Consider the following 56,923-nt stretch of genomic DNA (forward strand, 5'->3'; position numbering starts at 1 on the left):
GACGACCGGACGCGCGTCGCGCTCGCGCGCTACCTGGGGTGTCCCCTCAGGTCCGACTTGCTGTACGATAAGGTGGTCGGCCGCTATACGGGGGAGATGCGGCTGCTCTTTGAGAGGACCCGCGACACCCAGTCCATGATTCCAGAGGCGGCACGGGCCGTCTACAACCCGGAGGGCTCCGCCCTGGGCATCGCCTTCGACCGGGACTCCACCCACGTGCTGGCCTTTCCGGGTGTCCCCATGGAGTACGCGGCCATGGCACGGCAGGAGCTGCCGGACCTGTTCGCCGCGTCCCGCCGCTGGACCTCCGTCATCGTCCTGGGCCTGCCGGAGACCGCCGTCGTCGAGCGAATCCCGGAGGTCATTGGAGATGGGGAGCTGCACGTCTCCGTCCTGCCCGCCTTCCCTCAGGTGGAGCTTGTGATCCGGGGGGACCCCACGCGCGTGGCCGATGCCGAGGCCCTGGTGCGGTCCCGCTTCTCCGACGCGCTGCCGCCGGGTTGCCATTCCCTCGCGGAGGCGGTGCTCTGGGAGGCCCGCCGGCAGGGCAGGACCGTCACGGCGGCGGAGTCCTGCACCGGCGGCCTGCTTCAGGGGGCGCTGACCGAGGTCCCCGGCAGCTCCGAGGTCTTCAGGGGCGGCGTCGTGACCTACAGCGACGAGATGAAGGAGAGGCTCCTGGGGGTGCCGCGAGGGCTCCTGGAGGAGTTCGGAGCGGTGAGCCAGGAGTGCGCCGAGGCCATGGCCCGTGGTGGGCTGTGGCTCTATGAAGCGGACTTCTCCGTCGCCGTGACGGGCGTCGCCGGTCCCGGGGGCGGAACGCCCCGCAAGCCGGTGGGCGGCGTGTGGTTCGGGCTGGCGTCTCGCAAGAAGAACGGCGGGGCGGAGAGCAGGGCCTTCCACTGCCTCTTTCGCGGGGGGCGGGAGGAGGTGCGGCGACGCGCCGTGAGCTGCGCCTTGGCGGAGCTCTGGCGCACGGTCCGGGACGGACGGCCGTCGCCGATGCCGTGTTTTGCGCCCGGCGTTCGGGAAGGCGCGACGGCGTAAGGGACAGGGCAAATTTCATGAAAGGAAGTGAGTCGTTTGGCGAAGAAGAAGGCGCCCCAGACCCGTGAGGAGATCCTGGATGAGGCGATCGGCGAGATCCGCTCGAAGTTTGGGGAAGGGGCCATCATGCGCCTTGGCGATGCTGCGCACGCCAACGTCAACGTGATCCCGTCGGGGGTGCTGCCCCTGGACGTCGCCCTCGGCATCGGGGGGTACCCGCGGGGGCGCATCATCGAGATCTTCGGGCCGGAGGGGTCCGGAAAGACGACCGTGGCCCTGTACGGCATCGCGGAGGCGCAGAAGGCGGGAGGGGTCGCTGCGTTCATCGACGCGGAGCACGCGCTGGACCCGCGCCTCGCCGCGACGCTTGGGGTGAAGGTGGAGGACCTCTACCTCTCTCAGCCGGACAGCGGAGAACAGGCGCTCTTCGTGCTGGACGCACTGGTCCGCAGCGGTGCGGTGGACCTGGTGGTGGTGGACTCCGTGGCGGCCCTGACGCCTCAGGCGGAGATAGACGGCAAGATCGGCGAGAGCCAGCTCGGGCTTCAGGCGCGCCTGATGTCCTACGCGCTGCGGCGCCTCACCTCAATCGTCGCAAAGACGAACTGCATCGTCATCTTCATCAACCAGCTGCGCGCCCTCATCTCCACTGGCTACGGATCGGGCCCGACGGAGACGACGACGGGAGGGCGGGCCCTCAAGTTCTATTCCTCGGTCCGCCTTGAGGTCCGGCGCGGCAAGAAGATCGACAAGGGGGACGTGACCATCGGGCACGAGCTCTTCCTGAAGGTGGTCAAGAACAAGCTGGCGCCCCCCTTCCGTACGGGGCACACGAGCCTTATCTACGGGCAGGGCATCCCCATGGGCGTCGCCGTGGTGGACATGGCGGTGGACTACGGCGTCATCCACAAGAAGGGCTCATGGCTGGCCTACAAGGGCGAGACCCTGGGGCAGGGCAAGGAAGCCGTGGCGAAGTTCCTGTCGGCGAACCCGACGCTGCAGGAGGAGATCGTGAAGGAGATCCTGGCGGAGGTCGGCAAGGGCATCGGCTTCAAACCGGAGGGTGCGGACGACGACGACGGCCTGCCCACGGAGGAGCCCGATGGCGTGCCCGGCCCCGTGCCGGCACTGGAGGACGCGGGGATGCCGGGAGAGGAAGCGGTGGAGGAGGGGATACTGGACCTCTCCGACGACGAGAAGTGATCGGGCTGGCGCCGCGCCGCGCGCCCTTTCCCAAACGAGCCGGAGATGCGTTATAATAAACGGCAGGATTTCCCGCCGGGGCCGGCGCGGAAGAACGGATGCCCTGCGTGCGTCCGTAAGGAGGCGAACGGGTTTTGACTGAACAGCTTTTGACGGAAGGGGCCTTGACCGGGCAGGTCGGGGCCGGGAGCGCGGCGAAGGTGGCCAACGATCCCAGGCAGGATCCTAAGGACGTTGACGTCGAATCTCTGGGCGAGGAGCACATCAACCTCGTCTTTGCGCTGAGCAGCGAGGACTTTGGCGTGGACGTGAACCTTGTCCGCGAGATCGTCCGGGTCCCCTCGTTCATCACGAGGGTGCCCAACGCCCCCGCCTACATCCGCGGGGTTATCAACCTGAGGGGCACCATCGTGCCGGTCTTCGACATGCAGCTCAAGATCGGGATGCCCTCCACGCCCCTTACGGACGAGGCCCGCATCGTCGTGCTCTCCGTCAACGACGTCATGTTCGGAATCATCGTGAACTCGGTCCGGGAGGTGCGCACGATCTACGACACCCAGCTGGAGCCGGCGACGAAGCTCTCCTCGGCCATGGACAAGCGCTACGTCCTCTGGGTGGCCAAGCCCACCGATGACCGCCTGATCCTCCTGCTGGACGTTTCCGCGCTCTTTGAGCTGGATCAGATCCTCCAGGAGGAGAACGAATAGCCTTTGATCCGCGTCAATCTCCACACGCACAGCACCTGTTCCGACGGCGCCTTCAGCCCTTCGGAACTGGTGCGTTTGTTGTCCCTCAATAAGGTTGCCATCGCCGCCCTGACGGATCACGACACCGTCCAGGGGGTCCCGACCTTCCTCGCCGGATGCCGCAGACGGGGCATCCGCGCCGTATCGGGCGTGGAGCTCTCGTCGCGCTTCGAGAACGGGGATGAGCTGCACATCCTGGGTTACCGCTTCAAACTGGAAGCCCCGGCCCTGACCCGCGCCCTTGACGGCTTCATCCGGACGCGGGAGGCGCGCAACGCGGCCATCTGCTCGCGGCTTCAGGGCCTGGGGGTCCCCGTGACGCTGGCGGACGCCGAGGCGCAGGCGGGCGGAGGCGCCGTTGGGCGGCCCCACATCGCCCGGGCGCTGGTGGACAGGGGATGCGTTTCCACGGTTCAGGAGGCCTTCGCGCGCTACCTGGGCGAGGGAGGGGCGGCCTTCGTCCCTCGAGAGCTCCTCCCGTCAGAGGAGGCCGTTCGGCTGATCCTCGAGGCCGGAGGGCTTCCCGTTTGGGCGCACCCCCTGGCCTCCCTTTCGGACCCCGGCGCCCTGGGACCGGTGATGGACCGGCTGAAGGGCGCCGGCCTGTGGGGCGTGGAGTGCTGGTCCCGCGGCTCGTCCTCGGCGGATGCCCTCCTCTGTATGATGGAGGCTGGTCGCCTCGGCCTTTACAGGACGGCGGGCACGGACTTTCACGGGCGAGCCGGGGACGCGACCGGCGTGGCCGGCCGTCTGGTGGAGGACGACTTCCTCCCCTGGGCCCGCTTCTGCGGCGGCCGCTGAGCGGGCCGTCCAACTCAAAACTTTCGGAGGTGTTGCTGTTGCAGCCCTATGGAGTGGATGAACGGTCCTGCGGCAAGGCGCTCCCATCGGACCGCACCGGGACAGGCGCCGGGGGCGGGTTTTGCAGGCCCCTTCGCCCGGACGCTCGCGCGATGAGCGCCGCAGGGGTGTGACATGAGTTTTCGCTTCAGGGCCCTTCTGGCCTGTCTTGTCCTTGCGCTCTGCTGCGCCCTGTCCCCCGTCTCCGCCCTGGCCAACGCCTCCCTCTATCGGGGGGAGGAGGTCCTGGGCTCCGTCGCCACGACGACGGGTCCGCGGGCGGGGGCTTGGGTGTGCCTGGAGGACGTGGGCGCCCTCCTGGGCTTCACGGGGCTGCGGAGCGGGGAGGAGCTTCAGCTGGTCCGCGACGACGTCCGCCTTCGGGTGGTGATGAATGCCGCAGTGGCGTGGCGCGACATCTACCTCGTGCCCCTTTCGGATGCCCCCTTCGAGCGGGACGGCCGATGCTGGCTGGATGCAGGGAGCGCCGTCGCACTGTTCCAGAGGGCCGCGGGGGAGGGCGAGCGGAACCGTCTGCGCTTTCAGGCGGATAACCATGCTGCGGAGGTGTCGGAGCCTGCGGGGCCGGAGGAGCCCGCTGCCGTTCGCGTGGACGAACCCGTGCCGGCCTCGGAAGGCGTTGCGGCAAGCCCGGCTCCCGATGAGGGCGTAGCCCCGGTCGCACAGCAGCCGGCGCGCCGCCAGGAGCGGTTCGAAACCTTCCGGAAGGACGCCCCCACCCGGCGTCCCGCCCACCCCAGCCTGGACGGAGGGGAGCTGAGGGGGCTGCGCTGGAGCACGTCCTCCGGGCGCATCCGCGTCGTGGCGGACACCAGCGACGGGGCGGACCCCGAGGTGCGGATGGAGGGCAGTGTCCTCCGCGCCCTCTTTGCCTCCGCCAGGGCGGACCTGGAAGGGCTTCCCTCCCCCTACAAGAACGTGGAGGCGGAGCTGAAGAAGGTCGAAGGAGGCGTGGAGTTGACCTTCGCTTCCGACAGCCTTCGGGTGGAGAAGATGGTGCTGGACGCTCCCCGCCGGATCGTCTTCGACCTCTTCTTTTCTCCTGAAACGCGCATTCAGGAGGTGCCGCGTCCGGCGCCCGACCACCAGCCCGCTCCGGCGGTCGAGGTCGAAACGACGCTCACGGCACCCCAAGTGAGGACCCCGGTCCCTCAAGCCCCTCCGAAGGCCCCCGCACGGCAGCGGCAGGGAGGGCGGAAGCTGGCGGTGGTGGACCCCGGCCATGGCGGCAAGGACCCGGGCGCCAGCGCCAACGGCGTGAGAGAGAAGGACATCAACCTGGCGATCGGCCTGGCCCTTGAGAGGGCGTTGAACGCGCGCGGCATCGACGTCGTGATGACGCGAAGGACGGACGTCTACTTGACGCTTCAGGAGCGGACGGACGTCGCCAACAGGGAGCAGGCGGACGTCTTCGTCAGCGTCCACGCCAACGCTCTGCCCTCGGTGAAGCGCACGTCGGGCTTTGAGATCTACCTCATGGCCCTGCCGACGGACAAGGACGCCCTGACGCTGGCGAAGATCGAGAACCGGGAGCTGGCGGAGGAGAGCCAGGCCAGCCAGGCGTCGGATCGCCGGACGGAGGTCCTGCTTCAGATCCTGGGCGACATGCAGCAGAACAACAAGATCAGCGAGAGCACGGGGCTTGCCGAGGCGCTGTTTGAGGCCGGGAGAGGGGGCGGAATCCCCATGAAGCGGGTCGCTCAGGCGCCCTTCTTCGTGTTGCGGGGGGCCGGAATGCCCGCCGTCCTCCTGGAAACGGGCTTCGTGACGAACGCGACGGAGGCCAAACTCCTGGCTCACCCCGGCTACCAGGAGCGCATCGCCGAAGCGATGGCCACGGGGGTCGCACAATACCTGCAGTAAGTTGCTGAAGGGGACTGGAGCGGGCCGGCCCGACCGCGCCGGAACGTCTTCCACGAATCATGTGAGGGAGAGGATCGAGAGATGGTACGCCGAAGCCCCTATCGGGATGAATACGAGGATGAGATCGAAAGGAGGCCGAAGCGCCCCCGCAGGGACCAGCGTCCCGTGTCGAGGCGGAAGGACACCCCTCTCATGCTGCGGGTTCTCTCCTGGCTGGGCGTCATCCTCCTCTGCTTTGTGGCGGGCTACCTCGGCACGTCCTGGCTGATGGACGCCCTGAACGAGAAGCTCCTGCTGAAGCCTGAGAACCGCATCGAGAACCAGAGCGATCTGGCGAAGCTGAACGAGGCCGTCGAGCGGGAGAGGGAGGCCGCTGCCGCCCGAAGCGGCAACGTCCAGCAGATATCCCTGAAGCTCTATTCCGTGAAGGACGGGAGGATCGCAGAGCCCGTGCGGAAGAGCTTCGTGTCCCGGCTCAAGGAGGACAACATGGCGGAGGCGGTGAAGTCTGTCCTTGTCCTGAGCGGGGTGCCGGGCGTGGACAAGATATCCGTCCTGCACGTCTTCCGCAGCGCGGAAACCACCTACCTGGACCTCTCCGCCGCCTTCGTGTCGGCTCTCGCCTCCATGGGGCAGCGAGAGGGCCTCCTGCTGCTCACGGCCATCGTGCGCACCCTGGAGGAGAACTTTCAGCCCGGCGTCCAGGTCCGTTTCCTCATCGAATCCAGGTCCCCAAGCCCCGGAGGCCCCGTGGACCTGACGGTGGTCTGGAAGATGCCCTCCCGCTCCTGACGGTCATGTTCGTTGAGCGCCTTGTCCTGGCAACGGGCAGCCGGGGAAAGTATCGAGAGTTCGCCGCCATGCTGCCACGGGAGGTGGTGGGGGAGCTGATCTTCGCGCCTGAGATGGCGCAGATCGAGGTGGAGGAAACGGGGACCTGCTACGCGGAGAACGCGCGTCTGAAGGCTCGGGCCTGGGCCGAGGCCTCCGGACTGCCGAGCCTTGCGGACGACAGCGGGCTTGAGGTGGAGGCCCTGGGAGGGGCGCCGGGGGTACTCTCCGCTCGGATCGTCCCCGGTCCGGACCAGGCGCGAAACGACTGGCTCCTGTCGCGCCTTGAGGGGCGGCCCGACCGGCGGGCCCGCTTCGTGGCGGCCCTCGCCCTGGCCATCCCCGATCGCTGGACGCTGATCGCTGAGGGCGAGTGCCCCGGGCGCATCGCGACGGCGCCGGAGGGGAAGGGAGGCTTCGGCTACGACCCCCTCTTTCTCCCCGACGGCCTGAACGCCTCCTTCGCCGCTATCCCCCCGGAGATGAAGAACGCCATCTCCCACCGCGCCGCCGCACTGAGGAACCTCCTGGAGATACTGATGCAATGAGGTCCATGAGGAATACGGCGCGTGCCTGCGGCACGACGGGCTTTATGTGGTAGAATAAAATGCGATTTTTCTCTGAGGCCAAGGGCTTCGGGAGGAACGAATCAGAACGGCAATTTTGGGAGGAATTTCTTTGCGTACTTTGCTGTCGGTCGTACACGTTGTCGTCGCGATCCTGATGATGATCGCGGTTTTGGCGCAGCAGCGCAAGCAGGGCGGATTCACCGGCGTGTTTGGCGGAGGCACTCAGGCGGATACGGGGCAGTGGCAGAGGTTCACCGGACTGACGAAGCTCACGATCGTCTTGGCGGGGGTCTTCATGCTCACCTCGCTCCTCCTGGCGATCCTGTAGCGCAGGCCGCCGCCGGCGAAGGCTGGAATGGACGATTCAGAGAGGGGCGGTGCAGATGCTGGGTTCCCTGAAGGACGTGGCGGACTTCAAGGTTGAAAAGGGGCGGTTCCTGAGCGCGACCCACGAGGAGATCCGCTCTGGGGCGACAACGGACGTTTACTTCGTCAATACGCGGGATATCCTGGCGTCGCTGGGGTGTCTGGACACGCCCGTTGCGGCGGAGATATTCACGCGCACCCACGGCCTCTTCGCCGGACTGGACGAGCTCATGGAGCTATTGCGTGGCCTTCCCATCGAGGTGGAGGCCCTCCCGGAGGGAGAGCGGTTCTCCCCGAAGGAAACCCTGGTCCGCATCCGGGGGCCTTATGGTGCCTTCGGCATCTACGAGGCCACCATGCTGGGAATACTGGCCAGCTCCTGCGGCTGGGCCACGGCGGCGCGGGAGTGCGTGGACGCCGCAGGCGGCAAGCCCGTCCTCTCCTTCGGAGGGCGTCACCTGCACCCGGCCGTGGCGACGGTGATGGACGCCGTGGCCGTGACGCCCGGCGGCTGCGCCGGGGCAAGCACGGTTCTGGGCGCCAAGCTCCGCGGACGGGAGCCTTCCGGCACGGTCCCCCACGCGGCGGTGCTGATCGTCGGGGACACGCTGAAGCTGGCGCACGCCTACGACGCGGTGGTCCCCAGGGGGATTGGCCGCGTCTTTCTGGTGGACACCTTCAAGGACGAGTGCGAGGAGTCCCTGCGCCTTGCGGATGCGCTGGGAGATCGCCTGGACGCCGTCCGCCTGGACACTCCGGGCGAGCGGGGAGGCGTGACGGCGGACCTGGTGCGCGAAACGCGCTGCCGCCTGGACCGCGCGGGCTTCAACGGGGTCCAGATCGTCGTTTCCGGCGGGCTGACGCCGGCCCGCATCGCGGAGCTGGCCACCGTGGGGGCGGACGTGTTCGGCGTGGGGAGCTACATCGCCCACGCGGAGCCCATGGACATGACCATGGATCTGAAGGAGGTCAGCGGCGTGCCCGTGGCAAAGCGCGGAAGGCTGCCGGGGATACTTGCCAACGACCGCCTCGTTCGTATACAATAGAAAAGTTTTCGGGTCAAGCGCCAGGGACGGGACTCCGGACGCAGCGCCTTCGAGGGATGGCCCCCTGCCACAAATCCCTCAGGAAGGAGCGCGGCGTTGTCGTGGCCCCGGGGCGCGCTGCCTGATTTCGGTTCCATAGATCGTTTTTTGCCTCAGGGCACTTCGCTAACCGCGCTTTACAGCATGACGTCCCTCTCCGGGGCGATTTTGAGGAGGAAGCAAGATGGCAGGCAGCAGTTCCTACCTGGTGAAGCCAGGTCAGGTGGAGAGAAAGTGGTACGTTATCGACGCGGCGGATCGGCCGGTTGGCCGTCTGGCGTCCGCGATCGCCCGAATTCTGACGGGCAAGAACAAGCCGACCTACACCCCCCACGTGGACACGGGGGATTACGTTGTGGTGATCAACGCCGAGAAGGTGAAGATGACCGGCAAGAAGGCCACGCAGTCCAAGTGGCACTATCACACGGGACACCCCGGCGGCTACAGGGCCATCCCCTGGGCACGGCTGGTGGCCGAGAAGCCCGAATTCCTACTGGAGCACGTGGTGCGCGGGATGCTTCCCCGCAATCGTCTGAAGTATGCGAGCAAACTCAAGGTCTATGCGGGCTCCAGTCACCCCCACGCCGCCCAGGCCCCTGAAACGCTTGACGTATAGTTTTTGAACAGGAGGATACTCAGATGAACAGCACTTTTAGTTGGGGGACCGGCCGCCGCAAGAACGCCCTGGCCCGCGTCAGGCTCTGCCCTGGCAGCGGCGAGCTGAAGATCAACGACCGGACGGTGGAGGACTACTTCCCGCGCCTCGTGTGGCAGTCGCTGGCGACGCAGTCGCTGAAGACGGCGGGCCTTGAGGGCAAGGTGGACGTCTTCGTCAACGCGTCGGGCGGCGGCCTGTCAGGCCAGGCCGGAGCGGTGCGGATGGGGATTGCCCGCGCCCTCATCCGGATGAACCCGGACCTGCGCCCCGTCCTGAAGAAGGAGGGGTTCCTGACGCGCGATCCCCGCATGGTGGAACGCAAGAAGTTCGGCCAGAAGGGCGCCCGCGGCAAGAGGCAGTTCTCGAAGCGTTAAGCGTTCGCGGACGGCCGTTTTAAGGACGAAGGACACGAGAGGAGGATCGCCGTTTTGGGCGTCCTCCTCTTTTTTTGTCCTCACGTCTATCCTGGACAAAAAAAGGCGGCGCCCCGCAGGGCCGCCGCCAAGATCGTTCCCGCCGATCCCGCGTTTCCAATCCGGCTATTGACGTTTCTTCCCCGTGCCGTCCTTCAGTTGGGTGCGCCAGGTGAACTGCTGGCGCGAGGCCGCAGCGCCGCTCAGCGGCAGCTCGACCCATCCCCAGGGGGTTACCAGGATGAAGCGCAGCGTCACGCCCTGCTCGGTCAGCGCGTCCACGTGGGCCGCGTAGCGCACGACGTCGTCGAAGATGAAGGTGTCGCTCACGATCCAGACGCGCTTGCAGTTGGGGCGGTTGAAGAGCGCCGCGTAGTCGATGGCCGTGCGCAGGCCGCTCTCGTAGTCCGGGGGCGGCGTCAGGCTCACGACGATCACGTCCGCCCTGCCGTCGGGGCGGTGGGTGTTGGGGATCAGGTCGACGTACTCCTCCAGCTCCTCAAGGCTCTCGAAGAGCGTGTCCACGCCGGGGCCCTCATCGTCCTCATCCTCGCCCTCGAACAGGGCGGAGAAGGGGTCGACGCCGCGGTTGGCCGGCGCGTTGATGGTGTCCCGCATCCACCCCTGGATGCGGGAGAGCGCGTCCAGGATGTACTGCGGGTACTCCGTCATGGAGATCGCCGAGATGAGGTCGTTGACGGTCATATCCCTGCCGGAATCGTTCTTCTTCTGGTCCATGGTGTCTTCTCCTTCCCGGACGGGCCGCGTCCGGATACAGTATAGCACAGAGCTTTTGGAATGGCGGCGAAAAGGGGCCCCTAGGGCAGGAGCAGCTTTGCCGCGATGAGGAGCGTCCCGACGACGGTACTCAGGACCGTGTGGACCTCGCTCCGGCGAAGGACCGCCCAGCTGAAGGGCCCGCAGACCGTACCCGGCCATGAGCGGGGGAAGAAGGCCCCCACCCGCGCCCGGTAGGCGCGGTACTCCTCGCCGAACCTCTGAAGGAGAAAGGACTCCTCGTGGGGGATGATGACGAGACTGTAGAGGAGGACGAAGCCTGCGAGGAAGGTCCCCGCAGCCCAGGGGCCGGCCATCAGTCCCCAACCCAGCCCGATGAGGCCGTTGCCGAAGTAGAGGGGGTTGCGCATGAGGGCGTAGGGCCCCCAGGTGACCAGCCGCTCCGCCCCCACGGCCTCCCCCCGGTAGCGCCCGATGGAGCCTGCGGCCCAGAGGCGCCACAGCTGCCCCAGCGCCACGGGCACGAGCCCCAGCGCCACGGAGCGCGGCGTCGGGCGCGCGACGGCCAGGATCAGGACGAAGAGGGCCGTCCACAGCCCGCCTCTCAGTTGAAAGGCCCGCTCGCGCAGCGTCACGGCTGCGGTCCCTTCGCCCTTTCGTCCTTCAGGGCCTCCTCCTCCGGTGCGGCCCCCTGGTGCAGGTCCTCCGAGACGCCCCAGCCCAACATGCGCACCACCACCACCACTCCCATGAAGATCGAGAGGTACTCCGTGAAGAAGCGCCAGATGATGGCCATGATGCCCGCCATGTTCCAGGGCATGAGCATCCCGAAGAGGAGGGCACCGCCCCCCTCTGCGACGCCGCTGGCCCCTGGAGTGGGGACGAAGTAGAGGATGAACATGAACACGGCCTGGATGGCCACGGCCTCGCTGTAGCGGAAGGGAAGTCCCACCGCGTGCATCAGGATGGGCAGGACGGTGAAGAGCGCGAGCAGGTGCATGACGGAGAGGACCGCGGCCAGGAGCAGGTAGAGCCGGCCCGACCGGGATTGGAAGAGCAGCTTGAAGTTCAGGAGGTAGTTGTCCATCTCCCGGTCCAGCCACTGAAACGAGCGGATGATCGTCCGCTGGGAGCGCAGGAGCTTCAGCCGCCGGCCCCAGAGGATGAGGACCTTGGCCAGGCGCTTGAAGGCCTTTGGACGCGCTATGGTAAAGGCGATGAAGACCCAGGTGGCGAGGATGACGACGAAGACGTAGGAGACGATGCCCTTCAGGAAGGGGCTGCGCTGCAGGATCGCCGGGTCCAGCACCAGCACGGTGGGCACCACGACGCTCAGGATCAGGACGGTGAGCATCGTGCGCACCAGCGTGATGGCGATGCCCTTCCCGATGGCGACGCCCTTCTTGTACAGGACGTAGACCTGGAAGGGGCCGCCGCCGCTCTGCATGGGGGTGACGGCGCTGCCGAAGTAGTTGAGCCATGTCAGCACGAGCCCCATGGGAAGGCTGACGTGTTCCTGCGCCGCGCAGGACAGGGCGCAGAATCGTCCCGCGTCGCACAGCCAGGTGAAGAACACGACGCCGAGCGCCCCCAGGAGCGCGAGCTTATCCGCGTGAAGGAGCGAACGCAGGGTTCCCGCGTCGACGCTCTTTGCGATGATGACCGAGTTCGCGGCAAAAGCCAGCAGGACGAACACGATAAGGCCTTTTCGAAGGGACAAGCGACATTCCTCCAGCAATAGAAATTTATGGCGGGCCGGCGACGGGACGAAGGCGTCAGCCGCCGGGGACGTTCCACCGCCGGAAGGTCAAAGGGGGCACAGCGGCCCCCACCCCCCTGGGGCGTTCCCCTCCCCGCACGGGCAAGGTCATCTGAAAAACCTTCTGTATTCTAGCATAAGCGGGCCGCCCCCGCGACAACCCTCAACTTTTCGTCCCCGCCGCCGATAACCTTAACGGGATAGTGGGCGGCGCACCGGGTGTAAAATATTGAGGTGGCGGACGAGGATGGATCCGCGCCGCCGTCTGGATTTCAAGCATTCAACAGGAGGTTGCTGTCATGGCTTCTACGACCGTGTCGGGCGTTGCGTCAGGGATCGACTGGGAGGGCATCATCAAGAAGATGACCGAGATGGCCTCCAAGCCCGCGCAGGTTCAGGTGAACAAGCGGAAGAACCTGAACAACAAGAAGACCCTCTTTGAGGAAATGAAGGTCGCGATGCAGAAGATGCACTCCTCGATCTCCTCGCTGAAGCTGCCCTCGACCTATCGGGCCAAGGAGGTGAAGGTGGAGCGCTTGGATTCGAACGGCTCCTACAAGGGCGTGCTGACGGCCTCCGTCACGAGCGACGCGGAGGTCAACGTCTACAACCTCGAGGTCCAGCAACTGGCCCGGGCTCAGTTGCAGCGGTCAAACGCCTTCTCGGGCTCGCTGTCCGACGTCTTCCAGGGTCCCTTGCAGGGCCTGACCAGCACCCGCCTTTGGATCAGCTCCGGAGGGCGGAAGGCCCAGGTGGACGTCCTCGCCTCGGACACCCTGGAGTCGCTGGCCAAACGCATCAACACGACGATCAAGACCATGAACCCGCCCATGGGGGTCACGGCCTCCGTCGTGGACGGACGGCTGATCCTGAAGAGCGACAAGACGGGCCTGGAGGAGACGACCTCCAAGGAGGTCATCAAGCGCTCCGACCAGTCCTGGGACGCCCTCTCCACCCTCTCCATCGACCCGTCCACGCTGTCGGGCGGCGACGTCACCGTCACGGGGGACGGCAAGACCTGGATGAACGGCAAGGACTTCGACGTGGTGGGGAACCAGATCCGCTGGCGCGAGTACGACGACCAGACGGCCAAGGCCGGCGACACCTATCACGTGACCTATAAGGCGGCGGCGGGCGACGTCTACTCCAGGGAGGTCACCCGGGCCTCGGGGGACCTCCTGGACCGCGCCGCGCTGGACTTCGTCCCCAGCAGCGCGAACCTGACCGCAGGCACGTCCAAGATCACGATCAAGGACGAGGACGGAGCCTCCTATGAGTACGGCACCGCCTTCACCCTGGCGGGCAAGTCCATCGTCTGGAAGGGCGACAACCGGCCGGCGGACGGCAAGAAGTACACGGTGACCTACGAGCCGGCGGCGGGCGAGAAGTTGACCCTTCAGGTGAAGCGGGGAGACACGGACGAGATCAAAGATTCGGGTAACGCTATAACCTATTCGTCGATTGCCGGGGGCACGGCCGTCATCACGCAGGGGGGTAAGACGTACCGGGAGGGCGAGGACTTCGACCTCATCGCGGGCACGGACGGAAAGGCCAACGTTCGCTGGCGCCGCGAGGCGGCCTGGAGCGCTCCAAAACCCGGCGCTGACTACACCCTCTCCGTCTCCGGGCTGACGGGAGGGGACAAGACCTTTAGCGTGACGCGCACCGATACAGATTCGCTCATTATGAAGGACCGTGGGTTCTCCACGGCAGAGGGCACGATCGCGAAGGTGGAGTACGGCAATCTTTCCACGGCTGGCACCCTGGGGGTCACGAATACCGGCTCGGGCTCGCCCAAGACGTTTACGTTCACCTGGACTCCGACGTCTACGCCCACGCATCTGACTGGCTTTCCCAATGCCGGCACGGAACTTACCGTCAACTACAAGCGTCGGGCGAACACCTTCACGCTGTCCGACAACGGCTCGGGGCTCCTGAGCGCCCTGGGGCTGGATCTGAAGGACGCGGAGCACTTCACGGAGGCTCAGGACGCCGTCATGCTGCTGGACGGGAACAAGGTGACGCGCTCCTCCAACGACATCGGCGCGGACTACGGCAACGAACTGATCAAGGGCATGACCCTCAAGTTGAAGGGCGTCGGCAAGGTGTCGATGGACGTGGAGCACGACGCGGAGAAGGCGGTCAAGGCCATTGAGGGCTTCGTGGAGAGCTACAATGACCTGATGGGCTGGATCAACACCCGCTCCTCCGAGAAGGAGCTGGACAAGTCCGCCAAGGCCACGGTGGACGCCAACGACTTCCGCATGAGGTGGGGCGCGCTCTACGGCAACTCGCTCCTGCGCGACTGCAAGAGCCGCCTGCGCACCATCGTCTCTCAGGACTACACCTTTACCTTCAAGGAACGGAAGAGCGCGGACGCCCTCTACGGCACGATGGCCCGGAACGGGCTGGCCGGCGAGGCGACCCTGCGCGTGAAGGTGGGGGACCGCTCCGCCGATATCCCCGTGAAGCCGGAGGACACCCTGGAGACCATCGCGGAGAGGATCAACGACACCTCGAAGGGAGGGGCGGCGGCGGCCCTGCACTACGACGGCGAGGGGAAGGAGAAGGACTACGTCCGGGCCTCGGTGGAGGGCGACCGGCTTGTGGTCCGGGCGGCCGACAAGACGGAGGTTTCCCTCTCCGGCCAGGCCGCCATGAAGGCCCTCAAGCTGAACTACACCTACCGGGGCGCCTACCAGTTGGGGCTCAAGACGACGAAGGACGACTACGGCAAGAGCGGCAAGCTGGAGTTCGACTCGAAGGATTTCATGAAGGCCATGACGAGGAACCCCGAGGAGGTTCAGCAACTGATGGTGTCCTTCGCGGGCGAGATGGACACCTACTGCAAGTCGATGCTGAGGTCCTCCGAAGGGGGAACCTCCGGGACGCTGACCCGCGAGATCGGGGATCTCGCCAAGCAGATCAGCAACATCGACAAGGACCTGGAGAAGTTCCAGAAGCGTCTGGAGGAGAAGCAGGAAGCCCTGCGCAGGCGGTACGCCAGCGCAGAGAACCGGATCGCCAAGCTCTCGCAGCAGGCCAATGCCCTCAGCAACATCATTGGGATGATGCAGCAGAACAACAAGGGGTCGGGCTCGCAGTCCTCGTAGTCCGGCCGCCGCAGGGTCCGGATGGCGCAGAAGACGACACCGCGGCATGGAGTCCCTCCATGCCGCGTTTTTTATGCCTCGGACGGCGGACCTCAAGCCCTCCGCGCTATGTTATCATTATGTGCGGATGGCGCGGGGGAACCGACGCCCTACGGAGGTGCTTTTGTCTTGAAGGAGTTGGAGCGTGAAGGCGGGCACTATTTCGGTGAGATCGTGGAGATCATCGAGCGGCTGCGCGCGCCGGGCGGCTGCCCCTGGGACCGGAAGCAAACCATGGAAAGCCTGCGGTCCTGCATCACGGAGGAGGCCTACGAGCTGGCGGACGCCATCACGCGACGCGATATGGCGGGCGTGAAGGAGGAGGCGGGGGACCTGCTGCTCCAGGTGGTGTTCATCGCGTCTTTGGCGCGGGAGTCCGGAGCCTTCGACATGAGGGACGTGGTCCGGGGAATATGCGACAAGCTGATCCGCCGCCACCCCCACGTCTTCGGCACGGAGGAGGCCCGCGACAGCGACGCGGTGCTGCGCAACTGGGAGCGCATCAAGGCCGAGGAACGGCAGGAGAAGCACCAGGACCTCTCCATCCTGGCGGGGGTGCCGGAGGGCCTGCCGCCCCTGCTCAAGGCCAGCCGCCTTCAGGGCAAGGCCGCCCACGTGGGCTTCGACTGGCCCGATGGCGACGCGGCCCCTCTCTTCGCCAAGCTGGACGAGGAGCTGGACGAGCTGTGGGAGGCCACGAGCCGTGGGGACGCCCGGGACGTGGAGGAGGAGCTGGGGGACGTGCTGTTCATGACCGTCAACCTGGCGCGCCGCCTGAAGGTGGACCCGGATGCGGCGCTATCCCGTGTCTGCACCAAGTTCAAGGACCGCTTCCAACTGATGGAGCGCATGGCCGCGGAGGAAGGCCGGACGATGTCCGACCACTCACTGGAGGAGCTGGACGCCCTGTGGGACCGCGCCAAGGAGCGCCTGTTCCGCGAGGAGGAGCGGGGCCGCGGGCCGTCCCCACGCTGAGGCCCTACGGTTTTTTTATCGAGTACGGAACGAATCGGCGGCTGATCGCCGAGGGATCACTTAAAGAGTCGGCGCGGCGCCGGTCGCCGCGGACAGAGCACGGAGGTTTGTGATGGGTGAGGCAAGAAGGGTTCGCATCACGGAAACGGTGCTGAGGGACGCGCATCAATCCCTCATCGCCACGAGGATGAGCACGAAGGATATGCTGCCCATCCTGGAGAGGATGGACGAGGCGGGCTATTGGGCCCTTGAGATGTGGGGAGGCGCGACGTTCGACAGCTGCATGCGCTTCCTGGACGAGGACCCCTGGGACCGCCTGCGCCTGATCCGGTCCCGGGTCAAGAGGACGAAGCTGCAGATGCTCCTGCGTGGCCAGAACCTGGTGGGCTACCGTCACTATGCGGACGACGTGGCGCGGGAGTTCGTCAAGCGCGCCGTGGGCAACGGCATTGACATCGTGCGCATCTTCGACGCGCTGAACGACCTGCGCAACGTGGAAACGACGGCGGATCAGGTGAAGAAGGAGGGGGCGCACCTCCAGCTCTGCATTTCCTACACGCTGTCCCCCGTCCACACCCTGGAGGCCTTCGCGGAGATGGCCCAGAAGATGGCGGAGATGGGGGCGGACTCCATCGCCATCAAGGACATGGCAGGCCTCCTGAACCCCGTGGATTGCGCGAAGCTGGTCCGGGCCATCAAGGAACGGGTGAGCCTGCCCATCGAAATCCACAGCCACTCCACTACGGGCCTTGCGTCCATGACGTACTACGCGGGACTGGAGGCCGGTGCGGACATCGTGGATACGGCGATCTCCCCCTTCTCCCTGGGCACCAGCCAGCCCCCCACGGAGTCCATGGTGGCGGCGCTGGCGGGTGGGGAGTTGGACACGGGCATCGACCTCGAGAAGCTGCTCCCCGTGTGTGAGCACTTCAAGAAGGTCCGTGAGAAGTATAAGGCCCTTTTGCCGGCCGTGGCGGGTGTCAACATCAATATCCTGCGCTACCAGATTCCGGGCGGTATGTACTCCAACCTCGTGAACCAACTGAAGGAGCAGAACGCGCTGGACAAGCTGGAGGACGTTCTGAAGGAGGTGCCGGTGGTGCGCAAGGCCATGGGCTACCCGCCCCTCGTGACGCCCAGCAGTCAGATGGTGGGCACCCAGGCGACGCTGAACGTCCTGACGGGCCAGCGGTGGAAGGTGATCCCCAAGGAGATTCGCCTGTACTTCCAGGGCTACTACGGTCAGCCGCCGGCGCCGGTGGACCCGGAGGTCCGGAAGATCGCCATCGGCGACGAGGAGCCCATCACGTGCCGCCCGGCGGACAAGCTCGACCCGGAGATGGACGAAGCGCGCAGGGCCGTGAGGGCCTGGTCGCTGCAGCCGGAGGACGCGCTGACCTGGGTCATGTTCCCGGCGGTAGCGAAGGACTTCCTGCCGCGCAGGTTCGGCAGGGTGACGAAGCGCGACATCGGCTTCGGAGACCCCGTGGACGGCATGGCCTACCCGGTGTAAAGACGCCATGGACGAGCTGAGGCAGGGGCGCGCCGTGCCCCCATATGCGGAGATGGTGCCGCTGGTTGGCGAGGGCGCGATGGCGCGCCTCGTCGGGCCTCACGACGAGAACCTGGAGGCCGTGGAGGCCCGGTATCCCGTGTCCCTCTCCGTCCGGGAGGGGGCCGTGCGGGCGTCGGGGCCGGACGAGGAGCCCGTCCGCATCGTCGCCCGCCTCCTGCGGGAGCTGGCGGCGGTGGCGGAGAGCGGGCACGAGGTTCGGGCCGCCGACGTGAGGCGCGCGATGGACGCCCTGGCGGAAGGGCGCGAGCCGAAGCTGGAGGCGCTCTACAGCGAGGTCATCTGCACGACGGCGCGGGGCAAGCCCATCCGCCCCAAGACCGCGGGGCAGAGGGCCTACGTCCGGGCCATCCGGGCGAACGACATCCTCTTCGCGGTGGGGCCGGCCGGGACGGGCAAGACGTACCTGGCGGTGTGCGAGGCCGTTTCCATGCTCAAGGAGGGCAGGATTAGCCGCATCGTGCTGGTGCGGCCCGCCGTCGAGGCGGGTGAGAGCCTGGGCTACCTTCCGGGGGACCTGCGAGAGAAGGTGGAGCCCTACGTTCGGCCGCTCTACGACGCATTCTACGACCTCCTGTCCCCGGAGCGCTTCGCGCGCTGCGCGGACAAGGGCGTCATCGAGATCGTCCCCCTGGCCTACATGAGGGGTCGGACCCTGAACGACAGCTTCATCATCCTGGACGAGGCCCAGAACACGACCCCCCCGCAGATGAAGATGTTCCTGACGCGGCTTGGCTTCGGGTCCCGAGCCGTGGTCACGGGGGACGTCACGCAGATCGACCTGCCCCAGGGCCGCCCTTCCGGCCTCCTGAGCGTCCGGGAGATATTGAAGGGCATCGAGGGCATCGGGTTCTTTGACCTGACGGATGCGGATGTGGTCCGTCACGAAATCGTCCAAAAGGTGGTTCAGGCCTACGAACGCTATGAAAAGGATAATGCTTGATTCCGGCGCCGTGCCCGCGGACAGGGCGCGGCGCGCGGCGCTCCTGCGGGACTACCTCGTTCCCGTCCTCATCCTGCTGATCGCGGGCGTTTCCATCGTTCTGGTTCAGTGGGCGGTCCTCAGGAACTCGGAGCGCGGCTACCAGACGGGGCGCCCCTCGCCGGAGACCTACCGCGTCGTGTCGCCGATCCGGTACGACGACCACACGGCGGCGGAGGCGCTGCGCAGGATGGCCAACGAGAGCGTAGTGGGCGTCACCGTGCGCGACGTGGCGGCGAAGGACCGCCTGAATCGACGTCTTACGGAGCTTCGTGCGGTTCAGAGCCCCGCGCAGGAGGAGGTGACCTTCATTCCCGCTCCCCTCCTGAACGCCATCGTCAGCCTGAGCGACGACAGGCGGCAGAAGCTACTGGACCTGACGTCCCGCGTGGGGAACGCCTACATCGACCGGCTGGAGTCGGGCGACGCGATGGGGAACTCCACGAAGGCCGCGCTCTTGTGGACGGAGATCAACCGGGAGAACCCCTCCGCCGAGGACGCGAACCTGGTCTACCAGATCCTCGCGAAGCTCGGGGACCTCGTCTATCACGTGGACAGCAAGCTGACGGAAGGGGTGCGCCGCCTGGCGGAGAAGGGCATCCCGTCCATCGTCCGGCGCCTGGAGCCGGGGGACGTCATCGTCGAGCTGGGGCAGGTCGTCACGCCTCAGATCGCGTCCCTGCTCCACATGCAGGGCTACGCGGAGGACGCCTTCCCCATGGTGCAGCTGATCATCGTCCTGGTCCTGGTTATGGTCCTTCCGCTGTGGCTTGAGGTCCTGGGGCGCGACGTGGGGCACAACCGCCCCTCCTGGATGTGCATCGTCTTCACCGTCGCCGTTTCGTGGCTCTGCGGCGCTCTGGCGGCCCGCCTCGGCTCCGCCGGAGCCGGCGTCCTGCCCGCCGTCCTGACGGTCTGCCTCTGCGTTTCCGGGTCCTTCGCCTTCAGCGTGGCGCTGGCGGGGACGGCGTCGGGGGTGTTCATCATCATGGGGCTTTTGGTTTCGGACCTGCTCCTCCTGCTGTCCATGTCGGTGATCGCCTCCACGGCGGGCTTCTACCTGCTGATGCGCCTGGACTCGCGGGAGCAGCTGACGCGGCGGGTGTTCGCGCTGGCGGTCCTCATGGCCCTGACCAACGTCCTCATTCGCTGGCTCGAGGGCTTCCCGCTGGATGCGGATTCCTTCCGCATCTTTCCGGTCCCCGGCGCCTTCTGGATGGAGAGCGGACGGTTCGTCCTCGTCGAGCTGGTGATGTGCGTCGTCATCACCCTGCTGCTTCCGATGGTGGAGAGCTACATTGGAGTGCTGTCGATCCTGCGGCTGCGGGAGCTGAGCCACCCGTCGAGCCCCCTGCTGCGCGAGCTGCAGCGCTCCGCCCCCGGTACCTACCAGCACTGCCTCACGATAGCGACGCTGATCGAGGAGCCCGCCATGGCCCTGGGGATGGACATCAACCTGGTGAAGGCGGGCGCCTATTACCACGACATCGGCAAGCTTCACGACCCCCTTTTCTTCGTCGAGAACCAGGGAGGCGGCTTCAACCCCCACGACGGCATGAGCCCGACGCTGTCGGCCTACACCATCATCTCCCACGTCCGCTACGGGTTGGACAAGGCCCAGGAGAACGGCCTGCCGCGCCGGCTCCGGGACTTTATCGCGGAACACCACGGCACGACCTGCGTCCGCTACTTCTACAACAAGGCGCTGGCCAAGGCCAAAGAGGGGAAGGAGGGAGAGGTGGACCGTTCCTCCTTCTGCTACCCCGGCCCCCGGCCCCAGTCCCGCGAGACGGCGCTCCTGATGATCGTGGACTCCCTTGAGGCCGCGGTGCGCAGCATGGGACTAGACCAGGAGCTTCAGGAGCAGGGGTCGGAGGGAGTGGAGGCCTCCCACGACAGCGGCCGGACGGCGCACCCCAACCGGGGCCGCAGCCAGTCCATCAAGGCGTTGGAGCGGACCATCGATCAGGTGATCGCCAGCAAGATGGCGGAGGGGCAGTTCGACGACGTGGACTTCACCCTGAAGGACGTCACCTGCATCAAGGCGGCGCTCCTGCGGGCGCTGCTCAACATGTACCACACCCGGCGGGTCCGGAAGATCGAGCGTCCCCAGTCGGGGCGGACGGAGCCGATCGCCGGGAAGGAGTCGCCGGCGCCTTGAGCTGGACCGCCCGATCTGCGGCCGTGCCTTCGGGGCGCGGCCGCGCCCTTGTGGTATACTTTCAAAACGGCGTCCCCGCGGGCGGGAGCGCCGGATGGGGCGGCACCGTTGCCGCGCGACTTCGTCTTTTGCGGCCTTGGGGCCGTTTGAACTCTTTGGGGGGTATTTTCTCTTGAAGTTAGTGTTGAGCGTCGAGGCCCCGGAGGGCGGGGATCCTCAAAATCCCGTTCCGATATCCGCGTGGAGCGCGTTTGAACCGGTGCTGGAGGAGGAACTTCTGGACCTCTTCCCGGAGATGGCCGGCTATGGGAACGTGGAGGTGTCCATCTCCATCCTGAGTCCGGAGGAGATTCGGGCGGTGAACCAGGACTACCGGGAGTGCGACGAGGCGACGGACGTGCTGTCCTTCCCCATGTGGGAGGAGGACGGACGCTTCACGCCGGACTCGATGCTGGCCGGCTCCGTCCTGCCCCTGGGGGACGTGATGATCTGTCCGGGGGAGGCGCGCGCGCGAAACGACGCGGCGTCGGAGGAGGAGGCGCTGTGCCTGGTGCTAGCCCACTCCTTCCTGCACCTCCTGGCCTGGGACCACGACACGGAGGAACGACAGGCCGCCATGTGGGATCGTCAGGCGCGCCTTCGGGATCGCCTTTTGGCCGCGCTGGCCTCCGCCGGACGGGAGGCGCGCTGAGATGGGAGGGATCGACGCGCACGCCCTCGCCGGCGCGTTGAAGGACGGCCTGTGGTTCCTGTTCCTGTTCCTCCTCTCCGCCCTCTTCAGCGCGGCGGAAACGGCCATCACGACGACGGGGCGGAGCCGTCTGTTCCTCCTGCAGGAGAGCCGGCCGTTTCTCCGCTCCGTGCTTCAGTGGATCGTCGACGACGTGCAGCAGCCGCTCACGGTCTGCCTGATCTCCAATAACGTCGTAAACATCGCCGCCAGTACGCTGGCCTCCAGCATCGCGCTGCACGTGTTCGGACCTCGCGCGCTGGTATGGGTGGTGCCCATCATGACGCTCCTCATCGTCATCTTCGGCGAGATCCTGCCGAAGAGCGCTGCGATGGTCCACCCCGAGGGCATCCTGCTGTTCACGTCCCCCTTCCTTCGCTTGCTCTCCTTCGTCCTGCTGCCCTTCGCGTGGCTGATGCGGAAGTGCGTGAACTTCATCGGCTTCCTGCTGCACCTGAACCTGGAAACGAAGAAGGTGTTCGTGACGCGGGACGAGATCGAGCAGGTGGTGAAGATCGGGGAGGAGAGCGGCGCCCTGGAGGCCTCGGAGCGCCGCATGATCGACGGGATCATCGACTTCGACGAAACCCGCGTCCACGAGATCATGGTGCCCCGGACGGACATGCTGACGCTCGAGGCGGAGGACACGCTGGAGGAGGCCGTGAACCTCTTTATCGAGCACGGGCACTCCCGCATCCCCGTCTACGAGGAGAACCTGGATAACGTCGTCGGCATCCTCTACGTGAAGGACACGCTGAAGTGCCTGCGGGACGCGGACCTGAGCTGCGAGGTGCGGAGCCTGCTGCGCCGGCCCATCTTCGTTCCGGAGACGATTCGGACGGCGGAGCTGCTGGAGGCCATGCGGCGGGACCACATCCACATCGCCATCGTCGTGGACGAGTATGGCGGCGTGGCGGGCCTCGTGACCATGGAGGACATCCTGGAGGAGATCGTTGGGGAAATCCAGGACGAGTACGACCAGGAGGCGCCCGACATCCAGAGGATGGAGGACGGCAGCTACCTCGTCCAGGGCAGCACCAGCCTCGAGGACCTGAGCGAGGCGCTGGGCTGTCCCTTCGAGTCCGAGGACGCGGAGAGCCTGGGAGGGCTGGTGCTCCTCCTGTCGGGGGGCTTCCCACGGGCGGGCGACGAGTTCCTCTATCGGGATTGGCGAATCAAGGTCGTGGACCTTGGTGAGCACCGGATCAAGGTCCTGAGCATGAGGCGGAAGGACGCCGGGGCTTCCGCTTGAGGCGTTTTGAGGGGGAGGGGATCGTGATGGACGGAGAGGGACGGAGCGCGTGGCCCTTCCGAGAGGTGACGCCGGAGGCGCTTCTGGCGAGGGCGGAGGCCGCCGCGTGGCGCGCCTACGTGCCCTATTCGCGCTTTCGCGTGGGGGCGGCACTGCTCATGGAAGACGGCGCCGTGGTGACCGCCGGCAACGTGGAGAACGCCTCCTACGGCCTCACCCTCTGTGCGGAGCGCTGCGCCGTGGCCGTCATGGTCGCGCAGGGGCGGCGTTCCCCCGTGGCCGTGGCCGTGGTCGGTTTTGGGGCGGAGGAGCGGGAGCGCCGCGGCGTCGTCCCCTGTCCCCCCTGCGGTGCCTGCCGTCAGACGCTCATGGAGTTCAACCCGGAGCTGCGGGTGGTGCTGGCCTCGGAGGAGGGGCCGCAGATCTTCGCGCTGTCGGAGCTTCTGCCTCACGCCTTCACGCTGAGCGAGGGGGGCCGCCGGTGAGTGGGGCTGCGGCGGCGGGCCTCCGGTGCGGCGTGGTGGCGCTGGTGGGGCGCCCCAACGTGGGCAAGTCCTCCCTGGTGAACGCGCTCCTTCGGGCGCGGGCGGCCGTGGTGTCCCCCAAGCCCCAGACGACGCGCAGCGCCGTGCGCTGCATCTACAACGACGAGCGGGCTCAGATCGTCTTTACGGACACGCCGGGGCTCTACTGCCCCAGGGACAGACTGGGGCGCTTCCTGACGGAGTCCGCCGCGGCGGCACTGGAGGACGCGGACGCCGCCTGCTGGATCGTGGAGGCGGGGGACCGAAGCCTCCGAGCGGAGGACCGGGAGGCGGCCCGGGCGCTGGCGGACTTCAAGGGCCCCGTCGTCCTGGTGGCGAACAAGGCGGACGCCGCGGACCCCGAAGGGGCCTTTGAGCTCTACGGCAGGTTGCGCCCCTTCGCGGGCCGTGCCGCCGTTTCGGCAAAGATGGGGCGGGGGATCGAGGCCCTCGTGGACCTGCTCCTGCCCTTTTTGCCGGAGGGGACGCCCTGGTACGACCCGGACGTCCTGATGGACACGACGGAGCGGTTCATGGCCTCCGAGGCGATCCGAGGCCACGTGCTGGCCCTGCTGCGGGACGAGGTGCCCCACTGCACGGCGGTGGAGGTTCAGGAGTACAAGAGCCCGGAGGAGTACCCGGACCGGAAGCGGCTCTACATCCGCGCAGCCCTTATCGTGGAAACGGAGGGGCAGAAGGCCATCCTCATCGGCGCGTCGGGGTCCATGATCAAGCGGATCGGCCGCGCCGCCCGGACGGAGCTGGAGGAGATCACGGGCCTGCCGGTCTACTTGGACCTGTGGGTAAAGGTTTCCCCGCGCTGGCGACAGTCGGAGGCCGTGCTGCGCCGTCTGGGCTATGCCTGATGCCGAGGCAGGGGCTCCTCTCGGCGTCGGGCACGGTGCTGTCCCGCCGGAGGGCAGGGGAGGGCGGGCTGAGGCTGACGCTCCTGCTGAAGGGGCAGGGCCTGACCTGGGCCTCGGCCCCCGGAGCGGAGCGGGGCCGCGTGCGCCTGGGCGGAGGGACGGAACCCTTCGTGTGGGGCGTCTTCGGCCTGTACCGAGGGCGCAGCGGCGGGCTCTACGTGAACAGCGTGGACGTCGCGAAGGACATGCTCTTCCTCCGGCGCCGGCCCGAAGCGTTGCGGCTGGCCGTGAGCTGGTCCAGGCTCCTGACGCGCCTTTTGATGGCGGACCACCCGGCGGACGACGTGCTGGCGAACCTCTACTGGAACATGACGCTCCTGGCCGCACCTGAGGTCCCCGTGCCGGCGGTGAACTGGCGCTTCCTGCGGCGCTGGCTCGTCCTGTGGGGGCTGGCGCCGGACCTGACGCGCTGCGCCCGCTGTGGGGCGCGGCCGAAACGGGCGGCCTGGACGGAGGAAGGGCTGCTGTGCCCGGACTGCGCGCCGGACGCGGCGCGGACCCATCCGGCCTTTACGGCCGAGGAGCTGGCGCTGCTCCTGCGCGTGGCGGAGTCCTCCGCGGACGCGCTGCCCCGCGCCTTCGGCTCTTTTGAGGGACGGGGGCCGGCCGGAGGCGGAGAGCCCTTTGCCGTCGCCGCACGCTGTGCGGCGGGCCTGCTGGAGGGCGGGGCGCGGTAGCCGCGCAGGGCGGCGTCGAGCGCCTTCCGAGCCCGCGTCAATTTCGTCAATTTAAGGGAGAGCGCTTCCGAACGCCTTTGCTGCGCCTGAGGCGGCTTGTCTTCTGCGGCCGTCGATGCGTCAATCAGCGCGATTCAGCGCTTCCCTAAGGAGAGATGAGGTTTCATGAACTTTCAGGAACTGTGCTTTCGGCTTCAGCGCTTCTGGAGCCAGAAGGGCTGCGTGGTGCGGCAGCCGTACGACGTCGAGGTCGGCGCGGGGACGATGAACCCCGCCACGGCGCTGCGGGTGCTGGGGCCGGAGCCGTGGCGAACCGCCTACGTGGAGCCGTCGCGCCGTCCGGCCGACGGGCGCTACGGCCAGAACCCCAACCGCCTTCAGCACTACTATCAGTATCAGGTCATCATCAAGCCGGCGCCGGCCAACATCCAAGACCTCTACATTGAAAGCCTGACGAGCCTGGGGATCGAGCCCGAAGAGCATGACATCCGCTTCGTCGAGGACGACTGGGAGAACCCCTCCACGGGCGCCTGGGGCCTGGGGTGGGAGGTGTGGCTGGACGGGATGGAGATCACGCAGTTCACCTACTTCCAGCAGCTGGGCGGCGTGAACATGGAGGCCGTTCCGGCCGAGCTGACCTATGGCCTGGAGCGCATCGCCATGTACGTTCAGAAGGTGGACAGCGTCTACGACCTGAAGTGGACGGACAGCGTCACCTACGGCGACGTACACCTCCAGGGCGAGATCGAGCACTCCCGCTACAACTTCGAGGTGGCGGACACGGACATGCTCTTCAAGCTGTTCCGGGCCTACGAGGCCGAGGCGGGCCGCATCCTGGACGCCGGCCTGGTGCTGCCCGCCTACGACTACGTGCTGAAGAGCTCCCACACGTTCAACCTCCTGGACGCCCGCGGGGCCATCAGCGTCACGGAGCGCACCAGCTACATCGGGCGGGTCCGCGCCCTGGCCTGCCGCTGCGCTGCGGCCTGGCGCAAGCAGCGCGAGGACATGGGCTTTCCGCTGATGGGGCGGTTTGACGCCGCCCGCGCCGGAGAATCGTTCTTCGAGGGGGGGAATGCGTGATGGCGCTGAAGAACGTGGTGCTGGAGATCGGAACGGAGGAGATCCCCTATCGTTTTATACCGGACGCGCTGGCGGCGCTGAAGCAGGGGGCCGCCTCCGCCCTGACGGGAAGCCGGATTGGCTTCAAGGACGTGAACGCTTACGCCACGCCTCGCCGCCTGGTGCTGATCGCGTCGGGGGTTGAGGAACAACAGCAGGCCCTGATGGAGAGCTTCAAGGGGCCGCCCCTGGCCTCGGCCTACGACGACGAGGGGAACCCCACGCGGGCGGCCCTGGGCTTCGCGAAGAGCCGGGGCGTTTCGGTGGACGACCTGAAGAGGGATACGGTGAAGGGCGTTGAGTACGTCATGGCGGAGGTCCGCGAGGAGGGCCGCGCTACCCGGAGCGTCCTGCCGGACCTGCTGCGCGGCCTCATCGAGGGGCTGACCTTCCCCAAGAGCATGTACTGGAACGATCCCGGCGTGCGCTTTGCGCGGCCCATCCGCTGGATTCTGGCCCTTGCGGACGACCAGGTGATCCCCTTCAGCTTCGCCGGCGTGGAGAGTGGACGGACGACGAGCGGGCACCGCTTCATGGGCAAGAAGGCCATCGAGGTGAAGGACGCTGCGGACTTCATGGGGGCGCTGTTCGAGAACAAGGTCATCCTGGACCAGGACCGGCGCCGCCAGGAGATGCTGGCAGCGGTCACGAAGCTGGAGAACCAGTTCGAGGGGAACCTGAAGGCGGAGCTGCCGCCCGAGCTGGTGGAGGAGAACCTCTACCTGGTGGAGTACCCCGTTCCTTTCGTCGGCTCCTTTGACGCGCGCTACCTGGAGATTCCTGAGGAGGTGCTGGTCACCTCCATGAAGAAGAACCAGAAGTACTTCCCGGTCCGCAACGCGGACAGCAAGAAGCTGGCGAACTTCTTCATCGGCGTCAGCAACAACCGGGCGGAGAACATGCAGGTGGTCCGGGAGGGCAACGAGCGCGTCCTGAGGGCGCGCCTTGAGGACGCCGCCTTCTTCTGGAAGGAGGACCTCAAGCGCTCCCTCTCCTCCTACGTCGACCGCTTGAAGGACGTGACCTACCAGGAGAAGCTGGGAAGCATGAAGGAGAAGGTGGAGCGGACGCAGAAGCTGGCGCTCTGGCTGTGCGGGGAGCTGAAGCGGAAGGACCTCGCCCCCCTGGTGGAGCGCGCGGCCTGGCTCTCCAAGGCGGACCAGGTGACGAGCATGGTCTTTGAGTTTCCGGAGCTTCAGGGAGTCATGGGCCGGGAGTACGCCCTGCGTTCCGGGGAGGACCCCCGCGTGGCGAAGGCCATCTTCGAGCACTACCTCCCCCGCTTCGCGTCGGACGCTCTGCCGACGGACGACGTGGGGGCCATCCTTGGCGTTGCGGAGCGCCTGCACATCATCACGGCCTGCTACAAGGTGGGGCTTGAGCCCACGAGCGCCCAGGACCCCTATGCGCTGCGGCGCGCGGCCCGCGGCATGAACGAGATCCTCTGGGCCAGGAACCTGGACCTCGACGTGGATGCCGCCGTGGACGAGGCCTGCCGCATCAACGAGGTGGACGGAGACACGCGGCTTCGGATCGGGGCCTTCCTGTCTGAAAGGCTGAAGGGACAGCTTTATGAACGTGGCTACGACAAGGACCTGGCTGTCCTGGCCATCTCCGTCATCGGCCGGATGCCCAACCAGGCGCTGCGCCTGATGGAGGTCCTCACGGAGGTCCGGGAGCAGGAGTGGTTCGTGAACCTGGTGTCCGCGGCGGTGCGCGTGCGCAACATTCTGCAGAAGGCGGGGCGCGAGGTGCAGCGGGGTGAGCGCCTGGAGGCGGACCCCTCCCTCATGACCGTTCAGGCAGAGCGCGAGCTGGACGCCGCCGTTTCAAACCTGGAGCCCTCCGTGCGCATCGCCCTGGAGTCCCACGACTGGCAGGCGCTCATGGAGCTCCTGGCGAAGCTCTCCCCTGTGGTGACGACCTTCTTCGATGACGTGATGGTGATGGATCGGGACGAGGCCGTGCGGAACAATCGCCTGATGATCCTGGAGCGGTGCGGCGCGCTGTTCAGCGAGGTGGGCGACATCGGCTCCATCAAGCTGGCGTCCGCGGAGGAGCTGGCGCCGAAGGGATAGGCGGGGACCTTCACGGTCCGATGGGGGGGGCCGCGTGCGGCCGCCCTTTTTTCAGAGCTTGACGGGGAGGGAAGGGACTTGGGACAGGACAGGGAGTTCGCTCAGCGGGTGCGCCGCCTGAAGCGCGAGCTCTACGACGAGTACGGCTTCTTCTACTATGTGCCGATGGCGGAGTCCTACGCGGTGCAGCTTCCCGTCACCGTCAGCTGCAGCTATGGGCGCTGCCTGTTCTGCGACCTGAACCAGGGCATGCGGTTCCGCGCGCTCTCCATGGAGGAGATCGCCGCGAACGTCGAGCGCCTTCAGGCGATCCACGAGCGGGACCGCAGGCCTCCCACGCGCTTCCTCCTGGCGGGAGGCAACCCCCTCGTGCTGGGGACGGAGGCGCTCCTGCGCATTGCGGGGATGGTGCGCAGCGCGTTCCCTTCGTGCGCCTACATCTCGGCCTTCGCGCGGGCGGACGACGTGCTGCGCAAGACCCCGGCGGAGCTGGAGGCCCTGCGCGGCGCCGGGTATGACCGCTTCTGCCTGGGCGTCGAGTCCGGGTCGGATCGGGTGCTGCGCTACCAGGAGAAGGGCGTGGGGCGCGAGGAGAACGCTCGCGCTATGGCGGCGCTGGAGGCGGCGGGGATAGCCTTCTCCGTCTACGTCATGCTGGGCCTGGGAGGGCGGGAGATGTCGGCGGACCACGTGGAGGGGACGGCCAGCCTGCTGAACGCGGCCCGCCCCTTCGAGCTGACGGTGGTGACGCTCGTGATCTTCAAGGGCGCCCGCCTGGCGGAGCGGGTGCGCGCCCGCGAGTTTCGGCGCCTCTCGCCCCTGGAGGCGATGCGGGAGGGGCGGGACCTCCTGTCCCGGCTGACGCTCTCCACGGTGTGGAACGCCACGCACAAGACGAACCTCTTTCCCATCAAGGGGCGCATCCCCCTGCATCGGGAACGGCTGTTGCAGCGCCTGGATGAGGCCGACCGGGAGTTGTCGGGCCCTGGCGCAGGGGAGCGTGATCTCCTGCGCTGGCGCAGCTGGGGGGTGGAGTAGTGGGGACGCCGCCGCTTTCTCCGCGCGAAGGCCTGTGCTAGAATTTTTCATAAGGAAGCTGCACACGCGAACCAGGGAGGTGGAAGGATGGACAGGCCTCAGGCCGTCACGGCGGCGGATCAGGCGTACCGGGAGATTCGCCGCTGCATCCTGTTGCGGCAGTACGCCGCGGGGGAGCGGCTGTCGGAGGTGGAACTGGCGCGCCAGGCCGGCGTCAGCCGCACGCCGGTGCGCGAGGCCCTGCGCCGTCTGGGGGAGGAGGGCTTCGTCGTCGTCGTGCCCAGCCAGGGCGTGTGGGTGGCGGACCCGACGCCGGAGGGCATGGAGCAGGCCTACGAGGTGCGGGAGGTGCTGGAGTGCAAGGCCGTCGCCAAGGCGGCCGCCAACGTCACGCCGCTTCTGATCGCGCGGCTTGAGGCGAAGGTTGCGGAGGAGGAGAGCATCATCCAGAACCGGGACATAGACCGCTACATGACGGTGAACACGGATTTCCACATGACGCTGGCCATGGGCAGCGGCAACGGGGTGATGGTGGACTTCATCCGGCGCATCCTCATGATCACGGGGGTCTACATGGCCTTCTTCAACCCCTTCTTCGACGAGTCGACCCTGGAGGAGCACCGTCGGATCGTGCGCGTGGTGAGCACGGGCGACGTGGAGGGCAGCGTTGCCGTCATGCGGGAGCACATTCGGCTCCGCGTCCCGAATGCGGAGTGGCGCCTGCCGGGCGGAGCGTGACTGACGGCCCGTGAGCAAGGGCGAACGGCAGCCGGAAGGCTCCCCGAAGGGGAGGGGTGTAGGGGCGGCGAGTGTTTTTCATAAGACGCGCCTGTCTGACCTCTCTCGCCAACGCCGAAAGACGACAATAAATTGTCCTCTCTCGCCAACGCCGAAAGACGACAATAAATTGTCCTCTTTCGGCACAGCCGACCGACCGGCCCCCTCCGCCCCCGTCCGGCTAGCGCCTCCTGAGAAGGAGGAGGCCCGCCACGACGGCCAACCCCATCAGGCCCGACAAGCCGGCGCTGCACCCGTTCAGGCCCTCGTTCTTCCGGTCCGAGTCCAGACTGAAGGGCAGGTCCCGGCTGTACTGCCGCCCGTTTATCTTCCAGTGGAGCGTGGAGCGCCACTCCCCCTCCCCGATGCGGAACCTGAACCGGTACTGGTAGAAGCCCTCGCTGCGGCGCGCGTCGTCGTATTCGAACCTTCCGCTCAGGCTCCCGTTCCGCTGTCTCAGGACCATGTAGACGGAGCCCGTGTCCGGCTGGCGGTTGAAGCGCGCCGTCGTGGTCATGTAGTCGCCCGGGTAGGCGGGGCCGGAGGTCACCCGGTAGGAGGCGAGACCATTCTCAACGCTTTCCTCCCGGATCAGCGAAATGCTCTCCTCGTACCGCTTCGTCTCCGCGTCCCCACCCGGAGCGTTCCAACGGAGGAAGGCGCGGCGCATCCCGGACTCCGCCTTGAAGGTCACGGAGGCGCGCCACTCGGAGGCGCCCTCGTACGTCCGCTGCTCGCCGTCGCTCTCCCGGAGGGACCAGGAGCGCAGGGACTTGCCCTCAGCATCCGTCACGGAGACGACCAGCGTCCCGTCCTGGGGACGGAGGCCGTAGCGAAAGCGGACCGTCAGCGTCATGTTCTCGCCCGCGACGGGTTCATCAGGGTAGGACCTGAACTCGATCAGCCCGACGTCCCCGGAACTCGTCACCCCCGCCTCCGCAGCACAGGGGAAAAGGCCAAACGCCGCCAGAGCCGCCAAAAGCAGCCCCACCCCTCCGAAAGCCCTCAACGGTCCGCACACAAATTTCCTCATCAAATCAACGTGCTCCTTTCAATATATATTGATGCTCGATATTTTATGATGCTCTTACGCTCCCCATTGCCGTTGCACCACACCTCTGTGGAGCGTTTCAACGCGCTCAGTTGCCGATGTGCAGCAGGTTGTCCAGCAGTTGCTCCTTGAGCTGGTCCTGCGTGGACCGATCCTCCGGGCTCCCGCCGCCGGGGCCGGTGGGGAACTTCAGGTTCAGACGGAACTGGGTGTCATCCCTCTGCTTCTGCTGGTTTCCGTTGAGGGAGTCCAGCGGAAGGTAGTCCTGCAGGGGCTTGTCGATCTTCAGGTTCAACAGGCGCAGCTCCTGCCAACTGTTGGACAGGGTGAAGGATACGTCCTGGAAGTCCCGGCCCCGCAGCCCGATGGCGCGGCCCAGCGTGTCGCGCACCAGGCCCCCGGACAGACCGCCCGTCATGTACTGAAACACGCCCTTCAGGGCCCCAAGGATCTGGTCCAGCAGCTTGAGGTCGAAGCGCCCTTTGCAGACCAGCTTCAGCCCCTTGCCGGGGATGCCCAGGGAGCCGTTGACGGAGAAATAACGGTAGAGCGGCTCCTCCGGCCCCGCCGTGGCCTGGGACCCCGGGTTCAGGAAGAGGTCCGACCCGTCCCAGAAGAAGGTCCCCCGGACGTGCTCAAAGCTGATGCGCTTCGTGGGGGAGATCGCGTCGATGAGCTCCATCCCCCGCAGACAGCCGCTGGAGGTGATGAAGCGCCCCGCGGCAAAGCTCGTGGCCAGGAAGCCGAAGTTCCCCTTCAGGTCCGCCTCCAGGTCCGCGCTGCCCACCAGCTCTCCCTCCGTCAGGAACGGCGCGGTGAGACGACCCAGGTCCACGTCCCGCGCGGTCAGCCGGCCCTTCCATCGGGAGCCCTTCAGGTCCGCCTCGACGCTCAGTCGGACGACACCCCCCGCCAGGTCGGCGCTGCCCTCCTTCATGAGGACCTTCCCCCTCCCCGTCAGGACCGTCATCGGGAGGGAGACGTTCGCGACGTCCACACTGCCCACGGCGGTGAGCTTCTTCGAGGCGACCGTCACCTCGATGGGCCCGTCCCCCGGCGCCGTGCCCCTGACGCTCACCGTCGCCGCGCCGGAGACCATGCCCACGGCCTGAGGGGCCACCTCCGCCGCCAGGACCCCCAGGTCCATCGGCGCCGTCCGCACCGTCCAGGCCCACGCCTTGCCCGCCCGCTTCAGGACGCCTTCCATGGAGAGCTTAAAACTCCCCTTCCGCCCGCTGGCCGTCAGGGCGTACCGGCCGGCCGATGGGGACGTGAGGGTGAGGGACGCAGCGTCGATCACCACCTGGTTGACGGAGACGGGGGAGTCCACCCGCAGCGTCAGGGCGGGCCGCGCCAGGGTCCCCTTCAGGGCCAGAGAGCCGTCCAGGGAGCCGCCCAGGGGGGCAGCCTCCAGGAAGCGCTCGGCCAGCGGCCGCAGCGCCAGCCCCTTGACGCTCATCGAAACGTCCAGGACGCTGTCCGCCAGACGCTTCTTCCCCGCCGTGACCCGGCCGCTGCCCGAAATCAGGGCCGACCCCACCCTGGCTTCCAGCTTTCGAATGGAGACCTGGGCCGCGTTTCCGCCCGCCGCGAGCGTCACCGTCGGGACCTCGACCCCCCAGGCCCGCACCCCCTCCGCCTGGAGGCTCGCCTGCAGGGAGGCCGTCGAGAGCTCGCCCTTCACGCTGAGGTGGCCTCGCACCGTCCCCGCCACCGGGACGGAGGGCGCGAGGTCCTTCACCAGGCGGGCCAGGTCCAGCGCCGGGACGGAGGCCGAGAGGTCCAGACGCGGGGAGCCCGGCGCGAAGGTCACATCGCCCCGCAGGGACACGACGCCCCCCGCCAGGCTCACCCGCGTCTCGGGCAGGGAGAGGCGGCCCGCCGCGTAGGTGGCCGAGACGTCCAGGTTCCCCAGGGGGACGTTCGCCGCCCGGTTGTTCCGCCCCCTCAGGCGCACCGTCGCGCGGGGGTCCTCAAAGCCCCCCTCGACCTCCGCCTCCAGGTCGCAGAGGCCTCGAAGCTGCCCCGCCAGTTGGGGGAAGGTTCGGGGGTCCAAGTCTCGGAGGCTGGCCTGGAAGGACAGGGTCCGATCCCCCAGGTCCGCCGCGCCCGACGCGGAGAGGGAGGCGGAGCCCAGCCGCGCCGTCAGGGAGTCCAGGCTCGCCCGTCCCCTTCGCCAGCGGAGGTCCGCCTGAAGGCCCGACAGATTGAGGCCCGCCGCGGAGAGCTTCTCCGACGCGACCCGGCCGGAGACGGAGAGGTCCTCCGCCACCCTGAGGGTGACGGTGGCCCGGCCCGAAAGCCGGTGCTCCGCCAGCGCCGGCAGCACGGCGGCGGCGCTGGACAGGTCGGCGTTCACCACGGAGAGGATCAGCCGGGGCAGGAGCTTTCCGTCCTTCTCCGCCACCTCGCCGCGCCCGAAGAGCTTGCCGCCGAACACCTCCCCGCCACAGGAGACCCTGGGGGCCTCCCCAGCCCCCAGGCGGGCGTCCAGGGTCAGCCCCTTCACCAGGCGCTGCCCCCCTGCGGAGACCTCCGGGAGGCGCGCCGCGAGGCGCCCCTCCCACCTCTCCAGGTCCCCGGAGAGGTCGAAGCTCACCAGCCCCCCCTCTCCCTCCAGCCCCGCGCCGGGGGCTGCGATGCGCCCAATCTCCCTCAGGGAGAGGTTTTGCGCTTCGCCGCGGGCCACGACGCGCAGCGCTTCCATCCCGCGGCTCAGGTCCGCCGAGGCCTCCAGCCGGATGGAGGACGCCGCCGTCCGGAGCTCGCCCCCCGCCACCGACAGGACCCCACCGGCCCAGCGCCAGGGCACCCGCAGGGAGAGGGGAACGTCCGCCACCGCGCCCTTCCGGAGGGTGAGCACCCCCTCGGCCTTCACGTCCCCGGAGTCCGCACGGACCTGAAGCCGTCCGTGCAGGAGGCCGGAGGCCCGCGGGGTTCCATCGGGAGCCAGGGCCATGAGGGGCGCCAGCGGCAGCGCCGACAGGTCCGCCCTGAGGTCCAGCACAGGCAGAATCCGCCCCTGAACCGCCCCTCGCCCCTCACCGACGCGGAGGTCTGAGGAGAGGACCTCGAGGGTCTGAAAGCTCACCCTCCCCTTCAGCGCGATGGGCAGGTCCTCCGCCATCGACCTGAGGCGGGCGGCGAGGGCCAGGTCCCCCTCCTCCGTCAGCGTCAGCTCGGAGAGGTCGAGGGTTCCCTGAGAAAGGATCAGGTGCAGGTCCCGCAGGGAGGCCCTCAGGGGGTACACGGCGGGGCTGGCCCCCTCCGCACCGCCTGCGAAACGTCCAGCCAGCTCTTGAATCCTCTCCACGTCGGCGCTTAGTCCCTGAACCTCAAGGGATCGGACCCAGGGGGTCCCCCGAAGGGTCAGCCCCCAATCCAGGCTGACGGCGGCCCGGTCCAGCGTCAGGTACGTCGCGTCCCCCGACGCCAGGACAAGGCCCTGCACCTCATAACCCTGGAACAGGGACCCCTCCACCCCCTCCAGCCTCAGGGCCGGCGTCATGGCGCCGCCGATCCATCGAGCCAGGGGTAGCACGAGCCAGGAGCCCGTGGGCAGCCAGAAGAGCGTCGCGGCCGTTGCCGCAACCAAAAGGAGCAGGGCCAACAGGCCCTTCAAGAACTTTGTCAAATGGAAAGACCTCGCTTCGTTCCTCATCAATTCCCACAACCGCAAAACAGCGAACGGACGCCGGGGCCACCTCTCCCCCGCGTCCCTGGACGCGATTATAAAGGAAACGGGGGGAAAAATCCTGGAGGCTTTTCCTCAATCTTACGGCCCCTCAAAAAACGCGCAGGAAGCCTGAGCCCTTCGACCTGCGGTCTGTGGGCTTCGAGGCTCCAATGCCGAAAGTGGGGCAAAAAATGAACCTTTGGTCCGTGTGGATGGAATTGTGGACAAGTGGACAACCCGGTGGATATTTTTCCGCGATGCGTTACGACATCGCCGTTCCGACCCGCAATGTGGATAAGTGGACGGTGTGGAAGAAGCGACGCCGGGGAAAAAATCAAGTCTTGACTTTTTTCGATTTTGACCTCAGCGTCCATTCCTCCATTCTCGCGAAAAGCACAAAAGGATTTCTACAAAATCGCAAAGTATGGTATAAATAGCCCCGTGCGCGCCGGAGAGCCAAGGTCCCGGAGTGCACACGACCGAACCCTTAAGGAGAAGTGCCCGTGAAAAAGACGCAGAAAAACCAGACCCCATCAGACGTGCGGAGAATCCAGGGCGGCGCGGGGGCCCGCCGCATCTTCAGCGACGTGGAGCGCCGCTACATCGCGCCGGAGGCCCTGGCCCTGGCCTCGTCGCTCCTGGAGTCCTGGGCCGTCCCCATGGAAACGATGGAGAAGGCCCTCATACAGGCCCTCGTCCTGGGGATGGCCAGCAACTCCGCCACCGACGCCTCCACCCTTCAGAACCTGGTGGACGCCGTGTCGCTGGACCCCACCTTCAGCATCCCGCTCCTGCTGGCACCCTCCCAGTCCCAGCCGAGCTGGGTGTGCTGATGAGCCCCGCCAAGAAAGCGGCGGCCAAAAAGCGTACGGCCCAGGGGCCGGAGGCCGCCACGGAAAAGGCACCCACGACCGCAGCAAAGGCGCCGGCCGCAAAGCGCGCGGCCAGGAAGCCAAAGGCTGTCGCAGAGAAGGCACCCGCGACGAAAGAGCCGGCCGCGAAGCCTGCGGCCAAGCGAACGAAGGCCGCCACGAAAAAGGCACCCGCGGCCGCAGCAAAGGCGCCGGCCAGGGCGTCCCGCAGGCGCACCGGCCCCCTCAGCGCCGAGGGGCGGACGCTGATCATCGTGGAGTCCCCGGAGAAGGCCCAGACCATCAATGGCTTCCTGGGGAAGGACTACCTCGTCCGGTCCAGCAAGGGGCACATCCGGGACCTGCCCCGCAGCCGCATGGCCATCGACATCGAGCACGACTTCAAGCCGGAGTACATCCTGGTCAAGGGCAAGGCCGCCCTGAAGAACGAGCTCCTGGCTCTGGCCCGGAGCGCCGCGAACGTCCTCCTGGCCTCGGACCCGGACCGCGAGGGGGAGGCCATCGCCTGGCACCTGGCGGAGGTGCTGGGGGTGGACCTGGCCAGCCGGTGCCGCGTGCGCTTCTACGAGATCACGGCCAACGCCGTGCGGAGCGCGGTGCAGGCGCCGGACTTCATCGACCAGAACCGGGTGGACGCCCAGCAGGCCCGCCGCGTCCTCGACCGGCTGGTGGGGTACACGCTGAGCCCCCTCCTCTGGAAGAAGATCCGCTACGGCCTCTCCGCGGGGCGCGTGCAGTCCGTGGCGCTGAACCTGATCTGCCAGCGGGAGCGCGAGATCCAGAAGTTCGTCCCGGACCCCTACTGGGTGGTGACGGTGCGGGCCTCCGCGCCGGGGGACCGCCTCTACGAGCTGAGGGCGGACCGGCTGGACGGGAAGTCCCTGATGAAGGGGACGCTGCCGCTCCTGATCAAGGACGAGGCCACGGCGGACGATATCCTGGAGGAGGTGCGGAACCACCCCCTGACCGTTTCGGAGTTCCGCCTGCGCGAGAGCCCCAGGGCGGCGCCGGCCCCCTTCCGCACCAGCACCCTGCAGCAGGAGGCCTCGCGGCGCCTCGGCATGGTGCCGCGGCGCACGATGCGCGTGGCCCAGGAGCTCTACGAGGGGCTGAACGTCCCCGGCCGCGGCAGCGTGGGCCTCATCACCTACATGCGCACGGACAGCCTGAGGCTCTCCGAGGAGGCTTTGGGGCTCTGCCGGGACTTCATCGAGCGGACCTACGGCGCCGAGCGGCTGCCGAAGGCCCCCAACGTCTACGCGGCGCCGGGCCGCAGCCAGGACGCGCACGAGGCGATCCGCCCGACGGACGTGACCCTCACGCCGGAGGCCGTCCGGGACGCGATGTCGCCCGAGCAGTTCCGCCTCTACGACATGATCTGGCGCCGGTTCACGGCGTGCCAGATGGCGCCCGCCGTCACGGCGAAGGCCACGCTGCGGGCGGAGGCCGGCCGCGTCGGCCTGAAGCAGGAGGGCGAGAGCCTGGTCTTCGACGGCTGGAGCGCGGTGTGGCCCCTGGACCTGAAGGGGGAGCGGCTGGAGCCCGTCGAGGCGGGGACGGTCCTGACCCCCACCGACATGACGAAGGAGCAGCGCTTCACGCGCCCGCCGGCCCGCTACTCGGAGGCCAGCCTAATCAAGACGCTGGAGGAGAACGGGGTGGGGCGCCCCTCCACCTACGCGACGATCTCCGGCACGCTCGACGTGCGCGGCTACGTGGAGAAGAACGAGGAGAAGCGCTTCTGCCCCACCGCCCTGGGGATGACGGTGGACGAGTTCCTGATGCGCTACTTCGACCGCAAGGACCTGTCCTCCATCGTGGACGCGGGCTTCACCGCCCAGATGGAGCGGGAGCTGGACGAGGTGGAGGAAACCCGCCGCCGCTGGCTGGACGTGGTGCGGGAGTTCTGGACCGAGTTCTCGCGAACGGTGGAGGAGGCCCAGAGCGCGGAGCGCGTGCCCCTTCCGGAGCCGGAGCCCATCGGTGAGGACTGCCCCGAGTGCGGGAAGCCTCTGGTGAAGAAGCGCGGGCGCTTCGGGGAGTTCATCGCCTGCACCGGCTACCCGGAGTGCCGCTACACCCGCGCCATCCTGAAGACCATCGGCGTGCCGTGCCCCAAGTGCGGCTCGGAGCAGGGCGGCACGGTGGTGAAGCGGCGCAGCCGGACCGGCAGGACCTTCTACGGCTGCTCCCGATACCCCGACTGCGACTACACCTCCTGGAACCAACCGACGGGCGACCGGTGCCCGGAGTGCGGGGCGGACCTCTACCGGCGCGGACGGACCCGCTTCTGCACCCAGTGCGGCTACAAGGCCGCGGACGACGCGCCCTCCGACGAGTGACGGGACGAAGCCAAGAGATGGACGAAAAGGTCGGAGGGCTCATGGACATGCCGTTCACCGTCGTCGGCGGCGGGCTTGCGGGATGCGAGGCGGCGTGGCAACTGGCCCGGCGCGGCCTGCCCGTGCACCTGTTCGAGATGCGGCCCCTGGCCACGACGCCGGCCCACAGCACGGACCGGCTGGCGGAGGTGGTGTGCAGCAACTCCTTCGGGGCGGACCGGGGACGCGAGCGCCCCTCCGCGGGGGGCATCCTGAAGGACGAGCTGGCCCTGGGCGGCTCCCTGATCCTGGAGTGCGCCGAGGCCTGCCGCGTGCCCGCGGGCGGCGCGCTGGCCGTGGACCGGGAACGCTTCTCGGCCCTGGTCACGGAACGGATCACCGCCCGCCCGGAGGTCCAACTGATCCGCCAGGAGGTCACGTCCCTGCCGGAGGGCCCGGCGATCCTCGCCACGGGCCCCCTCACCTCCGCCCCCCTGGCGGACGCCCTGGCCGCGGCGCTGGGCCGCGGGTACGTGGCCTTCTTCGACGCGGCGGCCCCCATCGTCACCCGCGACTCCATCGACATGGAGAGGGCCTACGTCGCAGGGCGGTGGGGCGGGAGCGGGGACTACATCAACTGCCCCATGACGCGGGAGGAGTACCTGGCCTTCCACGACGCGCTGGTCCACGCAGAGCGCGCGCTGCCCCACGACTTCGAGCGGGGGATGTACTTCGAGGGCTGCATCCCCATCGAGGCCCTGGCGGAGCGGGGCCCGGACACCCTGCGCTTCGGCCCCCTCCGCCCGGTGGGGCTGGAGGACCCCCGGCCGGGACACGGCGGCCGCGCCTGGGCCGTCGTGCAGCTGCGGCAGGACGACGCCGCGGGGACGCTCTTCAACCTCGTGGGCTTTCAGACCGGGCTGAAGTGGGGAGAGCAGCGGCGCGTGTTCTCCATGATCCCCGGCCTCGAGCGCGCCGAGTTCGTGCGCCTGGGGGTGATGCACCGCAACACCTCCGTCTGCGCGCCCGCCGTGCTGGACCCGTGGCTGCGTCCCACCCCCACGAGGCGAGGGGACCTGTTTCTGGCGGGACAGATCACGGGGGTGGAGGGCTACATGGAGAGCACGGCCATGGGGCTCGCGGCCGGCCTCCACGCCGCCTGCCTGGCGACGGGGCGCCCCCTGCCCGTCTGGCCCGACGAAACGGTCGTCGGGTCCCTGATGCGCTACCTCCGAACCGCGGACCCGGAGCGCTTTCAGCCCATGAACGCCAACCTGGGCATCCTCCCTCCGCTGGAGGGCCGGATACGGGACAAAAAGCTTCGCGCCGCGGCCTACCGCGACCGCGCCCTGGCCGCCGCCGAGGGCTTCTGGCGGGCTCAGGGCGTCCCCGCGCCTTGACGTCAGCACGGCGAATCAATAAAATAGTGCCATCTTCAGCTTAAGGAGGTCGTGTTATGAAAAGGATTTGCGTTATTCTGGCCGCCCTGCTGGCCGCGACGTTGGCCGCGTGCCCCGCATCGGCTGAGTTCGTGCGCAGGGTCGTGCCCCTGGAGCGAGAGGGCGTCAAGCTCTTCCTGGAGTCCCTCGAAAGCGGGGACGCGAGCGTCCCCCGGAAGCCGCTGCTCCTGGTCCATGGACTGACCTACTCCTCCCACGAGTTCGACGTGGACTATCAGGACTACAGCCTCGCCCGCTTCTTCGCGGAGAAAGGCTACGCGGTGTGGCGCCTGGACATCGCGGGCTACGGCTCGTCCCAGGCCGTTGAGGACGGCTTCCTGCCAAACTCGGACTACGCGGCGGAGGACATCGCGGCCGCGGCGGGCGTCATCCTGAAGGAAAGCGGAAGCGCAAAGCTGGACGTGCTGGGCTGGAGCTGGGGCACCGTCACCAGCGGGCGCTTTGCCGCAAAGTACCCGGACCTGGTGCGCAGGCTCGTGCTCTACGCCCCCATCGTGGCCGGCCTGGGGGCCGTCGAGGTGACGAAGCCCTTCAACCACAACACCTGGGCCCACGCGGCGGGCGATTTTCAGACGCGCCAGGACCAGAGCATCGACTACGACATCGTGGAGCGCGCCGTGGCGGACACGTTTCTGTCCAACTGCTGGCGCTACGACGGGGACTCGAGCCCCAACGGCGGGCGTCGGGACCTCTTGGTGTCGGACGACGTGCGCCTGATCCCCACCGCGCAGATCAAGGCGCCGACGCTGATCATCGCCGGATCGGTGGACCCCTACGTTTCCCCGGAGCTCTGCCGGGAGGCCTTTGAAACCCTGCCGAACAAGGGTTCAAAGCTGGAGATCGTTGAGGGCGCCGCCCACGCCATGATGATGGAAAAGCCTTGGTACCAAACCTTCCGGGAGAAGGTGCTGGACTTCCTCAAAGAGCAGGACTGACCTCGGACGGAGGGGACGGCGAAGGGCGCGGCAGTCGAGGTCGGACTGCCGCGCCCTTTTTTGTGCCCGGCCCCTAGCGGAACGACACGACGGTCACGCCGAAGCCGCCCTCCCCCTCGCCCCCGAGGCGAAAGTCCTTGACGTACTTCAGCCGGGCGCAGAGCGCGTGGACCTCCCGGCGCAGGATGCCCTCGCCCCGCCCGTGGATGACCGTGACGCTCGTGTGGTTGGCGCGGTAGGCCCGGTCCAGGTAGCTCTCCACCAAGGGCATGGCCGTCCCCACGTCCATGCCCCGCACCATGATGGAGCTGGGGACCGTTTCCGCCCTGGACATGGCCTCGGCGTTGGGAGGCGGCACGGCGACCTTGGCCTTTTTCTCCGTCGGGGCCAGCTGCTCCAGGGGGACCTCCACGCGCATGGGGCCCGCCATCAGCGCCGCGCGACCGTTCTTCACGGACTCCACCACGCCCACGATGCCGCTGCCGGCCACCTGCACCGTGACGCCCGGCTCCACGACAAAGGTGGCGGGGCGGCTCGCGATCTCCCGCTCCACGCGCCTGCTGCGGCGCCGATCGATGCCGCTCCGTATCCTCCGAATCTCCTGCCGGCGGCCCTCCAGCCCCTGACTCGCACTCATCTTCACCGTCTCCTCCAGGTCGCGGATCATGCCCTTCGACGCCGCCTCCGCCCGGCTGAGCAGCTGCTCCGCCCGACGGTCCGCCGCCTCCATGATGCTGTCCCGCTGGCCGTCGATCTCCCGCACCCGGTCCTGATAGGCCTGCCGCAGGCGCTCCGTCTCCTGAACGGTCGCCTGGAAGCTCCGCTCCGCCTGGTCCAGCGCCGCCCGCCGCTCCACCAGCTCCCCCATCAGCTCCTCCGCCGAAACCTCGTGGGTGGCCAGCTCTCCCTGAGCCAGCTTCAGGACCTCCTCCGGCATCCCGTAACGCCGGGCGATGGCCAGGGCGTTGCTCTTGCCGGGGACGCCCATGAGGAGCCGGTAGGTCGGGGCCAGGCGCTCCGCATCGAACTCCATGCTGGCCGTCTCCACTCCGGGCGTCGTCAGGGCATACTGCTTGATGGGGTTGTGGTGCGTGGTGGCCAGGGTCGTGCAGCCGCGGCCCCGCAGGGTCTCCAGGATGGCCGTCCCCAGGGCCGCCCCCTCCTGGGGGTCCGTCCCCGCCCCCAGCTCGTCCAGCAGCACCACGGACTGGCGCGTGGCGTCCCGCAGGATGCCCACGATCTTCCTCAGATGCGCGCTGAAGGTGGAGAGGTTCTGCTCGATGCTCTGCTCGTCGCCGATGTCGGCGAAGAGGGCGTCGAAGCTGCCGATCCGGGTGCCGTCCCGGGCGGGCACCGGCAGGCCGCACCAGGCCATCAGCAGGAGCACTCCCACGGTCTTGAGGACCACCGTCTTGCCCCCCGTGTTGGGCCCGGTCACCACCAGGGTGGAGAACCCCTCATCCTCCCCGCAGGACACGTCCACGGGAACGGCCGCGTCCTTCAGCATGGGGTGCCGCGCCCCCACCAGGCGGAGGCCGCGCTTCCGGCTCAGCGCCGGGACGATCCAGCCCCGCCCGCGCACCAGCCCGTCGCAGGCCGTCATCAGGTCGAGCTCTCCCAGTACGCGCTCCGCCGCGTCCAGGGCTCCCGCGCGGGCCAGGACCTTTCGCGTCAAGTCCAGCAGGATCAGCTGCTCCTCGTCGCGCTCGTCGTGGGTCCGCATCAGGAGGCCATTGTTGATGGAAGAGAGCATCCGAGGCTCCATGTAAACGGAATTTCCGGAGCTGGAGCGCTCCACGGCAAGGCCGGGGAACCGGTTGACGTACTCCTGCCGCACCAGGAGCAGGAAGCGCCCGTCCCGCCAGGCCAACGTCCGCTCCTGGAGCATGTTCAGGACGTTGGGGTCGTTCAGCAGGCGCTCCACCGTGCGCCGCCCGGACCGCTTCAGGGACTCCAGTGCCTCCCGTATCTGAGCCAGCTTCGGGCTGGCCCGGTCCGCCAGGCGCCCCGTGTCCTCCACCACGGAGAGGGCCTCGATCTCCGGGGCGAAGTCCCTCAGCCTCCGGCGCAGCGCCTCAAGGGCGGGATGCGGGGCGTCCGCCAAGCCGTCCCGCACGCGCTTCGCCGCGCCCATCAGGGCGCGCACCATCAGGAGCTCGCCCCCCGACAGGATGCCGCTGCGCCGGGCCCCCTCGAAGAGGGGGGTGACGGCGGGCAGGTCCGCGCTCCACTGGGGGGCTCCCTGGGCGTCCAGCAGGTCCTGCCACTCCCTCAACAGGTCCGCGCGACGGCTGAGGCGGGCGAAGTCCTCCGCAGGGGCCAGCCGATCGAGGGCCAGGGCTCCCAGCTCTCCCCCCAGGCGTTCCCGCAGGGGCGACAGGGCCTTGCGGAACTCCAGGAGCTCCAGGACGGAGGGCTCCGCGTGCATCAGTGGCTCACGTCCGGCGAGGCGGGCACGGCCAGCACGTCCTCCGACCGGACCACCCCCTCGTCCTGTGAGGCTGATGCGGGGAGAGCCAGGGCGGCGGTTCCGACGGATAGGGCCCCGGACCGCAGCTTCTCCAGGTCCAGCAGTCCCTGCCCCTCGAGGAAGCGCACCGCAGGCGGCCAGGCTATGGCCGCCGCGCGCATGGCGCGGCTCTCCGCCATCCAATCGGTGGGGACGACGGCGGAGAACATCGTCAGCAGGCCGTAGACGAAGATCAGGACGCAGAAGGTCTTGACCGCGCCCATGGCGAGCCCCAGCACGTGGTCCGGCAGCGACAGGTTGGCCGCCGCGATCAGCATGGAGAAGAGCTCCGCCAGGGCGGCGAAGAGGATGGAGATCGCGAAGAAGATGGCGACGGCGCAGCCCAGCCCCGTCAGCCGAAGGTCCCAGGAGGGGAAGTGCCTCAGCACGAACTCCGCGGCAGGGCCCGCCAGGGTCCAGGCGGCCACCGCGCTGACGACGGAACCCACAAGGCTCAGGACCTCGCCAAAGAAGCCGCGCAGCGCCCCTCGCACCAAAAAGAAGGCCAGGAGGCACGCAGCCAGAACGTCAACGATCAAAGCAAGACTCATGAAAATTTCTCCTTAGTGTTTTTAATGGTTTGTATAGGATCGACTGGGGCGGCCGTCAAGCCTCCTCCGTACACTGGCGTGCTCCACCCGATTGCGCCCGTTCTTCTTGGCGGAGTAGAGCGCGTTGTCCGCACGCTCCACCAGGGTTTCCGGCGTGTCCTCCCGGGTCAGCTCGGCCACCCCCAGGGAGATCGTCACCTGCTTACCCTCCCCGAGGCTGCGGGAACGGACCTCGCAGGAGCTGCGGATGCGCTCGGCGATGGCAACGGCGGTCATCATGGGCGCGCCGTCCAGGACGGCGCAGAACTCTTCCCCGCCGTAGCGCGCGGCGATGTCGCACTCCCGGAGGGAACCCTTCAGGATCTCCGCGATCAGGATCAGCGCGCCGTCCCCCTCCTGATGGCCCCAGGTGTCGTTGAAAACCTTGAAGTGGTCGATGTCCATCATGATGAAGGACAGGGGACGGTTTCTGGAGCGGACGCTCGCGATGCGCTCGGCCAGCGAGTACTTCAGAAATGCGTGGTTGTACAGGCCCGTCATGGCGTCCCGCTGGCTGAGCTCCCGGTAATAGCTGCTCTGGGCCTGAAGCCGGGTGTAGTCGTGGAAGCGCGTCCGCGTTTCATAGAGCGGAATGCAGGTGACGCCCAACAGCAGGATCAGGAAGAGGCCCATGCTGACCATGCCCATGAAGAAGGCCCCGCCGAGGGACAGGAAGGTATAACAGAAGAGCCCCACGAAGGACAGGGCAAAGGCGAGGTTGACGGCGAAGAAGGTCAGCAGGTAGAAGTCCCGCCGTCCCATGCGGTACAGGTGGAACGCCAGGTTCAGGAAGCCCGCGACGTTGACCAAGAAGGCCAGAAGGATCGCCGTCACGAGCAGGCCCGGACGGTTCGTCTGGCTCAGCAGCGTCACGGAGAGGCCCAGCAGGACCTGCGCCCACGTCATGGGGCTGCCTCCCCGGGTGCGCTCCCCTCCAAGGGAGTAGAACACCGCGTGGTTGAGTGTAGACCAGACGACGTTCAGGACGCCGTAGAAAAGCCAGGTGAGGAAGTAGATCAGGCGCATCGGCAGGTCGAAGTAGAGGCTGGGATAGCGGTTGAAGAACAAAATGAAGAAGAAGAACGCGACCTGCCCAACGATGGCGCTGCGGTAGAACGGGCTGCCCGTGGAGAGGTAGAACAGGAGGTAGGCCAGGATGAAGCCCAGAAGGGAGCAGATAAAGAGGGTGTGGAACGAGAAGGCCTCCATCTGCCGCGCCATGAATTGGTCCTGGTCCAGGATGTGCAGGTAGGCGCTCAGCGGCAGGGTGTTCAGGATTCGCAGGTAGACGTGGCGGCCCGGCCGCGCGTCAAAGAAACAGGGCATGAGGAAGACCGGGTGCGGGTTACGGATCGCGCCGTTCCCCTCGAGGGGCCTGCCGCTCCAGGAGGCCCAGAGCATAAGGCGGTCCGAGTTCACGGGATCCGGCACGAAACACTCCACCCGCGTGACCTGGGTGGTGGACAGCAGGGCCACCTGGCTGCGACGCAAAAATGGACACCCACTGTCATGGACGAACTGAGCGACGGGGATCCGAAACCAGCGCTCTCCATTGAACGACGCCATCTGCATCACGCCGTTCCTCATGGGGACGAAAGCCTCCGACCTCAGGGCCTCGACCCGGCGCGCCCTTTCCTCCGCCGTTTCCCCGTCAAGGGCCGGCAGCCCGGCGGACGCGGGAAGCTCCTCGATCGCCGCAAGGCGATACTGCCCCCAGTTCTCGCCCGCTCGGTACGCCATGCACATCACGGCCAAAAGGAAGACGACTACTAGAAGGAAACCCAACCACCATCGCAGCCTCTTCAATTTATCCCTGTCCTTTCCGTGCCCTCTCGGCCCACCAGGCCGCTATTCGCATCCCAAACACATCAAAAGAAGCTCAAACGGGCAGATCGTGCAGGACAGCCGTGCAGAGGCCTCCGCCACAGATGAACCATAAGTAACAATGATACTTCCCCCCCACAGAAATTTAAAGGGCCGGCCGATGGGCCATTCCCCGCGAAAAAGAATTCTAAACCACTATAAATGCTCAACTTACGCCATTTCTTTTTCATCCGATGGGCACAAAATAAGGCCGTTCAACCCATAAAACAATATCCTTTATTCTTGCCAATTCAGGAGCTTGAGGCACCTAACCAGTGAGCTTACCGCACGATGCCTATGAGCCCTTCGACTCATATCTCCGAACGATTCCACCCACCCTTCGCCTGCAGCCCCTTCGTCCGACGGCGGGGCGGGGGGACGAACGCCGGCGTTTTCCTGAAAGCGCGGCCAAAACCCCGTGCAAACCCCTCACGAAAATGCTAGAATAATGCCGTCAGTTTTAATGAAGTTCGGTTAAGTTCAATTGTTTATCCTTAAGGAGGCGTTTTGTAGTGAAGAAATTTGCGGCGGCGTTGGCGTGTCTTTGTGCTCTGCTCTGTGGGAGCTGTGCTTTTGGCGACGACAAGCCCCTGGTCGTGGGCTTCGCTCAGATCGGGGCGGAGAGCGGCTGGCGCACGGCGGAGACCGACTCCGTGCTCTCCGCAGCCAAGGAGCTGGGGATCGACCTCAAGTTCAGCGACGCTCAGCAGAAGCAGGAAAACCAGATCAAGGCCATCCGTTCCTTCATCGCTCAGGGCGTGGACGGAATCCTCCTGGCTCCTGTCGTCGAGACCGGCTGGGAGCCCGTCCTGAACGAGGCGAAGAAGGCCGGCATCCCGGTGATCCTCTTGGACCGCGGCATCGTCACGGACGACGACTCCCTTTACGTCTGCAAGATCACGTCGGACTTCGTCTTCGAGGGACGGGAGGCCGCCAAGTGGGTCGTCAAAGAATTGAACGGGAAGGGCAACGTGGTCCAGCTTCAGGGGACCCCCGGCGCCTCCGCCGCCCTGGAGCGGCAGAAGGGGTTCGAGGAGGAGCTCGCCCAGCACCCCGACGTCAAGATCCTGGAGTCCCAGACCGGCGACTTCACGATGGAGCTCGGCAAGCAGGTCATGGAGGCGTTTCTGAAGAAGTACGGGAAGGACATCCAGGTGGTCTACGCCCACAACGACGACATGGGGCTGGGCGCCGTTCAGGCGATCCGCGAGGCGGGATTCAAGCCCGGAACGGACATCAAGGTCATCACGATCGACGCGACCAAGCACGCCTTTCAGGCGATGGTCGACGGGGACATCAACGCGGTCGTGGAGTGCAACCCGCTGCTTGGCCCCCTGGCCTTTGAAACCCTGAAGAAGGCCATCGCGGGTGAGGCGCTCGAGAAGTGGATCGTCCAGAAGGACGAGCTGTTCGAGATGTCCCAGGCCGCGGAGCTGATCGGGCTTCGCAAGTACTAGCCGGAGGGGCGGGGCCTCCCGACGCCCTTTCGGGGTGCGCCGGAGAGGGATACTTTTTGGGGCAGGTGATCTTGAGTGGTATCGGAAGGAACCGTCCTGCTGGAGGCATCGAACGTTTCTCTCTCCTTCCCCGGAGTGAAGGCCCTCGACCACGTCGACTTCACGCTCCGGCGGGGGGAGGTCCATGCCCTCATGGGGCAGAACGGGGCTGGAAAATCGACCCTGATCAAGGTCCTCTCCGGCGTCTGTCGTCGCGATGAGGGGTCCCTGCGCTTCAAGGGGCGGGAGGTCGCCTTCGGGACGCCCCTCGACGCGCAGAGGGCCGGCATCGCGACGGTGCACCAGGAGGTCAACCTGATCCCCACGCTCTCCGTGGCCGAGAACCTCTTTCTCGGCGCGTTCCCCAGACGGGGACTCCGCCGGATCGACTGGGCCAGGATGTTTCGGGAGTCGGAGGAGCTCCTGGCCCGGCTGAACCTTCGGATCGACGTGAGCGAACGGCTGGAGAGCTACTCCATAGCGGTCTGGCAGCTCGTGGCCATCGCGCGCGCCCTTCGGATGTCCTCGGACGTCCTGATCCTCGACGAGCCGACGTCGAGCCTCGACGCGGAGGAAACGGCTCTCCTCTTCGACGTGATGCGGGACCTGAAACAAAAGGGACTGGGCATCCTCTTCGTCACCCACTTCCTGGAGCAGATGTACGAGGTCGCGGACCGCGTCACGGTGCTGCGCAACGGGTGTCGGGTCGGGGAGTACGAGGTCGCCGACCTGTCTCGCATCGACTTGGTCACGGCCATGGTGGGGCGGCAGGTGGAGGAGGGGACCGAGGCGCGCCGGACCCCAAAGGGCCGGGACGAGGACGTTCCCTTCCTTGACGTTCGGGGAGCGGGCCGCAGCGGGGCGATCGAGCCGCTGGACCTCTCCATCGGTCGGGGGGAGGTCGTCGGGTTAGCCGGCCTTTTGGGGTCGGGCAGGAGCGAGGCGGCGCGGATGATCTTCGGGGCCGACCCGGCGGACCGCGGGGAGCTCCTCGTGGAGGGGCGACGGGAGAGGATCACCTCACCCGCCGACGCGATCGCCCTGGGATTCGGCTTCTGCCCGGAGGACCGGAAGGCGGACGGGCTCGTCGGCAAGCTCTCGGTCCGGGAGAACATCATCCTGGTGCTGCAGACAAGCCGCGGCTGGGCCAGGCTCTTGAGGCGCGCCGAACAGGAGCGGATCGCGGACCGATTCATCCAGGCGCTGCAGATCAAGACCCCCGGCGCCGAACAGGCGGTCGAGAAGCTCTCCGGAGGCAACCAGCAGAAGGTCGTCATCGCCCGCTGGCTGGCCTCCAACCTGCGGTTTCTGATCCTCGACGAGCCGACCCGCGGCATTGACGTCGCGGCGAAGTTCGAGATCCAGAAGCTGATCCTGTCCCTGGCGGACGACGGCCTGGCCGTGCTCTTCATCTCCTCGGAGCTGGACGAAACGGTCCGCTGCTGCGGGCGCGTCGCCGTCCTTCGGGACCGGCGCAAGGTGGAGGAGCTGTCGGGCGCCGACGTCAACCGGGAGAGGATCCTGCAGGCCATCGCCAACGCCTGAGGAAGCGCCTCTTGCCTTGCGGGCAGGCCATTGATTGAAGCTTGAAGGGGGAGTCGTCGTGCTGAAGCCATCGGGGAACCGAACGTCGCGGCCCTACCTGTGGGCCCTGTCGTTCTGGCTCCTGCTCCTGATCTTCAACCTGTTCTTCACGGAGAACTTCTGGGCCATCGAGGTCCGGGACGGGCACCTCTACGGCAGCCTCCTGGACGTCCTGCGCCGGGCGGCGCCCACCGTCCTGCTCTCCATGGGGATGACCCTGGTCATCGCCACCGGAGGCATCGACCTCTCCGTAGGGGCCGTCATCGCCATCGCGGGGTCGGCAGCCGCCCTTTTGGCCCGCGCCCACTGCCCCCTGCTCCTGGTCGTCGCAGCTCCGCTGGCCCTCGCGGCCGTTGCGGGGCTCTGGAACGGGCTCCTCGTGACGCGCCTCGGCATCCAGCCCTTCGTGGCGACGCTGATCCTCATGGTGTCGGGGCGCGGCATCGCCCAGCTGCTCTGCGGTGGGCAGATCGTCCGCTTCTCGTACCCCGCCTTCGAGTTCCTCTCGTCGGGGTTCCTCCTGGGCCTGCCGTTCTCCCTCTACGTGACCGCGCTCCTCTGCATTGGAGCGGGCCTCGCGGCGCGCAGGACGGCCCTCGGGCTCTTCGTCGAGGCGATCGGGATCAACCCCTCCGCCAGCCGCTACGCGGGCGTCAACGCCTCGGCGGTCAAGGCCCTCGTCTACGTCCTCTCGGCCCTCTGCGCGGGCGTCGCCGGCCTGCTCCTGACGACGGAGATCCGGGCGGCGGACGCCAACAACGTCGGCCTGAACCTGGAGCTGGACGCGATCCTGGCCACAGTCATCGGGGGGACGCCGATGACCGGCGGACGCTTCTGCCTCCTGGGCTCCATCATCGGAGCGCTGATCATCCAGACCCTGACCACGACGATCCTGGCCCAGGGCGTGCTCCGACCGGCGACGCTGGTGGTGAAAGCGCTGGTCGTCATCCTGATCAGCCTCATGCAGTCGCCTGCGGTGCGCGCCGGCATGGCGCGGATGAGGGCTGCGCTGTGAGGCCCCTCTGCGGACGGAGGCCGGGGCGGATCAGGGCCCGCCACATCCCGTTGCTGGCCACCCTGTCGGTCTTCCTGCTGCTCTTTACGGCGGCCTCCCTGCGGTTCCCCAGTTTCTTCTCCCTGAGGGTGTTCGTGAACCTCCTCATCGATAACGCCTTCCTGGGCGTCATCGCGGTGGGCATGACGTTCGTCATCCTGTCGGGCGGCATCGACCTCTCCGTGGGGTCCGTCGTGGCCTGCACCGGCGTCCTGATGGCCAGGCTCGTGTCCGTCCACGGGCTCAACCCCTTCCTCGTGATGGGGCTCGTCCTCGTCCTCGGCACGGCCTTCGGCGCCCTGATGGGCGTCCTGATCGCCTGCTGCGACCTCCCCCCCTTCATCGTGACCCTGGGCGGCATGTTCTTCCTGCGCGGCGCCGCGCAGATGATCAGCCTGGAGTCCATCCCGCTGAAGTCCCCGTCGCTGACGGCGATGGCCTCCTTCGGCATCCCTCTGACGGAGCGGGTCAACCTGCCCTTCGTGGCGCTCGTCTTCCTGGGGGTCGCCGCGGCCGCCACCTGGGTCGCCCAATCGACGGCCTTTGGCAGGAACGTCTACGCGATAGGGGGCGGCGAGAGCTCGGCCGCCATGATGGGGCTGCCCGTCCGCTCCTGCAAGGTGCAGGTGTACGCCCTGTCCGGCTTCTTCGCCGCGCTGGGGGGAATCCTGTACAGCCTCTACACGTTCTCAGGCTACGCCCTGGCCGGCATCGGGCTAGAGCTCGACGCCATCGCCTCGGTCGTGATCGGGGGCACGCTCCTGTCGGGCGGGGTCGGCACCCTCCCCGGCACCATCGTCGGGGTCCTGATCCAGGGGGTGATCCAGTCGTTCATCAGCTTCGAGGGAACCCTCAATTCCTGGTGGACGAAGATCGTGGTGGGGGCGCTCCTCCTCCTGTTCATCCTCCTTCAGACCTGGGTGGTGCGGTCGGCGCGCTTCGCCGTCCCCACAAAGAAAAACCCTCCGGAAGCCAGCCAGTAGGGCGGCCTCCGGAGGGTCGGCTGACGGCCTCAGCTCCTGGGGATCGGGACCGTCCAGCCGAAGGGGTCGGGGCGGTTGCCCCACTGCAGGCCCGTCAGCTCGTCGTAGAGCCTTCGGGAGGTGGGGCCGATCTCCCCGCCGTTGACGACGTAGCTCTTGCCCTCATAGGACAGCTCTCCGATGGGAGAGATCACCGCTGCGGTGCCCGTGCCCCAGGCCTCCTCCAGCGTTCCCTCCTCCGCGGCCCGCGTCAACTCATCGACGCCGATCTTCCGCTCCTCCACCGTCATGCCCCAACTCCGCATCATCTCGATGCAGGACTTTCGCGTGATGCCCGGCAGAATGGACCCGTCGGCCAGGGAGGGGGTGACGACCCGCCCCCCGATCTTGAACATGACGTTCATCGCGCCGACCTCCTCCACGTACTTGCGCTCCACGCCGTCCAGCCACAGCACCTGAGCGTAGCCCTTCTCCATGGCCCGGTCCCCCGCCCGGTTGCTCGCCGCGTAGTTCCCTCCGCACTTCGTGTAGCCCGTGCCGCCCCGCACCGCCCGGACGTCCTCCGTCTCAAGCATGATTCGGACGGGCTTCAGGCCTTCGGGGAAGTAGCTGCCCACCGGCGACAGGATGATGGCGAACGTCGCCCGATGGATGCCGTGCAGCGCCAGCGCAGGGTCCGTCGCAAAGACGAAGGGGCGGATGTAGAGCGACGTTCCGGGGTCCGACGGCACCCAGGACTGATCCGTCCTGACGATCTCCTTGATGGCCTCCACCGTGTCCTCCGGGTTCAGCTGGGGCAGGCCGATGCGCTCGCAGGAACGGTTGAGGCGCAGAGCGTTCTCCATGGGGCGGAACAGCTGCACGGCGCCGTCCGCGCGTCGGTAGGCCTTCAGCCCCTCAAAGACCTCCGCGCCGTAGTGAAAGACGCTGGCCGCGGGCGACAGGACGATGGGGCCGAAGGGGACGATGCGCGGCCCGTGCCACCCCTCCACGTCGCTGTAGTCCATCAAAAACATGTGGTCCGTAAAGACGCTCCCCCAGCCCAGCTCCTTCGACGGGGGCAGCTTCCCCGGACGCTCGTTCCTCGTAAACGCAATCTTCATCGTCATGACCTCCAGAACCTAAGACAGCCCCCGGCCGCTAACGGATCTCCAGCGCGTGCGCCATGTTCGCGCGCACGTCGTCGCAGCATCTCCTGAACTCCGCCAACTCCTCCGCCGACATGGGGATCTCCACCACCTGCTCCGCGCCCCCTGCGCCCACCACAGCAGGCACGCCAATGAAGATCCCACTCTCCCCGTACTCGCCCTCAAGGCGCGTCGCGACGGGCAGGATCTGCTTCTCGTCCAGAAGGACGACGCTCGCCATGCGCGCCGCCGTAGAGCTGATGCCGTACTCCGTGCACTGCTTGCCGCTGAACACCACCCAGCCCGCGTCCCGCGCCTCCTTGCGGATCGCCTCGTGATCGAAGCGGAAGCGCTCGTCCGTCTTCTCCCACTCCGTGAGGGGCTTACCGCCAAAGGACACCGCAGACCAGGGCACCATCTGGGACGCGCCGTGCTCTCCCATGACGTAGGCGCAGATGGACTTGTGGTCCACCCCCGTCTGACGCGCCAGGGCGGACCGCAGGCGCGCTGTGTCAAGCCCCGTGCCCGTGCCGAACACGCGGCCCCGCGGCAGTCCCGACAACTCCGCGAAGCGCCAGGCCACCACGTCGCAGGGGTTCGTGATGTTGATGACGACCCCGTCAAAGCCGGACTCCATCACCCGATCCACGTAGCCGTTGACGGCTCGGATGGTGAAGTCCATCTCATCCAAACGGGTCTTGTTACCCGTGGCCAGCAGTTGGATGTGCCCCGCGCTGTTCACCAGCACGTCGCAGTCCTTCAGGTCCGGGAAGTCCCCGGAGCGCACCTCGACGCGGTGCGGCAGGTAGCAGACGGAGTCCATAACGTCCTGGGCCTCGCAGTCCGCCTTCTTTCTCTCCTTGTCCACCAGGATGATCTCGTCCGCAATGCCCTGCACCGCAAGGCTGTAGGCGACGTGCGCTCCAACGTGCCCAATGCCGATGATGCCAATCGTCCTCTTCTTCCTCTGCATGTCCAACACCCCTATCTGTAACTAAAAAACCAACGCCCGTTGACTCAAAAAAGCTGCCGCCTGCCCCGCGCGGGTAATCCGCCGGCGCGTTCAGCGCCTTTCTCTCTCGCTGTACCCAAGGGTCAAGACCATTCTGAGCAGAGCCCCTCCGTTCTTCGCCACGGCCGTCCAGACCGCGGCCGCCAGGAACACGAGCGCCCCCAGGCCCAGCACCATCCTACCGTACTTCCTTGGGTTGTTGTCGAAGTACTGCAACATTCGGTCCGCGTATCCCGCCCGAACGTCCTCCTCCGGGAGGCCGCGCGCAGCGGCCTGCAGCGAAAAATACGTTTCGACGCGCGTCCCCTCGTAGGGCTGGACCAGGACAAAGAACGAAGAGGCCGGCCCCTTCTCCCGCCTGTGGAGGCTCTTGACCAGGACCAGCTTGTCCTCCAGCCGGATCGTGTAGAAATACGACGCACTGTTCTTCTTGTCCCTTGGGAAGTGCACGCCCGTGTCCTCCAGCGCAGCGGTGACGCGCGCGTACCTCGCCTTCGTGGTGTGCAGGACCTTTAGATCGACGATCTCGGGGATGCCGTGGGACGCCACATCCCAACAGATGACCCCGCCCGCAAAGATCACAGCGAGCCCCACGATGAACGAAAAGGCCTGCAAGGCCATCAAGAGCTTCCTGATCACTGAAAACACCCGCCAATCTTCGAAAGATCGCAAAGCCGGTGCCGGAATGCCCTCTCCCTGCGCGCCTTGGCCGACACCCCGACCTCGCCTTAAGCATAATTGATCTATTATACAGCATTTTCGGACCCGTCCCGGCTCCTCGCGCCCCGGTGACACTTCCTTTTGACGGCACTTCCCGATATAATACGTCAAATTCCGGGCGGGCTGCCCGACGTATCTTTGACGGACGGGAGTTTTTCGATCATGACCAACGAGGACAGAGGGTCCGCGCGGCGCGCTCTCTTCGACACGCTGCCGGTCGTCGCCGGCTACATCGTCCTGGGGACGGGGTTCGGCGTGCTGCTCAGCACGAGGGGCTATGGCGCGCTGTGGGCTCTCGCCATGGGGCTCGTCGTCTACTCCGGCTCCATGCAGTTCGTGGACCTCGAGCTGATGGCAGGGGCCGTGTCCCTTCCTACGACGGCCCTCACCGCCCTCATGGTCAGCGCCCGGCACCTCTTCTACGGCATCTCCATGGTGGACCGCTACCGGGGCGCGGGCTGGAGGAAGCCCTACCTGATCTACGCCCTGACGGACGAAACGTGGTCCCTGGCCTGCAGCGCGGAGGACCGGCCGGGCTTTCACCGCTACTGCTTCCTCGTGTCGCTGTTCAACCACGCGGCCTGGCTCGCCGGCACAACGCTGGGTGCCCTGCTGGGGCCCTTCATCCCCTTTAACACGAAGGGGATCGACTTCGCCCTCACAGCGCTCTTCGTGACCCTCTGCGTCGAGCAGCAGATGACCGCCCGCCACCGTTCCCCCGCCCTCGTGGGCCTCGCCTCATCCCTCGTCTGCCTGGTGGCCTTCGGCCCGGACCATTTCCTGATCCCGACGATGCTCTCCATCTCAGGGGCTCTGCTGCTCCTGCGCAGGAAACTGGAGGAAGACAATGGCTGAGCTGTTCTGTGGCCCCCACGTGCACGATGCCCTCATCGTCCTCGTCAGCGGCGCCGTGACGCTGGCGCTGAGGTTCCTGCCCTTCCTCACCTTCGGGCGCAGGACGCCCGCCATCGTCGCGTACCTGGGACGGGTCCTGCCCGGAGCCATCATGCCCATGCTGGCGGTCTACTGCCTGCGGAACGTAAACCTGACCGCCGCGCCCTACGGCGCGCCGGAGTTCCTCGCCTGCGCCGTGGCCGCCCTCCTGCACGTTCGGCTGCGCAGCCTGCTCCTCAGCGTCCTCTGCGGCACGGCGTGCTACATGTTCCTGGTGCAGACGGCGTTCTAAAAGGCGCCCGCCCCCGCCTTCCCTAAAAGCGCAGCACGCGCCCGGCCCGCTCGCCCGTGAGGCGGCCCCGGTGCGCCGCCAGCCGTCCGGCCACCCACACGGACTCGATGCCGACGGGTGGGTCCGTGGGGTGTTCGTAGTCGTTGCCGTCCGCGATGGTCCCCGGGTCGAAGAGCACCATGTCCGCGTCCATGCCCGGCCGCAGGAGGCCCTTGCGCGTCAGCCCAAGCCGCGACGCGGGCAGGGAGGTCATCCTGCGGACGCCCTCCTCCATGGAGAAGAGCTTCAGGTCCCGCGCGTAGCGCCCCAGGACGCGGGGGAAGGTCCCGCAATAGCGCGGATGGACGAACTCGCCCCGGAGCGCGATGCCGCCGTCGGACCCCACCATCACCAGCGGGTTCACCATGACGTTCCGAACGTCCTGCTCCGTCATCGTGAAGTAGACGCCCTGATCGCACCCCCGGTTCTTCAAAATGACCTCCAGCAGCGCATCCACCGCGTCGGTCCCCATGTCCTTCGCCACAGCCTCCAGGTTCATCCCCTTGTACTGCGGCGTTCCGGGCAGCTCTCCAAGGACAATCCCCCGCGGCCCGTTACCGTGCTCCATGCACTTCAGCCAGCGCTCGGACGCGGCCATCTCGTCGTGCAGCGGCCTGCGCCGCACGGGGTCCGACAGGAGCTCCACGATGCCCGCCACGCCACCCTCGTGCACCCACTTCGGCATGAGCGAGCGCATGGTGGAGCTGGCGGCCGTGTAGGGGTACTGGTCCACCGTGACGTCGACGCCCTCCGCCCTGGCCCTCTCGATGATGCCAAAGAGGTGCGCCGCCATGCCGGGCCGGTCCCCCTCCCGTGCCTTGAGGTGCACCACCTGGACGGGGATGCGGTTCACCCGCCCCACGTTGATGGTGGCCTCCACGCACTCCGGCGACCTGTCGGCCTGGTTTCGCATGTGGGAGAGGTAGAGCCCCCGACGCTTCGTGAGGCCGCCCGCCACGAACTCCAGTTCCGCGTCCGACGAGTAGATCCCCGGCGGGTAGGCCAGGCCGCTGGTCAGCCCGAACGCCCCCTCCTCCATGCCCTGTTCCACCAGCCCCCGCATCCGGTACAGCTCGTCCTGCGACGGGGCCCGACTCGCGAAGCCCATGACGCACAGGCGCACCGTCCCCTGACCGATGAAGGAGCCCACGTTGACCCCCAGGGGGAGCTCCTCCAGGCGCGACAGCCACTGGCCGAAGCTCTGCCAGTTCCACTTCAGCTTCCGGCCGGACCGCGTCACCCCCGCGTACTCGTCCAACTGGACCACCCGCTCCGGGACGACGGGCGCCGGGCTGATGCCGCACTGCCCCATGACGATCGTCGTCACCCCCTGCAGCAGGAGGTTCTCTCCCTCCGGGTGCAGGGGCAGGACGAAATCCGCGTGGCTGTGGATGTCGATGAAGCCAGGAGCCAGCATCCTGTCCCCCGCCTCCACCTCCGCCGCGCCGCCGCAGGGCGCCACGTTCCGCCCCACCTCCACGATGACCCCGTCCCGGACGCGCACCCCGCCCCGATACCACGCGCTCCCGCTTCCGTCGCAGATCCTGGCGTTCGTTACGACAAACTCCGACATGCAATCCCATCCTTCGTTAAAACACCGTATGACAAAGGCGACGACGCAGCCAAACGTGCGCCGCGTCAGGTCCGTTTATATTATATTTTCCAGTATATCGATCGTGCAAAATTTTTAAAGCGGCTTGACATTAGTTTTATATAAAACTATAATACCCGCATGAAGATCGGGGACGACGTCGCACACAATATTGCCGCTCTGAGAAGCCGCGTCAACGCGTTCATCACGGATCGCCTGGCGAAGGAGGGCGTCACGGACCTGCTGCCGCCTCACGGAGCCGTGCTGACGGCGTTGTACGAGAGCGGACCTCAGTCGATGAAGGCCATCAGCGAGCGCGTGAACCGGGACAAGAGCACGCTGACGGTCCTGGCGCGCAAGCTGGAGTCGCTCGGCTACATCGAGAAGGCAGCGGATCGGGACGACAGCCGGGTCACGATCCTGCGCCTGACGGAGAAGGGCATCGCCTTTCAAGCGTTGTTCGAGCGCATCTCCGAGGAGCTGCGCCGCACGCTGTGGGGGGACACGCCCGATCGGGAGAGGGAGGAGTTCTGCCGCCTGCTTGCGGACATGACGGGACGCATGGAGGAGGCATTGGGGGCCGGCAACGCCGGCGCCAATAGAGCTTGACGTTATTCATACTGTAGACGCTATTCATAACGATTCTTGGATTTACAATCTAAAAGCAACAGAAGGGGGAGAGAGGAGAAAAAAAGGCCCATAGATGGCAGTTATTCGCTAGAATGAGTTTTGCAGGCACAAACAGCGA

48 protein-coding genes are annotated in these 56,923 nt (G+C 67.1%); 36 read left to right on the forward strand and 12 right to left on the reverse strand.

All coding sequences use genetic code 11. From position 1 onward, the window contains the following. The 11 genes from Q0629_RS07180 to rpsI form a co-directional block, all read left to right on the forward strand. A partial coding sequence (locus Q0629_RS07180; protein WP_298780731.1) for a nicotinamide-nucleotide amidohydrolase family protein occupies positions 1-1,047 on the forward strand: 1,047 nt, incomplete at its 5' end. A gap of 36 nt (positions 1,048-1,083) precedes the next feature. Next, the gene (recA, locus tag Q0629_RS07185) at positions 1,084-2,250 is read left to right on the forward strand and encodes a recombinase RecA (protein ID WP_298780732.1); all 1,167 of its coding nucleotides are present in this window, start codon (positions 1,084-1,086) and stop codon (positions 2,248-2,250) included. A 134-nt stretch (positions 2,251-2,384) separates the two neighbouring features. Continuing rightward, positions 2,385-2,957: a chemotaxis protein CheW gene (locus tag Q0629_RS07190; RefSeq protein ID WP_298780734.1), complete on the forward strand. Its 573-nt coding sequence runs from the start codon at positions 2,385-2,387 to the stop codon at positions 2,955-2,957. A 3-nt stretch (positions 2,958-2,960) separates the two neighbouring features. Further along, on the forward strand, positions 2,961-3,797 hold the full coding sequence (locus Q0629_RS07195) for a PHP domain-containing protein (RefSeq protein ID WP_298780736.1): 837 nt from the start codon (positions 2,961-2,963) through the stop codon (positions 3,795-3,797). Between the two features lie 174 nt (positions 3,798-3,971). Then, the gene (locus Q0629_RS07200; protein WP_298780737.1) at positions 3,972-5,720 is read left to right on the forward strand and encodes an N-acetylmuramoyl-L-alanine amidase; all 1,749 of its coding nucleotides are present in this window, start codon (positions 3,972-3,974) and stop codon (positions 5,718-5,720) included. An 81-nt stretch (positions 5,721-5,801) separates the two neighbouring features. Continuing rightward, positions 5,802-6,512: a hypothetical protein gene (locus Q0629_RS07205; protein WP_298780740.1), complete on the forward strand. Its 711-nt coding sequence runs from the start codon at positions 5,802-5,804 to the stop codon at positions 6,510-6,512. A gap of 5 nt (positions 6,513-6,517) precedes the next feature. Beyond that, the gene (gene rdgB, locus Q0629_RS07210) at positions 6,518-7,099 is read left to right on the forward strand and encodes an RdgB/HAM1 family non-canonical purine NTP pyrophosphatase (RefSeq protein ID WP_298780742.1); all 582 of its coding nucleotides are present in this window, start codon (positions 6,518-6,520) and stop codon (positions 7,097-7,099) included. 130 nt (positions 7,100-7,229) lie between these two features. Next, positions 7,230-7,448, forward strand: coding sequence for a preprotein translocase subunit SecG (gene secG / locus Q0629_RS07215; protein ID WP_298780746.1), 219 nt, complete (start codon positions 7,230-7,232; stop codon positions 7,446-7,448). 55 nt (positions 7,449-7,503) lie between these two features. Beyond that, the gene (locus tag Q0629_RS07220) at positions 7,504-8,532 is read left to right on the forward strand and encodes a nicotinate phosphoribosyltransferase (RefSeq protein ID WP_298780750.1); all 1,029 of its coding nucleotides are present in this window, start codon (positions 7,504-7,506) and stop codon (positions 8,530-8,532) included. Positions 8,533-8,755: 223 nt separating this feature from the next. Further along, complete coding sequence (gene rplM / locus Q0629_RS07225) at positions 8,756-9,187, forward strand: 50S ribosomal protein L13 (RefSeq protein ID WP_298780752.1); 432 nt, start codon at positions 8,756-8,758, stop codon at positions 9,185-9,187. 23 nt (positions 9,188-9,210) lie between these two features. Continuing rightward, on the forward strand, positions 9,211-9,603 hold the full coding sequence (rpsI, locus tag Q0629_RS07230) for a 30S ribosomal protein S9 (protein WP_015556843.1): 393 nt from the start codon (positions 9,211-9,213) through the stop codon (positions 9,601-9,603). A gap of 165 nt (positions 9,604-9,768) precedes the next feature. Here the strand turns inward: rpsI and Q0629_RS07235 are convergent, their stop codons facing one another. From Q0629_RS07235 to Q0629_RS07245, 3 genes are all read right to left on the reverse strand, one after another. Further along, positions 9,769-10,380, reverse strand: a complete 612-nt coding sequence (locus tag Q0629_RS07235; protein ID WP_298780756.1) for a hypothetical protein — start codon at positions 10,378-10,380, stop codon at positions 9,769-9,771. A gap of 80 nt (positions 10,381-10,460) precedes the next feature. Beyond that, positions 10,461-11,015, reverse strand: coding sequence for an isoprenylcysteine carboxylmethyltransferase family protein (locus Q0629_RS07240; protein WP_298780758.1), 555 nt, complete (start codon positions 11,013-11,015; stop codon positions 10,461-10,463). After that, positions 11,012-12,100, reverse strand: a complete 1,089-nt coding sequence (locus Q0629_RS07245) for a lysylphosphatidylglycerol synthase transmembrane domain-containing protein (RefSeq protein WP_298780761.1) — start codon at positions 12,098-12,100, stop codon at positions 11,012-11,014. The genes Q0629_RS07240 and Q0629_RS07245 overlap by 4 nt, the downstream gene beginning before the upstream one ends. A 338-nt stretch (positions 12,101-12,438) precedes the next feature. On the opposite strand from Q0629_RS07245, the gene fliD reads away from it, so the two are divergent. From fliD to Q0629_RS07315, 14 genes are all read left to right on the forward strand, one after another. Next, positions 12,439-15,252, forward strand: a complete 2,814-nt coding sequence (gene fliD / locus Q0629_RS07250; RefSeq protein ID WP_298780763.1) for a flagellar filament capping protein FliD — start codon at positions 12,439-12,441, stop codon at positions 15,250-15,252. Between the two features lie 168 nt (positions 15,253-15,420). Further along, positions 15,421-16,266 (forward strand): nucleoside triphosphate pyrophosphohydrolase, encoded by an 846-nt coding sequence (gene mazG / locus Q0629_RS07255; protein WP_366123205.1) that lies wholly within the window; start codon positions 15,421-15,423, stop codon positions 16,264-16,266. Positions 16,267-16,378: 112 nt separating this feature from the next. Next, positions 16,379-17,779 carry a pyruvate carboxylase subunit B gene (locus Q0629_RS07260; RefSeq protein ID WP_298780766.1) on the forward strand — a complete coding sequence of 467 codons (1,401 nt, stop codon included), beginning with the start codon at positions 16,379-16,381 and terminating at the stop codon, positions 17,777-17,779. A gap of 7 nt (positions 17,780-17,786) precedes the next feature. Beyond that, on the forward strand, positions 17,787-18,782 hold the full coding sequence (locus tag Q0629_RS07265; RefSeq protein ID WP_298780768.1) for a PhoH family protein: 996 nt from the start codon (positions 17,787-17,789) through the stop codon (positions 18,780-18,782). Continuing rightward, the gene (locus Q0629_RS07270; RefSeq protein ID WP_298780773.1) at positions 18,775-20,982 is read left to right on the forward strand and encodes an HDIG domain-containing metalloprotein; all 2,208 of its coding nucleotides are present in this window, start codon (positions 18,775-18,777) and stop codon (positions 20,980-20,982) included. Before Q0629_RS07265 ends, Q0629_RS07270 begins: the two co-directional genes overlap by 8 nt. 181 nt (positions 20,983-21,163) lie before the next feature. Next, on the forward strand, positions 21,164-21,673 hold the full coding sequence (gene ybeY, locus Q0629_RS07275) for an rRNA maturation RNase YbeY (protein WP_298780843.1): 510 nt from the start codon (positions 21,164-21,166) through the stop codon (positions 21,671-21,673). Between the two features lies 1 nt (position 21,674). Continuing rightward, positions 21,675-22,964, forward strand: a complete 1,290-nt coding sequence (locus tag Q0629_RS07280) for a hemolysin family protein (RefSeq protein ID WP_298780775.1) — start codon at positions 21,675-21,677, stop codon at positions 22,962-22,964. Further along, the gene (locus Q0629_RS07285; protein ID WP_298780777.1) at positions 22,961-23,449 is read left to right on the forward strand and encodes a cytidine deaminase; all 489 of its coding nucleotides are present in this window, start codon (positions 22,961-22,963) and stop codon (positions 23,447-23,449) included. Before Q0629_RS07280 ends, Q0629_RS07285 begins: the two co-directional genes overlap by 4 nt. Beyond that, positions 23,446-24,354 (forward strand): GTPase Era, encoded by a 909-nt coding sequence (gene era / locus Q0629_RS07290; protein WP_298780779.1) that lies wholly within the window; start codon positions 23,446-23,448, stop codon positions 24,352-24,354. The genes Q0629_RS07285 and era overlap by 4 nt, the downstream gene beginning before the upstream one ends. Continuing rightward, positions 24,354-25,091 carry a DNA repair protein RecO C-terminal domain-containing protein gene (locus Q0629_RS07295; protein WP_298780781.1) on the forward strand — a complete coding sequence of 246 codons (738 nt, stop codon included), beginning with the start codon at positions 24,354-24,356 and terminating at the stop codon, positions 25,089-25,091. Before era ends, Q0629_RS07295 begins: the two co-directional genes overlap by 1 nt. Positions 25,092-25,256: 165 nt before the next feature. Further along, entirely contained in the window at positions 25,257-26,174 is a 918-nt protein-coding gene (glyQ, locus tag Q0629_RS07300) for a glycine--tRNA ligase subunit alpha (protein ID WP_298780784.1), read from the forward strand. Next, positions 26,174-28,291: a glycine--tRNA ligase subunit beta gene (gene glyS / locus Q0629_RS07305; RefSeq protein WP_298780787.1), complete on the forward strand. Its 2,118-nt coding sequence runs from the start codon at positions 26,174-26,176 to the stop codon at positions 28,289-28,291. Before glyQ ends, glyS begins: the two co-directional genes overlap by 1 nt. A 78-nt stretch (positions 28,292-28,369) precedes the next feature. Further along, on the forward strand, positions 28,370-29,329 hold the full coding sequence (locus Q0629_RS07310) for a radical SAM protein (RefSeq protein WP_298780790.1): 960 nt from the start codon (positions 28,370-28,372) through the stop codon (positions 29,327-29,329). A gap of 87 nt (positions 29,330-29,416) precedes the next feature. Beyond that, positions 29,417-30,067 carry a GntR family transcriptional regulator gene (locus Q0629_RS07315; protein WP_298780792.1) on the forward strand — a complete coding sequence of 217 codons (651 nt, stop codon included), beginning with the start codon at positions 29,417-29,419 and terminating at the stop codon, positions 30,065-30,067. Positions 30,068-30,287: 220 nt separating this feature from the next. Here the strand turns inward: Q0629_RS07315 and Q0629_RS07320 are convergent, their stop codons facing one another. Beyond that, positions 30,288-31,139 (reverse strand): hypothetical protein, encoded by an 852-nt coding sequence (locus Q0629_RS07320; protein ID WP_298780795.1) that lies wholly within the window; start codon positions 31,137-31,139, stop codon positions 30,288-30,290. A 106-nt stretch (positions 31,140-31,245) separates the two neighbouring features. After that, positions 31,246-34,779 carry a hypothetical protein gene (locus tag Q0629_RS07325; protein WP_298780797.1) on the reverse strand — a complete coding sequence of 1,178 codons (3,534 nt, stop codon included), beginning with the start codon at positions 34,777-34,779 and terminating at the stop codon, positions 31,246-31,248. A gap of 557 nt (positions 34,780-35,336) precedes the next feature. Between Q0629_RS07325 and Q0629_RS07330 the strand changes: the two genes are divergently transcribed. The 4 genes from Q0629_RS07330 to Q0629_RS07345 are packed head-to-tail and all read left to right on the forward strand — an operon-like array spanning position 35,337 to position 40,421. Beyond that, the gene (locus tag Q0629_RS07330) at positions 35,337-35,666 is read left to right on the forward strand and encodes a hypothetical protein (RefSeq protein ID WP_298780799.1); all 330 of its coding nucleotides are present in this window, start codon (positions 35,337-35,339) and stop codon (positions 35,664-35,666) included. Further along, entirely contained in the window at positions 35,666-38,047 is a 2,382-nt protein-coding gene (gene topA / locus Q0629_RS07335) for a type I DNA topoisomerase (protein WP_298780801.1), read from the forward strand. Before Q0629_RS07330 ends, topA begins: the two co-directional genes overlap by 1 nt. Before the next feature lie 17 nt (positions 38,048-38,064). After that, positions 38,065-39,426, forward strand: coding sequence for a methylenetetrahydrofolate--tRNA-(uracil(54)-C(5))-methyltransferase (FADH(2)-oxidizing) TrmFO (gene trmFO / locus Q0629_RS07340; RefSeq protein WP_298780805.1), 1,362 nt, complete (start codon positions 38,065-38,067; stop codon positions 39,424-39,426). Positions 39,427-39,482: 56 nt separating this feature from the next. Beyond that, positions 39,483-40,421, forward strand: coding sequence for an alpha/beta hydrolase (locus tag Q0629_RS07345; protein ID WP_298780808.1), 939 nt, complete (start codon positions 39,483-39,485; stop codon positions 40,419-40,421). Positions 40,422-40,494: 73 nt separating this feature from the next. Here Q0629_RS07345 and Q0629_RS07350 read toward each other — a convergent pair whose 3' ends face one another. The 3 genes from Q0629_RS07350 to Q0629_RS07360 are packed head-to-tail and all read right to left on the reverse strand — an operon-like array spanning position 40,495 to position 45,326. Beyond that, on the reverse strand, positions 40,495-42,849 hold the full coding sequence (locus tag Q0629_RS07350) for a Smr/MutS family protein (RefSeq protein ID WP_298780810.1): 2,355 nt from the start codon (positions 42,847-42,849) through the stop codon (positions 40,495-40,497). Beyond that, positions 42,849-43,481, reverse strand: coding sequence for a CvpA family protein (locus Q0629_RS07355; protein ID WP_298780813.1), 633 nt, complete (start codon positions 43,479-43,481; stop codon positions 42,849-42,851). The genes Q0629_RS07350 and Q0629_RS07355 overlap by 1 nt, the downstream gene beginning before the upstream one ends. A 21-nt stretch (positions 43,482-43,502) precedes the next feature. Further along, positions 43,503-45,326, reverse strand: coding sequence for a GGDEF domain-containing protein (locus tag Q0629_RS07360; RefSeq protein WP_298780816.1), 1,824 nt, complete (start codon positions 45,324-45,326; stop codon positions 43,503-43,505). 569 nt (positions 45,327-45,895) lie between these two features. On the opposite strand from Q0629_RS07360, the gene Q0629_RS07365 reads away from it, so the two are divergent. The 4 genes from Q0629_RS07365 (at position 45,896) to yjfF (ending at position 50,500) form a co-directional block, all read left to right on the forward strand. Further along, positions 45,896-46,840: an ABC transporter substrate-binding protein gene (locus Q0629_RS07365; protein WP_298780818.1), complete on the forward strand. Its 945-nt coding sequence runs from the start codon at positions 45,896-45,898 to the stop codon at positions 46,838-46,840. Between the two features lie 75 nt (positions 46,841-46,915). Beyond that, entirely contained in the window at positions 46,916-48,424 is a 1,509-nt protein-coding gene (locus tag Q0629_RS07370; RefSeq protein WP_298780820.1) for a sugar ABC transporter ATP-binding protein, read from the forward strand. A 34-nt stretch (positions 48,425-48,458) separates the two neighbouring features. Beyond that, positions 48,459-49,478 (forward strand): ABC transporter permease, encoded by a 1,020-nt coding sequence (locus tag Q0629_RS07375; RefSeq protein ID WP_298780822.1) that lies wholly within the window; start codon positions 48,459-48,461, stop codon positions 49,476-49,478. Next, positions 49,475-50,500, forward strand: a complete 1,026-nt coding sequence (yjfF, locus tag Q0629_RS07380) for a galactofuranose ABC transporter, permease protein YjfF (protein ID WP_298780825.1) — start codon at positions 49,475-49,477, stop codon at positions 50,498-50,500. Before Q0629_RS07375 ends, yjfF begins: the two co-directional genes overlap by 4 nt. Before the next feature lie 29 nt (positions 50,501-50,529). Here the strand turns inward: yjfF and Q0629_RS07385 are convergent, their stop codons facing one another. The 3 genes from Q0629_RS07385 to Q0629_RS07395 all read right to left on the reverse strand — a co-directional run bounded on the left by Q0629_RS07385 (position 50,530) and on the right by Q0629_RS07395 (position 53,278). After that, positions 50,530-51,603: a branched-chain amino acid aminotransferase gene (locus Q0629_RS07385; RefSeq protein WP_298780828.1), complete on the reverse strand. Its 1,074-nt coding sequence runs from the start codon at positions 51,601-51,603 to the stop codon at positions 50,530-50,532. Positions 51,604-51,640: 37 nt separating this feature from the next. Continuing rightward, complete coding sequence (locus Q0629_RS07390) at positions 51,641-52,600, reverse strand: L-lactate dehydrogenase (RefSeq protein ID WP_298780830.1); 960 nt, start codon at positions 52,598-52,600, stop codon at positions 51,641-51,643. 90 nt (positions 52,601-52,690) lie between these two features. Next, the gene (locus Q0629_RS07395; RefSeq protein ID WP_298780832.1) at positions 52,691-53,278 is read right to left on the reverse strand and encodes a hypothetical protein; all 588 of its coding nucleotides are present in this window, start codon (positions 53,276-53,278) and stop codon (positions 52,691-52,693) included. Positions 53,279-53,521: 243 nt separating this feature from the next. On the opposite strand from Q0629_RS07395, the gene Q0629_RS07400 reads away from it, so the two are divergent. Both Q0629_RS07400 and Q0629_RS07405 read left to right on the forward strand, forming a co-directional pair. After that, entirely contained in the window at positions 53,522-54,214 is a 693-nt protein-coding gene (locus Q0629_RS07400; RefSeq protein ID WP_298780834.1) for an AzlC family ABC transporter permease, read from the forward strand. Beyond that, positions 54,207-54,545 (forward strand): AzlD domain-containing protein, encoded by a 339-nt coding sequence (locus Q0629_RS07405; protein WP_298780835.1) that lies wholly within the window; start codon positions 54,207-54,209, stop codon positions 54,543-54,545. Before Q0629_RS07400 ends, Q0629_RS07405 begins: the two co-directional genes overlap by 8 nt. 22 nt (positions 54,546-54,567) lie before the next feature. Here Q0629_RS07405 and Q0629_RS07410 read toward each other — a convergent pair whose 3' ends face one another. After that, complete coding sequence (locus Q0629_RS07410; RefSeq protein WP_298780837.1) at positions 54,568-56,157, reverse strand: D-aminoacylase; 1,590 nt, start codon at positions 56,155-56,157, stop codon at positions 54,568-54,570. Positions 56,158-56,316: 159 nt separating this feature from the next. Between Q0629_RS07410 and Q0629_RS07415 the strand changes: the two genes are divergently transcribed. Further along, positions 56,317-56,784, forward strand: coding sequence for a MarR family transcriptional regulator (locus Q0629_RS07415; protein ID WP_298780839.1), 468 nt, complete (start codon positions 56,317-56,319; stop codon positions 56,782-56,784). Positions 56,785-56,923 lie beyond the last annotated feature (139 nt).

The sequence above is a fragment of the uncultured Fretibacterium sp. genome, assembly GCF_938030725.1.
Lineage (GTDB): Bacteria > Synergistota > Synergistia > Synergistales > Aminobacteriaceae > Fretibacterium.

Excerpts from the sequence above, each read along its gene's own strand:
- Q0629_RS07200 (WP_298780737.1), top strand. The coding sequence starts at position 3,972 with ATGAGTTTTCGCTTCAGGGCCCTTCTGGCCTGTCTTGTCCTTGCGCTC.
- Q0629_RS07205 (WP_298780740.1), top strand. The coding sequence starts at position 5,802 with ATGGTACGCCGAAGCCCCTATCGGGATGAATACGAGGATGAGATCGAA.
- rdgB (WP_298780742.1), top strand. The coding sequence starts at position 6,518 with ATGTTCGTTGAGCGCCTTGTCCTGGCAACGGGCAGCCGGGGAAAGTAT.
- Q0629_RS07220 (WP_298780750.1), top strand. The coding sequence starts at position 7,504 with ATGCTGGGTTCCCTGAAGGACGTGGCGGACTTCAAGGTTGAAAAGGGG.
- rplM (WP_298780752.1), top strand. The coding sequence starts at position 8,756 with ATGGCAGGCAGCAGTTCCTACCTGGTGAAGCCAGGTCAGGTGGAGAGA.
- rpsI (WP_015556843.1), top strand. The coding sequence starts at position 9,211 with ATGAACAGCACTTTTAGTTGGGGGACCGGCCGCCGCAAGAACGCCCTG.
- Q0629_RS07235 (WP_298780756.1), bottom strand. The coding sequence starts at position 10,380 with ATGGACCAGAAGAAGAACGATTCCGGCAGGGATATGACCGTCAACGAC.
- fliD (WP_298780763.1), top strand. The coding sequence starts at position 12,439 with ATGGCTTCTACGACCGTGTCGGGCGTTGCGTCAGGGATCGACTGGGAG.
- Q0629_RS07260 (WP_298780766.1), top strand. The coding sequence starts at position 16,379 with ATGGGTGAGGCAAGAAGGGTTCGCATCACGGAAACGGTGCTGAGGGAC.
- Q0629_RS07265 (WP_298780768.1), top strand. The coding sequence starts at position 17,787 with ATGGACGAGCTGAGGCAGGGGCGCGCCGTGCCCCCATATGCGGAGATG.
- Q0629_RS07270 (WP_298780773.1), top strand. The coding sequence starts at position 18,775 with ATGCTTGATTCCGGCGCCGTGCCCGCGGACAGGGCGCGGCGCGCGGCG.
- Q0629_RS07280 (WP_298780775.1), top strand. The coding sequence starts at position 21,675 with ATGGGAGGGATCGACGCGCACGCCCTCGCCGGCGCGTTGAAGGACGGC.
- Q0629_RS07295 (WP_298780781.1), top strand. The coding sequence starts at position 24,354 with ATGCCGAGGCAGGGGCTCCTCTCGGCGTCGGGCACGGTGCTGTCCCGC.
- glyQ (WP_298780784.1), top strand. The coding sequence starts at position 25,257 with ATGAACTTTCAGGAACTGTGCTTTCGGCTTCAGCGCTTCTGGAGCCAG.
- glyS (WP_298780787.1), top strand. The coding sequence starts at position 26,174 with ATGGCGCTGAAGAACGTGGTGCTGGAGATCGGAACGGAGGAGATCCCC.
- Q0629_RS07315 (WP_298780792.1), top strand. The coding sequence starts at position 29,417 with ATGGACAGGCCTCAGGCCGTCACGGCGGCGGATCAGGCGTACCGGGAG.
- Q0629_RS07320 (WP_298780795.1), bottom strand. The coding sequence starts at position 31,139 with ATGAGGAAATTTGTGTGCGGACCGTTGAGGGCTTTCGGAGGGGTGGGG.
- topA (WP_298780801.1), top strand. The coding sequence starts at position 35,666 with ATGAGCCCCGCCAAGAAAGCGGCGGCCAAAAAGCGTACGGCCCAGGGG.
- trmFO (WP_298780805.1), top strand. The coding sequence starts at position 38,065 with ATGGACGAAAAGGTCGGAGGGCTCATGGACATGCCGTTCACCGTCGTC.
- Q0629_RS07345 (WP_298780808.1), top strand. The coding sequence starts at position 39,483 with ATGAAAAGGATTTGCGTTATTCTGGCCGCCCTGCTGGCCGCGACGTTG.
- Q0629_RS07350 (WP_298780810.1), bottom strand. The coding sequence starts at position 42,849 with ATGCACGCGGAGCCCTCCGTCCTGGAGCTCCTGGAGTTCCGCAAGGCC.
- Q0629_RS07355 (WP_298780813.1), bottom strand. The coding sequence starts at position 43,481 with ATGAGTCTTGCTTTGATCGTTGACGTTCTGGCTGCGTGCCTCCTGGCC.
- Q0629_RS07385 (WP_298780828.1), bottom strand. The coding sequence starts at position 51,603 with ATGAAGATTGCGTTTACGAGGAACGAGCGTCCGGGGAAGCTGCCCCCG.
- Q0629_RS07390 (WP_298780830.1), bottom strand. The coding sequence starts at position 52,600 with ATGCAGAGGAAGAAGAGGACGATTGGCATCATCGGCATTGGGCACGTT.
- Q0629_RS07400 (WP_298780834.1), top strand. The coding sequence starts at position 53,522 with ATGACCAACGAGGACAGAGGGTCCGCGCGGCGCGCTCTCTTCGACACG.
- Q0629_RS07405 (WP_298780835.1), top strand. The coding sequence starts at position 54,207 with ATGGCTGAGCTGTTCTGTGGCCCCCACGTGCACGATGCCCTCATCGTC.
- Q0629_RS07410 (WP_298780837.1), bottom strand. The coding sequence starts at position 56,157 with ATGTCGGAGTTTGTCGTAACGAACGCCAGGATCTGCGACGGAAGCGGG.
- Q0629_RS07415 (WP_298780839.1), top strand. The coding sequence starts at position 56,317 with ATGAAGATCGGGGACGACGTCGCACACAATATTGCCGCTCTGAGAAGC.